50 protein-coding genes and 1 tRNA gene (2 of these 51 cut by a window edge) are annotated in these 57671 nt (G+C 54.0%); 32 read left to right on the top strand and 19 right to left on the bottom strand.

Annotation, left to right across the window (positions count from 1 at the left end):
• Together PLD04_03150 and pyrF are read left to right on the top strand one after the other, a co-directional pair.
• On the top strand, positions 1-810 hold the 3' portion of the coding sequence (locus PLD04_03150) for a dihydroorotate dehydrogenase (protein ID HXK67317.1). 123 nt of this gene lie to the left of the window's left edge; only the last 810 of its 933 coding nucleotides appear in the window; its start codon lies beyond the left edge, outside the window; it ends in the stop codon at positions 808-810.
• Complete coding sequence (gene pyrF, locus PLD04_03145; protein HXK67316.1) at positions 797-1489, top strand: orotidine-5'-phosphate decarboxylase; 693 nt, start codon at positions 797-799, stop codon at positions 1487-1489. Before PLD04_03150 ends, pyrF begins: the two co-directional genes overlap by 14 nt.
• On the opposite strand, the gene PLD04_03140 is transcribed toward pyrF, so the two are convergent.
• The gene (locus PLD04_03140) at positions 1486-2811 is read right to left on the bottom strand and encodes a pentapeptide repeat-containing protein (protein ID HXK67315.1); all 1326 of its coding nucleotides are present in this window, start codon (positions 2809-2811) and stop codon (positions 1486-1488) included. The genes pyrF and PLD04_03140 overlap by 4 nt on opposite strands.
• An 88-nt stretch (positions 2812-2899) precedes the next feature.
• On the opposite strand from PLD04_03140, the gene PLD04_03135 reads away from it, so the two are divergent.
• The 5 genes from PLD04_03135 to PLD04_03115 all read left to right on the top strand — a co-directional run bounded on the left by PLD04_03135 (position 2900) and on the right by PLD04_03115 (position 6713).
• On the top strand, positions 2900-4447 hold the full coding sequence (locus PLD04_03135; protein HXK67314.1) for an NAD(P)H-hydrate dehydratase: 1548 nt from the start codon (positions 2900-2902) through the stop codon (positions 4445-4447).
• Positions 4426-4860: a tRNA (adenosine(37)-N6)-threonylcarbamoyltransferase complex ATPase subunit type 1 TsaE gene (tsaE, locus tag PLD04_03130; protein ID HXK67313.1), complete on the top strand. Its 435-nt coding sequence runs from the start codon at positions 4426-4428 to the stop codon at positions 4858-4860. The genes PLD04_03135 and tsaE overlap by 22 nt, the downstream gene beginning before the upstream one ends.
• Positions 4857-5519 (top strand): ribonuclease III, encoded by a 663-nt coding sequence (gene rnc / locus PLD04_03125; protein HXK67312.1) that lies wholly within the window; start codon positions 4857-4859, stop codon positions 5517-5519. Before tsaE ends, rnc begins: the two co-directional genes overlap by 4 nt.
• Positions 5497-6039, top strand: a complete 543-nt coding sequence (locus PLD04_03120) for a hypothetical protein (GenBank protein ID HXK67311.1) — start codon at positions 5497-5499, stop codon at positions 6037-6039. Before rnc ends, PLD04_03120 begins: the two co-directional genes overlap by 23 nt.
• A 582-nt stretch (positions 6040-6621) precedes the next feature.
• Positions 6622-6713 (top strand) — tRNA-Ser (locus PLD04_03115).
• An 85-nt stretch (positions 6714-6798) separates the two neighbouring features.
• Here the strand turns inward: PLD04_03115 and PLD04_03110 are convergent.
• The 3 genes from PLD04_03110 to PLD04_03100 form a co-directional block, all read right to left on the bottom strand.
• Positions 6799-7425: a hypothetical protein gene (locus PLD04_03110; protein ID HXK67310.1), complete on the bottom strand. Its 627-nt coding sequence runs from the start codon at positions 7423-7425 to the stop codon at positions 6799-6801.
• Between the two features lie 18 nt (positions 7426-7443).
• Positions 7444-8394 carry a hypothetical protein gene (locus tag PLD04_03105; GenBank protein ID HXK67309.1) on the bottom strand — a complete coding sequence of 317 codons (951 nt, stop codon included), beginning with the start codon at positions 8392-8394 and terminating at the stop codon, positions 7444-7446.
• Between the two features lie 948 nt (positions 8395-9342).
• Entirely contained in the window at positions 9343-11124 is a 1782-nt protein-coding gene (locus PLD04_03100; protein HXK67308.1) for a sulfatase-like hydrolase/transferase, read from the bottom strand.
• Between the two features lie 277 nt (positions 11125-11401).
• On the opposite strand from PLD04_03100, the gene PLD04_03095 reads away from it, so the two are divergent.
• The 4 genes from PLD04_03095 to prxU all read left to right on the top strand — a co-directional run bounded on the left by PLD04_03095 (position 11402) and on the right by prxU (position 16134).
• Positions 11402-11914, top strand: coding sequence for a transcriptional repressor (locus tag PLD04_03095; GenBank protein ID HXK67307.1), 513 nt, complete (start codon positions 11402-11404; stop codon positions 11912-11914).
• Positions 11907-14102 (top strand): catalase/peroxidase HPI, encoded by a 2196-nt coding sequence (gene katG, locus PLD04_03090; protein ID HXK67306.1) that lies wholly within the window; start codon positions 11907-11909, stop codon positions 14100-14102. The genes PLD04_03095 and katG overlap by 8 nt, the downstream gene beginning before the upstream one ends.
• A gap of 146 nt (positions 14103-14248) precedes the next feature.
• A complete protein-coding gene (locus PLD04_03085) occupies positions 14249-15337 on the top strand; it encodes a right-handed parallel beta-helix repeat-containing protein (GenBank protein ID HXK67305.1) in 1089 nt (362 codons plus the stop codon).
• A gap of 89 nt (positions 15338-15426) precedes the next feature.
• A complete protein-coding gene (prxU, locus tag PLD04_03080; GenBank protein HXK67304.1) occupies positions 15427-16134 on the top strand; it encodes a thioredoxin-dependent peroxiredoxin in 708 nt (235 codons plus the stop codon).
• Between the two features lie 11 nt (positions 16135-16145).
• On the opposite strand, the gene PLD04_03075 is transcribed toward prxU, so the two are convergent.
• Positions 16146-17102 (bottom strand): hypothetical protein, encoded by a 957-nt coding sequence (locus PLD04_03075; GenBank protein ID HXK67303.1) that lies wholly within the window; start codon positions 17100-17102, stop codon positions 16146-16148.
• Positions 17103-17265: 163 nt separating this feature from the next.
• Here PLD04_03075 and PLD04_03070 point away from each other — a divergent pair, with 163 nt between their 5' ends.
• Positions 17266-17979, top strand: a complete 714-nt coding sequence (locus PLD04_03070; GenBank protein HXK67302.1) for a hypothetical protein — start codon at positions 17266-17268, stop codon at positions 17977-17979.
• A 72-nt stretch (positions 17980-18051) separates the two neighbouring features.
• Here the strand turns inward: PLD04_03070 and PLD04_03065 are convergent, their stop codons facing one another.
• Positions 18052-19821, bottom strand: coding sequence for an ATP-binding protein (locus PLD04_03065; GenBank protein ID HXK67301.1), 1770 nt, complete (start codon positions 19819-19821; stop codon positions 18052-18054).
• Positions 19818-20519, bottom strand: coding sequence for a response regulator transcription factor (locus PLD04_03060; GenBank protein HXK67300.1), 702 nt, complete (start codon positions 20517-20519; stop codon positions 19818-19820). The genes PLD04_03065 and PLD04_03060 overlap by 4 nt, the downstream gene beginning before the upstream one ends.
• Before the next feature lie 74 nt (positions 20520-20593).
• Here PLD04_03060 and PLD04_03055 point away from each other — a divergent pair, with 74 nt between their 5' ends.
• From PLD04_03055 to PLD04_03045, 3 genes are all read left to right on the top strand, one after another.
• Positions 20594-22138, top strand: a complete 1545-nt coding sequence (locus PLD04_03055; GenBank protein ID HXK67299.1) for a hypothetical protein — start codon at positions 20594-20596, stop codon at positions 22136-22138.
• Positions 22135-23472 carry a radical SAM protein gene (locus tag PLD04_03050; protein ID HXK67298.1) on the top strand — a complete coding sequence of 446 codons (1338 nt, stop codon included), beginning with the start codon at positions 22135-22137 and terminating at the stop codon, positions 23470-23472. The genes PLD04_03055 and PLD04_03050 overlap by 4 nt, the downstream gene beginning before the upstream one ends.
• Before the next feature lie 135 nt (positions 23473-23607).
• Entirely contained in the window at positions 23608-24120 is a 513-nt protein-coding gene (locus tag PLD04_03045; protein ID HXK67297.1) for a class I SAM-dependent methyltransferase, read from the top strand.
• Positions 24121-24132: 12 nt separating this feature from the next.
• Here PLD04_03045 and nth read toward each other — a convergent pair whose 3' ends face one another.
• Both nth and PLD04_03035 read right to left on the bottom strand, forming a co-directional pair.
• Positions 24133-24771, bottom strand: coding sequence for an endonuclease III (nth, locus tag PLD04_03040; GenBank protein ID HXK67296.1), 639 nt, complete (start codon positions 24769-24771; stop codon positions 24133-24135).
• Entirely contained in the window at positions 24764-26404 is a 1641-nt protein-coding gene (locus PLD04_03035) for a helix-hairpin-helix domain-containing protein (protein ID HXK67295.1), read from the bottom strand. Before PLD04_03035 ends, nth begins: the two co-directional genes overlap by 8 nt.
• 101 nt (positions 26405-26505) lie before the next feature.
• Between PLD04_03035 and PLD04_03030 the strand changes: the two genes are divergently transcribed.
• From PLD04_03030 to PLD04_03005, 6 genes are all read left to right on the top strand, one after another.
• Positions 26506-27408, top strand: a complete 903-nt coding sequence (locus PLD04_03030) for an alpha/beta hydrolase (GenBank protein ID HXK67294.1) — start codon at positions 26506-26508, stop codon at positions 27406-27408.
• A gap of 233 nt (positions 27409-27641) precedes the next feature.
• Positions 27642-29357: a succinate dehydrogenase/fumarate reductase flavoprotein subunit gene (locus PLD04_03025; GenBank protein HXK67293.1), complete on the top strand. Its 1716-nt coding sequence runs from the start codon at positions 27642-27644 to the stop codon at positions 29355-29357.
• Positions 29358-29371: 14 nt separating this feature from the next.
• Positions 29372-29806, top strand: coding sequence for a succinate dehydrogenase, cytochrome b556 subunit (gene sdhC / locus PLD04_03020; GenBank protein ID HXK67292.1), 435 nt, complete (start codon positions 29372-29374; stop codon positions 29804-29806).
• 10 nt (positions 29807-29816) lie between these two features.
• Positions 29817-30194 carry a hypothetical protein gene (locus PLD04_03015; protein HXK67291.1) on the top strand — a complete coding sequence of 126 codons (378 nt, stop codon included), beginning with the start codon at positions 29817-29819 and terminating at the stop codon, positions 30192-30194.
• 10 nt (positions 30195-30204) lie between these two features.
• On the top strand, positions 30205-31035 hold the full coding sequence (locus PLD04_03010; protein ID HXK67290.1) for a succinate dehydrogenase iron-sulfur subunit: 831 nt from the start codon (positions 30205-30207) through the stop codon (positions 31033-31035).
• Positions 31036-31190: 155 nt separating this feature from the next.
• The gene (locus tag PLD04_03005) at positions 31191-31793 is read left to right on the top strand and encodes a peroxiredoxin (GenBank protein ID HXK67289.1); all 603 of its coding nucleotides are present in this window, start codon (positions 31191-31193) and stop codon (positions 31791-31793) included.
• A 17-nt stretch (positions 31794-31810) separates the two neighbouring features.
• Here PLD04_03005 and PLD04_03000 read toward each other — a convergent pair whose 3' ends face one another.
• The 5 genes from PLD04_03000 to PLD04_02980 all read right to left on the bottom strand — a co-directional run bounded on the left by PLD04_03000 (position 31811) and on the right by PLD04_02980 (position 34963).
• Positions 31811-32491 carry a PilZ domain-containing protein gene (locus tag PLD04_03000; GenBank protein ID HXK67288.1) on the bottom strand — a complete coding sequence of 227 codons (681 nt, stop codon included), beginning with the start codon at positions 32489-32491 and terminating at the stop codon, positions 31811-31813.
• Between the two features lie 109 nt (positions 32492-32600).
• Positions 32601-33365: an energy transducer TonB gene (locus tag PLD04_02995; protein ID HXK67287.1), complete on the bottom strand. Its 765-nt coding sequence runs from the start codon at positions 33363-33365 to the stop codon at positions 32601-32603.
• Entirely contained in the window at positions 33362-33661 is a 300-nt protein-coding gene (locus PLD04_02990; protein HXK67286.1) for a hypothetical protein, read from the bottom strand. Before PLD04_02990 ends, PLD04_02995 begins: the two co-directional genes overlap by 4 nt.
• The gene (locus PLD04_02985; GenBank protein HXK67285.1) at positions 33658-34122 is read right to left on the bottom strand and encodes an RNA polymerase sigma factor; all 465 of its coding nucleotides are present in this window, start codon (positions 34120-34122) and stop codon (positions 33658-33660) included. The genes PLD04_02990 and PLD04_02985 overlap by 4 nt, the downstream gene beginning before the upstream one ends.
• A 106-nt stretch (positions 34123-34228) precedes the next feature.
• Entirely contained in the window at positions 34229-34963 is a 735-nt protein-coding gene (locus PLD04_02980; protein ID HXK67284.1) for a DUF4097 family beta strand repeat-containing protein, read from the bottom strand.
• A gap of 87 nt (positions 34964-35050) precedes the next feature.
• On the opposite strand from PLD04_02980, the gene PLD04_02975 reads away from it, so the two are divergent.
• On the top strand, positions 35051-36205 hold the full coding sequence (locus PLD04_02975; GenBank protein HXK67283.1) for a DnaJ domain-containing protein: 1155 nt from the start codon (positions 35051-35053) through the stop codon (positions 36203-36205).
• Positions 36206-36220: 15 nt separating this feature from the next.
• Positions 36221-36925: a lysophospholipid acyltransferase family protein gene (locus tag PLD04_02970; protein ID HXK67282.1), complete on the top strand. Its 705-nt coding sequence runs from the start codon at positions 36221-36223 to the stop codon at positions 36923-36925.
• 1057 nt (positions 36926-37982) lie between these two features.
• Here the strand turns inward: PLD04_02970 and PLD04_02965 are convergent.
• The 3 genes from PLD04_02965 to PLD04_02955 are packed head-to-tail and all read right to left on the bottom strand — an operon-like array spanning position 37983 to position 43397.
• On the bottom strand, positions 37983-41075 hold the full coding sequence (locus PLD04_02965; protein HXK67281.1) for an efflux RND transporter permease subunit: 3093 nt from the start codon (positions 41073-41075) through the stop codon (positions 37983-37985).
• Positions 41072-42112, bottom strand: coding sequence for an efflux RND transporter periplasmic adaptor subunit (locus PLD04_02960; GenBank protein ID HXK67280.1), 1041 nt, complete (start codon positions 42110-42112; stop codon positions 41072-41074). The genes PLD04_02965 and PLD04_02960 overlap by 4 nt, the downstream gene beginning before the upstream one ends.
• A gap of 1 nt (position 42113) precedes the next feature.
• On the bottom strand, positions 42114-43397 hold the full coding sequence (locus PLD04_02955; GenBank protein HXK67279.1) for a TolC family protein: 1284 nt from the start codon (positions 43395-43397) through the stop codon (positions 42114-42116).
• 163 nt (positions 43398-43560) lie between these two features.
• Here PLD04_02955 and PLD04_02950 point away from each other — a divergent pair, with 163 nt between their 5' ends.
• On the top strand, positions 43561-44196 hold the full coding sequence (locus tag PLD04_02950; GenBank protein ID HXK67278.1) for a uridine kinase: 636 nt from the start codon (positions 43561-43563) through the stop codon (positions 44194-44196).
• Between the two features lie 50 nt (positions 44197-44246).
• Positions 44247-44459, top strand: coding sequence for a PspC domain-containing protein (locus PLD04_02945; GenBank protein HXK67277.1), 213 nt, complete (start codon positions 44247-44249; stop codon positions 44457-44459).
• Between the two features lie 20 nt (positions 44460-44479).
• On the opposite strand, the gene PLD04_02940 is transcribed toward PLD04_02945, so the two are convergent.
• On the bottom strand, positions 44480-44869 hold the full coding sequence (locus tag PLD04_02940; GenBank protein HXK67276.1) for a DUF302 domain-containing protein: 390 nt from the start codon (positions 44867-44869) through the stop codon (positions 44480-44482).
• A 131-nt stretch (positions 44870-45000) separates the two neighbouring features.
• Here PLD04_02940 and PLD04_02935 point away from each other — a divergent pair, with 131 nt between their 5' ends.
• Complete coding sequence (locus tag PLD04_02935) at positions 45001-45507, top strand: hypothetical protein (protein ID HXK67275.1); 507 nt, start codon at positions 45001-45003, stop codon at positions 45505-45507.
• 158 nt (positions 45508-45665) lie between these two features.
• Here the strand turns inward: PLD04_02935 and PLD04_02930 are convergent, their stop codons facing one another.
• Positions 45666-46205 carry a TlpA disulfide reductase family protein gene (locus PLD04_02930; GenBank protein ID HXK67274.1) on the bottom strand — a complete coding sequence of 180 codons (540 nt, stop codon included), beginning with the start codon at positions 46203-46205 and terminating at the stop codon, positions 45666-45668.
• Between the two features lie 71 nt (positions 46206-46276).
• Between PLD04_02930 and PLD04_02925 the strand changes: the two genes are divergently transcribed.
• The 6 genes from PLD04_02925 to PLD04_02900 all read left to right on the top strand — a co-directional run.
• On the top strand, positions 46277-47356 hold the full coding sequence (locus tag PLD04_02925; GenBank protein ID HXK67273.1) for a hypothetical protein: 1080 nt from the start codon (positions 46277-46279) through the stop codon (positions 47354-47356).
• Between the two features lie 27 nt (positions 47357-47383).
• The gene (locus PLD04_02920) at positions 47384-47794 is read left to right on the top strand and encodes a zf-TFIIB domain-containing protein (protein HXK67272.1); all 411 of its coding nucleotides are present in this window, start codon (positions 47384-47386) and stop codon (positions 47792-47794) included.
• An 89-nt stretch (positions 47795-47883) separates the two neighbouring features.
• Positions 47884-48444 (top strand): LemA family protein, encoded by a 561-nt coding sequence (locus PLD04_02915; protein ID HXK67271.1) that lies wholly within the window; start codon positions 47884-47886, stop codon positions 48442-48444.
• Between the two features lies 1 nt (position 48445).
• Complete coding sequence (locus PLD04_02910) at positions 48446-49687, top strand: M48 family metalloprotease (GenBank protein ID HXK67270.1); 1242 nt, start codon at positions 48446-48448, stop codon at positions 49685-49687.
• A gap of 231 nt (positions 49688-49918) precedes the next feature.
• Positions 49919-51175, top strand: coding sequence for a DEAD/DEAH box helicase (locus PLD04_02905; protein ID HXK67269.1), 1257 nt, complete (start codon positions 49919-49921; stop codon positions 51173-51175).
• A 195-nt stretch (positions 51176-51370) separates the two neighbouring features.
• Positions 51371-57671: the 5' portion of a kelch repeat-containing protein gene (locus PLD04_02900; GenBank protein HXK67268.1), read on the top strand. The gene runs 9422 nt beyond the window's last position; only the first 6301 of its 15723 coding nucleotides appear in the window; it begins with the start codon at positions 51371-51373; the stop codon falls past the right edge of the window.

Raw genomic sequence — 57671 nt, 5'->3', positions numbered from 1 at the left:
TCCATCGGAGCCGTCGTGGTCAAAGGGCTTTCCCCCAAGCCCCGGAAGGGAAATCCGATCCCTCGAATCGCGGAGACCTCTTCAGGCATGCTGAACTCCATCGGGCTTCAGAATATCGGAGTCGATGCCTTCATCCGGGAAAAGCTGCCAGACCTCCTCTCCCTTGGAGCCACCGTGGCGGCAAATATTTTCGGGGAAACCATTGAAGACTATGTTATGCTGGCCCGCTTCTGCAATGAGGCGGGGATTCCCGCCCTGGAGCTGAACCTGTCCTGCCCCAATGTGCATAAGGGGGGTATGGAATTCGGAGTCGATCCCGATGTTCTGCACGAAATCACTTCCCGCTGCCGGGCCGTCTATGCCGGTTCCCTGTGGGTAAAGCTGACCCCGAACATTACATCGATCGTACCCCTGGCCGAGGCTGCGAAATCAGCCGGTGCCGATGCGGTTACCTGTATTAATACCCTCCGTGGAATGGCGATCGACATAAAAACCGGCAAGCCCAAACTCCACACGATCTTCGGGGGTCTATCGGGTCCCGCCATCAAACCCGTCGCCCTGCGCTTCACCTATGAAGTGGCCTCCAGGGTCGGAATTCCGGTTATCGGATGCGGGGGGATTGTCCGGGTGGAGGATATCGTGGAGTTTCTGCTGGCCGGGGCCACGGCGGTCCAGGTGGGTACGATCCTCTTCCGGGAACCCGATTGCCCCACGACCCTCGTTCACGGCCTCTCCTCCTTCATGGAAGCAAGGGGTCTCTCTTCAATTCACGATCTTATTGGAAAGATGGTTCGCCATGGTACACCCTGATCAGATTATCGTCGCCCTGGATCTTGAGGACCGCGAACAGGCCCGGGAAATCGTTACGATGCTGCTTCCCCATGGAGTCGCCTTCAAGGTTGGACTTCAGGCCTACCTGCAGTGGGGTTCTTCCTTTGTCGAGGATCTTGTGGGCCGGGGCGCCCGGGTTTTCCTGGATCTGAAGTTTCACGACATCCCGAATACGGTGGCCGGTGCGGTGGGGGCGGCCCGGACCCTGAATATCTGGATGGTCAATCTCCATACCAGTGCCGGTATGCGGGCCATGCGGGCGGCGAGGGAGCGACTCGACAGCGGATCGGGACCCCGTCCCATCCTTATCGGCGTAACGGTGCTGACCAGTATGTCGCCCGAAGACTTACAAGAGATCGATCTTCCCGACCATCCCGGCGAATGGGCCGTAACCCTCGCTGCTCGAGCCCGGGATGCAGGTCTGGATGGTGTTGTCTGTTCCGCGGAGGAAGTAGCGAGAATCAAGGCAGCAACGGCTTCAGATTTTCTTGCAGTTACCCCGGGGATTCGCCTGCCCTCCTCCACCGGAGATGACCAGAGGAGGGTAACGACACCTTCGGAGGCCGTTGCGGCGGGAAGTGACTATCTTGTCGTGGGCCGACCTATTATTCGGGCAGAAAATCCCGTGGAAGGATTAATGGCCATTCTGAAGGCTTAGAAAAACCGGGTCACAAGAAGCTTGATCTTCCAGAGAAATGGAGATGGAAATACGGCCTTCCTCAGAAAGGACCGAGTAAACCTGGTCTTTTTCAAGGTTGCAGTTTCGAAATTGCAGGAATTGAGAAAGGTCTGGCGAAACCGGGCTCCCGTAAGGTCGGCATGGGGAAATTTGGCACCCTGGAGCTTGCTTCGTTCCCACTGGGTCTGGGAGAGGTCGCAGGCATTGAAAAGCACACCATCCGCCTCACATTTCAGGAAGGATCCCTTCAGCAGGCTTGAACGGTCCCAGCGTGACCGGCTGAGACAGGCTTCAGTCCACTTTCCTCCCGCGGCATCCACCATGCGTGCGGTCATGCCGGCCATCGATACACCCTTCAACGTGCAGGAACGCAGGATTACATTCGCCAGCTTGGCCTGGCTGAAGGTGCTTCCGGACATCTCACAGCGTGCGAAGGTAACACTCTTGATATCTTTTCCGGAAAGCTTAAGTTCTTCCATTTCGCATTCCAGAAAAGAAGCGCCCTCCAGCGATGTGTCTTCAAATCCCGCACGGTTTAGCTGAGATTTTTCGATCCGGATCTCGTTGAGTTCCATTCCCACGAATCGGATTCCGTTGAGAATTGAATCAGAAATGGTGACTTTCCCCAGCTTTACACCCGACCAGATGGCGCCAGTCAGGTTGCATCCTGCCAGGCTGGCCGATATTATCCTGCAGTTCCGCAAGGTGTGTTCCGGAGCCTTGATGCCGGTGGTACGGCAGGCGTCCAGGCTGGAATTGATCATGGTGATTTCTGCCAGATCGGTGTCCGACAAATCAACCTGGTGAGCCTGAACTTCATTCCACTGGCTTCGCGCGAGACGTGCCTGCCTGAAATCGCAACTCTCCAGCTGTGTCCTGTTGAGCACGAAATCGCTTGAGGAAACGCTGCCGAAATTGACTTCCTTCAGGATGGCGTTCGTAAAGTCACATCCTTCGAGGGCAAGCCCTGCCAGGGAGACCCGGGTAAGGCGCGCACCGTGAAGAATGAGCCCGGAAATACGTTTCGCGGTGGACAGATCAAGAGTGTCCAGCAATGCATCGGTAAGGTCCACCTGAACCAGTGTCAGGCCCGTCGTCTGGCAGCCCTGCAGAACCGCACCCTTCATTTCACAGTTTTCGAGGGTTGTTCCCGCCAGGTTCGCATGGGTCAGATCGACATTCCCCAGTTTCACATCCTTCAGATGAATGGAACTGAGATCCGGCACGATGACGGGATTCTCCTTTCTCCAGGCGTTCCATCGACCCGAAGTCAGCAGTTCCACATGAGACGGATGAGCCATGGTCACGATTATACATGGCAGAATGCGGAATGTCTCCCCGTTTTGCAAAGTAGGATATACTTTTTTAGGGCCATCCCGAGGAGGAATCATGTTTATCGTAACCAGTTCACAGATGCGGGAGGCGGACAGACAGGCCATCGAGCAGTACGGCATCCCCTCCATCGTCCTTATGGAGAATGCAGCCACGGGTATAGTCGATGTTGTTCATGAAAGATTCAGTGATGCCCAGAGGGTTGTGATCCTTGCCGGAAAGGGAAATAACGGGGGTGACGGTCTGGCCGTCGCCCGGCACCTGCATAACCGGGGGAGGATGGTTGAAGTCTGGCTCTTCGCATCGCTGAAGGAAGTCCGGGGAGATGCAGCGAAAAACCTGAGGATTGCAAGGAGGATGGGGGTTCCCATCATGACGGTGAAGTCTCGCCGGGACATGATCCGACTTGCTGACGCCCTCTCCCGGGCCGACCTGGCCATTGACGCCCTTTTCGGAACGGGACTGACCAAACCCCTGAACGGGATGTACGCGGAGGCCGTTGCTCTCCTCTCAGGGTCAGGAGTACCGGTTCTGGCCGTGGATATCCCCAGCGGTCTCTCCGGATCGACCCAGGATCTAATCGGTCCCGCAGTACAGGCAGACATGACCGTGACCTTTGCCGCGCTGAAGGTTCCCCATGTCTTCACTCCGGCAGTTTCGTTCATGGGAGACGTTGTGGTCGTCGATATCGGAATCCCCTTTGAGGTTCTGGAAGGCCTGGCTACCCTGGAACTTCTCGGGAAAGATGCGCTGTCAACCCTGATTGAATCCCGTCCTCTTGAATCCCACAAAGGAAGTTTCGGCCACGTCGTGGTTATTGCGGGAAGCCGGGACAAACCCGGTGCGGCAGCTCTGGCGGCCAGGGCGGCTTACCGCATGGGGGCAGGCCTGGTCACGGTGGCGTCAGTTGAACCCTGTGTGAGTTCCACGATTCATGGAGGCTCCGAAATAATGGGCCGTGTCCTCATGTCCACCCACGAAGGAACGATTAATCCGGATTCTCTTCCGGGTTTAATTGAATTCTGCAGGGACAAAGATGCAGTGCTGATCGGACCGGGTATGGGAACCGGTGAAGAGACTCAGGATTTCATACGAACTCTGGTCATGGGACTGGCCCATCCGGTGGTTCTGGATGCGGACGCTCTGACCGCATTTCAGGGTAAACTGCCCCGGTTACGGGAACGATCGGAGATGACGATCCTGACTCCGCACCCCGGGGAAATGGCACGACTCCTTAATGTGGATGTGGACAGGGTTCAGGCCGAACGTGTGGCCACTGTCCAGGATGCGGTGCGACAGAGTAATGCCGTCACAATCCTGAAGGGTCATCAATCGCTGATCGGTGTTCCCGGAGACCGCGTATACGTCAATCCTACGGGCAACCCGGGTATGGCCACAGGGGGAATGGGGGATATTCTGGGTGGTATGATCACCAGCCTGGTGGGCCAGGGATACACGGCGGAAGCGGCAGCCTGCCTCGCCACCTTTCTTCATGGGATTGCGGGAGACCTTGCCCTTGAATCGACAGGTGAAATTTCATTGATGGCCGGGGATCTCCTCGACATGATCCCCCGGGCGCTGAAATGGTTGACGGAACCTTCCTGACCCGTAATCCGGAGGAAACAGAAACTCTGGGAGAGCGGATCGGCAGAGAATTTCCTGGTGCCGGTCTCCTGGTTCTTGATGGACCGCTGGGGTCGGGAAAGACAACATTTGTCAGGGGATTTGCGAAGGGCATCGGCGTGAACCCTGCCCGGGTGTCTTCTCCCTCCTTTACCCTGGTTCAGGATTACGGACTCTTTTACCATGTCGATCTATACCGGCTGAGGGAATCGGGGATAGGGGAACTGGTCGAAGCGGGAATTGTGGAAATTCTAGAGGACGACCGGCCTGTAGTAATGGAATGGATGCATGAAGACCTTCTGGCGAAGTACCCACCCCTGCTGACGATTCGATTTGCCTGGGGTGATGCTGAAGACACAAGGCAAATTACCCTCTACGGTATAATGGACAGGTGACGAAGAAGCCAGCCCTGCCGTTTATCCATCGCTCCTTTGCCAATGAGCAGGGTCTTGATGCCGATAACCAGCGGTTGGAGTACCTGGGTGATGCCATCCTGAGCTTTATCATTTCCGAGCATTTATACGAAGCTTTTCCCGATCGGGATGAAGGTTTTCTCAGCAAGGCTCGGGCCGCTCTGGTGTCCCGGGGACATCTGGCCAGCAAAGCCCGACTCCTGAAACTGGATCAAGAACTTCGTCTGGGTGTAGGGGAAGAGAAGGCGGGAGGAAGGACGAAGGACAGCCTGCTGGCCGACACGTTTGAAGCCTATATTGCCTATCTTTACCTCGAAAAGGGATTACGAAAGTGCCGAAAAAGAGTAATGAAACTCTTCACAGACGACATGAAGCCGGCGGCACTCCAGAAATCACTCTCAAGGGATTATAAGACTGCCCTTCAGGAATTTCTGCAGGGAAGGGGGCTGCCGTCTCCCACCTATCGGATTCTGGAATCACAGGGCCCTGCTCACAAGGTAACCTTTGTCACAGAGGTCCGGGCCGGGGAAGAGATTCTGAGCCGGGGAAAGGGAGGCTCCAAAAAAGAGGCAGAGCAGGATGCTGCACGACAGGCCCTCGCGGCCATGGAGGTTGATCATGGGAACGAAAAAGATCGGTGAACTGCTTCAGGAAGCCCAGGTTATCACCGAGGAGCAGCTGGAACGAGCTTTAACACGCCAGAGAGAAACCGGAGGGCTGATCGGCGAATCCCTGCTCCAGCTGAAACTCGTCGACGAGAATATCCTTTCCACGATGCTGGCGCTTCAAAAGGATGTCGAAGGTGTAAACCTGGATGAGGCACAACCGACCGGCGTCGCGTTAAGCCTGCTGAGCGCCTACCAGGCCATGGATCTCGGGTGCCTTCCCCTCGGCGCTGATGAGGAGAATGTCACCGTGGCCATGTCCGATCCCACGGATGCCGAAAAGCTCGCGAAAATTGCTTCCATTACCTGTCGAGGTGTGATTCCCAAGATCGCCCCGCAGACACAGATTTACCGCCACCTCCAGAGGTGGTACGGATCCCAGCTTTCTGACGAGGAGCAGCGCCGCCGGGAGATTCTCCGTCACCTCCTTCAGATCAAGTACCACATCACGCAGCTGGAACACTTCTTTGAAAAGGAAGAACAGGATCTGAGCTGAATCCCCGGAAGCCCTGCCAGGGATTGAGGGACATGACCTGAATGAAGACAACCCTTTAGGGACACGTAACAATACATGTCCCGCCGGGTTTCATTCAGGATCGTGTTCCGAGGAGTGCGGAAGCCGTGAGGGTTCTTTATCCCCAGCATCATCGCCGCCTTTTCGGGAATTCCTGACAGGGTTTTCTATCGTGAATAATCGGGGTATAATACGTCCCCGACCCTACCGGAGGGTGTTCGGCTGCAGATCCCGCCCGCCGAATGCTGCAAACCCCATCTTCCCCGCCGTCCCTTCGTCAGATTCAATCGCAAATCCTCACTGAAGTGTCAACTTCAGCTCCGGTTTGCTCAATCATCTTCCTTGCGCTGACGAGAAATCTGGCGTTTTCGCGAATCCGACGGGTGAGACCTGCAACCGGAAGGGGTCGAACAGGGATCGAGGGACATGTACTTGTTACGTGTCCCGAGGGGAGGGTGGGTTTGGTGGTTCCGTATAACAAAGCATCATTACCACCTTTTCGGGAATTCCTGAAAGGGTTTTCTATCGTGAGTAATCAGGGTATAATACGTCCCCGACCCTACCGGAGAGGTGCTGGAGTGGTCGAACAGGGCTGCCTGCTAAGCAGTTGTCCCTTTAACCGGGGACCGTGGGTTCGAATCCCACCCTCTCCGCCACCCACCACCCCGCACACCCACCCAAGATACTCACCTTCGGTTGCTCTTCACACCCACCTGCCCCCCTCTGAGCGGCCTCGGGGGATTACTGATCTAGGGTGAACTCGGCCCGAATCCCATCCGACTTCGCGCAAGGCTTCGTCGAGACAAGCCCTCTCCGCCAACTTTTTGTTCGCAGATACAAAAAAGTGCCACGCCGAAGCTGTTGTTTAGCGAAGGCGGGCTCCCACCCCCCCATCATCATTTCACATAGAGCCAAGCGAACGTGGGACACGTACTTGTTACGTGTCCCTGAAGTGAGCCATGGTTTCTTGCAAAAGAAATAGGTATTGTGTCCCCAGATTTGAGGATTAATATTGAATAATGCAGAATGTAAGTTCAAGAATTCCATAACTGAATTAACAACCTCAGACTCGGTTACTTCACCCTGAAATGGTAGCTCATTCCCTAAACCAGGGAAAAATGGAATGCCTTGACCGAAGATGTGTACTGGTGTTCCACTGCGCAAATCAATGATTATTCCCCACTGATTGCCGTATCTATTAAGGAACTCTTGTTTCCATTGTTGTTTGGCAGGATAATTATCGATTTCATTGTAAGGTACGGAGATTGGATTTACAGTGAGGAAGTCAGATTTAAATGCAAGGTCTTGAATACTGCAATAACTTATTAATGGGATTACGGTTAAAAAGATTGAGAATAAAAATTTCATTGTGCCCTCCGAAGATAATTATTTCTGAAAAGGTCTTTCATGTCTTCTTACTAGTGAATATATGATTAGAGCTCCTCCTTCACCCCAAGGAAACGTTAATAGTAAAAACTGATCAGTTGGTGGGAAATAGATCATTCTTCCGACCAGCGATATAGGAAGTTCGTCTTCAGAGCTCCCAATTAATAATTGCCAGCTGTGATTCCTGTATAGGTATGTATTACCGGGCAAGAAGCCCGCAACAACACCATGGAATTTCGGATTGTATGACATTGACATAATCCCAGTAGCAATAGAACCTAGACCTTCATACTCTTGAATTTCAACTCCATCATACTCTAATGTAATGTCTCTATTCCAATCATACATAATGACTAACTTGCTCATTTCGTCATAGACTACGATATCTGCACTATAGTACTTATCAAAATATACTTCGTGAATTTGATAACCATCCCATTCGAATATGCTGTTGAAAGAATTGTGAAAAAATAGCGCTTTACGGCGATTGATATCATATGTGGTTAAGCTTGTTGCTTCTGTCTCCAAAAAACAATTCCAGCAATCACTATTATCTTTCTTGCAAAGCAGATTGCAGAGATAAGGATGAGGAGGATTTGGATTGCAATAGTAGAGCCTTACATCCATCAACATCTTATTGCTCTCATCATAGAACATCTGGTTTGGTTCGAATTGATGGTTGTATTGGTTGCTACTTGCTAGATGGGTACAGTCATATGTCCAATTATAACCATCGAACAACCATGTGTCGCTCATGGAGGTCTCTTCGTTATAATACGTCAACACAAGTTTCTCCATCATAGGGTCATATGCTAAATGGAAGTCTAAGAAACTATCTCCAGAATTTTCATAGATCGGTGGCCCCTCCCCAGTATCCAACTTCTCCCACTTCCACCCTGCCAGGAGTGAAGTCGTTATGAGCAATAACATGATGGTCAATAGTTTTTTCATATTGCCTCCTCAGTAACCATCATTATAATCCCCATCCGATTTTGAAATACATGAGAAATCTACGTGCAATATCAATACCAGAAGATCTCATCGCGAAAAACCTATGTAAAATAAGGATTTTCTCAAGGCCTTGCTGAAGTACGCTTAATTACCCCTGTTACAATCTGTAACAGAAGGTAGAGATACAATTGGTCATTTTTTCTAATACAACTCCGTGCGAGCCCACTGGTCAACCGGCCGCAGAGTATATTAAGGTGTTTGTCGTCGAGAAATGCATGGAAAATGGGGTGGAAGCCATGTGATTTCAGACGCTTGTGGACAGGGTATAGATAGGAGAGAAGGCTTGATTCTGGGGTAATTCGTAGTCCTGGGATAGCAAAAAGTTGCGAAACTCATCCCATCCGCCCCGCCACCCACCACCCCGCACACCCACCCAAGATACTCACCTTCGGTTGCTCTTCACACCCACCTGCCCCCCTCTGAGTGGCCTCGGGGGATTACTGATCTAGGGTGAACTCGGCCCGAATCCCACCCTCTCCGCCAGCCTTCGCTCCATTAAAAAGTATGATGAATCCGTATAATCTGGGGACACAATACCAATTTCTCCTTAGTGTTCCTAGAAAATCCCTTTCCATGAATTAAGTGTATCGCCAGGGTGCAGGGGTGTCAAACTGTTTGTCAAAAAGTGGCAAAACTCATCCCACCCTCTCCGCCACGTTTCGTTTCCTCGAAACGAAACGTGCCACGCCGAAGCTGTTGTTTAGCGAAGGCGGGCCTCCTGACCCCCATCATCCTTTCACACAGAAGCAAACGATCGTGGGACATGTACTTGCTACGTGTCCCTGAGGTGAGAGTGTATTTTCGTTCCAAATAAATGGGTAAACTGTCCCCGGAATTATCCAAATAAATGGGTAAACTGTCCCCGGAATTATCAGGGGAAAGAATTGATTATCGCTGGACGCTATTGCGTTCGATGTAGGAAAGAATCTGTTTCCGTTCCGGCGCGTTTGGTACAAGATCAAGGTAACGCCTGAAATGTTCAACAGCACATGGGACATCACCCAGATAATCGCCGCATAATATTGCAAGATTATTGTGAGCCTGAGGATCATCAGGCGCAATTTCCAATGCCGCTGTCAGGAGTCCTCTGGCACGAGGATAATCCCCCATCTGGATGCATAGAGTCCCCAGATTCATCATGCTGGCACTATCCTCAGGATTAAGAGAAACCGCCTTCTCCAGGATGGGAACAGCCTCCTTGAAAAGACTCTGTGAGATAAGTAGCTTTCCAAAATTCTTATAGACAGTTTGAGCCTGGGGGTATTTATGAATCATATTTCGGCATTCCCGGATAAGCCCCGTCCAGTCTTTGGATCGAAATCCGGCTTCCTGGGCTGCTTCCATGGCATTAAAGTCCAGAAGAAATTGATGGATATCGACCCGCTGAAGAGAAGACAACTGAACAGACCCGCCCGACATGTAACCCAGACTTTGAAGGCTTTTGGTCGCTTCCTGGTCGTTAACCAAAGTCTGATGCTGCAGGATCGGTTGCAGTCTGTCTGTTGCATATGTCTGAAATGCAAGCCTTCGCATCTCGCTCAGGATTTCACGGTATTCTGGATTTTCAGCGAGATTCTTTGTTTCGTCAGGATCGAGATCAAGATTGTACAGTTCCTGTAAACCATGTCGAATGTACATATAGGGACCCTTGCGGATTCCAAGCACGGGATTGATTCGAAACATGAAAGCGGGCAGAAAAGAAAAGCTGAAAAATGGAGCATGTTCATTGTCATTTCGGAAAAGGCTGGATCCATCAATCTCTATCTTTGCTTCATAATCAAACCAATCCAGTACGGTAGGAAATACATCTTCAAGGGAACACAGCGTTGAGGAAGGAGCCTGCAATTCCGGATTCGGAAAGAGAATGAGAGGAACATGAAGTGTAGATCGGTACAGCCCGTAGCCATGCCCATATTCTCCATGGTCGCCCAATCCCTCTCCATGGTCACCCACGATCATGACTTTCCAGGATTGATCTTTATCTCGATTGACGATCTCCATCAACAGTTGAACCTGATCATCTAAAAAGGAGGCCTGTGCCGCGTAAGGCTGAGATGGATATCTTTGATCGTATTCCGGTCTTGCCCGATAGGGGACGTGCAAATCATAATAGTGAACCCAGAGAAAGCGGGGTCCCGCTTCCCTTTCCTCTGTCAGATACTTCAGGACTGCTTTTGTCGTGTCCTCTCCGCTCTTTGTGGCGGGCAGCCAGTCATTGGTATCTCTCTTCCCAATTCCGGAATCATCATAGACATCAAATCCCTGATCGAGCCCGAATCTGCGTTTTAAGGTCTCCGAGGAGACAAAGGCAGCCGTTCGATATCCTTTCCTTTTAAATTGTGTGGCCAGGGTTTCAAATTCTGGCTGCAGACGGTAGCTTGTGCAATCCAGCACTCCGTGCTGCAGAGGATTGAGCCCGGTGAAAATCGTGGCGTGCGCTGGCGTGGTCAGCGGACAGGGTGTCAGGACTTCCTTTATGTATAGTCCATGTTTTGCGAGATAATCCAGGTTGGGTGTACTGACCTTTCCGCTTCCCGAAATACCCAGATAATCCCACCGCCAGGTGTCAAGCGTAATAAGAAGAAATGAGGATTTCTCCTTCTTTTTGTTCGATTCACTTGATATGGGTGTGTTTTTCTTTCTGGAATTACATGAACTCGGTAGGAACAAAATAAGGCAGGTCAAAATTAGAAAAAGTAAGAATAAACCAGCCTTTTTTTTGATAAGTTCTTTCATGGACCTTTGTTTTCTGTTTTTTTCAAAGATACCTTCCCATGAACCAAGTCTATCTCCAGGGTCCTGTGGTGTCAAATTGGGAAGCAAAAAGCTGCGAAGTTCATCCAGCCTTCATTCCATTGAAGACGATGATTGATCTAACGGCTGCTGGATCTGTCACTAAATCGGAATAAATTCCTAATTGGAAATGTTGCGGAACGTGTGGTGATTCGTGACTGACTTTCCCGGCAAAGTTGAGAATAGGCTTTCCCTGCTGAAAGAGGCCCTGCACCGGGCCGGTGTGAGGGTTACCCCTCAGAGGCTGGAGATCTTCCGCGAGGTGACCGGATCCGTTGATCATCCCGATGCGGAAGCCGTTTTTCAGGGTGTTCGGGAACGGATGCCGGCTCTCTCCCTGGACACCGTATACCGCACGCTCTGGCTCTTTCGCGACCTCGGTCTGATCCGGACCCTCACACCATCCCACGATCGCGCACGGTTCGACGCCAATCTCGAACCTCACCATCACGTTGTCTGCACACGGTGCGGAAAGACAAGAGATTTTCTCAGTGAGGAATTCAGCGGCCTGTCCATCCCCGAAGATGTTCACTCCTTCGGGACGATCGAGTCCACCCACGTGGAAGTGCGGGGTCTGTGCCGTGTGTGCGCCCGGCATGAGAGCGCTTCGAAAACATCAAGACGGAATGAAGGAAACATAGGTAAAAAAGGAGGAAAGAATGTCTGAAGAAAACAAATGCCCGGTGACGGGCAAAACGGGCAGTACGACTGCCGGAAGAGGTACCTCAAATCGTGACTGGTGGCCCAACCAGCTGAACCTGGGGATCCTTCACCAGCACGCTCCGGCTGCCAATCCGATGGATCCCGGCTTCAACTACGTAGAAGAATTCAAGAAGCTTGATCTTGCGGCCCTGAAAAAGGACCTGAACGCGCTGATGACCGATTCGCAGGACTGGTGGCCTGCCGACTGGGGCCACTACGGCGGTCTCTTTATCCGCATGGCCTGGCACAGTGCGGGTACTTACCGCACGGCTGACGGTCGTGGCGGGGGCGGAACAGGGAACCAGCGCTTTGCGCCGATCAACAGCTGGCCCGACAATGGAAACCTGGACAAGGCACGCCGCCTGCTCTGGCCGATCAAGCAGAAATACGGCAACAAGATTTCCTGGGCCGACCTCATGATCCTGACCGGCAACTGCGCACTGGAGTCAATGGGGTTCAAGACCTTCGGTTTCGGCGGCGGCCGCACAGACATCTGGCAGCCCGAAGAGGATATCTACTGGGGCAGGGAAGAGACCTGGCTGGGCGACGAACGATACAGTGGAGACCGCGATCTTGAGAATCCCCTGGCCGCAGTGCAGATGGGTTTGATCTATGTGAACCCTGAGGGCCCGAATGGGAAGCCTGATCCCGTGGCCTCGGGACGTGATGTGCGTGAAACCTTTGCCCGCATGGCGATGAACGACGAAGAGACTGTAGCGCTTGTTGCGGGTGGACACACCTTTGGCAAGGCTCACGGCGCGGGAGATCCGGCACTGGTAGGTCCTGAACCGGAAGCCGCTCCCATCGAGGAGCAGGGTCTGGGCTGGATCAACAAGTTTGGATCCGGCAAGGGCGTGCACACTACGACGAGCGGCATCGAGGGAGCCTGGAAGCCCAATCCCACAGCGTGGGACATGGGCTACTTCGATATGCTTTTCGGCTACGAGTGGGAACTGGTCAAGAGCCCGGCCGGAGCCAATCAGTGGCTGGCCAAAGACGTCAAGGAAGAGCACATGATTCCGGACGCCCATGACCCCACAAAGAAGCACCGGCCCATGATGACCACGGCCGACCTGTCCCTTCGCTTCGACCCGATCTACGAACCCATCGCACGCCGATTCCACAAGGACCCGGATGCCTTCGCCGACGCCTTTGCCCGTGCCTGGTTTAAATTGACCCACCGGGACATGGGGCCCAAGATCCTCTATCTCGGTCCGGAAGTCCCCGAAGAGGATCTGATCTGGCAGGACCCGATCCCCGCTGTCGATCATCCCCTGATCGATGACAGCGATGTTGCCGGTCTGAAGGAAAAGGTTATGGCTACGGGCCTGTCAGTCGCGGAGCTAGTCTCTACCGCATGGGCTTCGGCCTCGACCTTCCGGGGGTCGGACAGGCGCGGAGGAGCCAACGGCGCGCGCATTCGCCTCGCGCCACAAAAGGACTGGGCCGTGAACCAGCCGGAACAGCTGACCAGGGTCCTGAGTGTACTGGAAGGGATTCAGAAAGAATTCAACGGCTCCCGGACGGATGGCAAGAAGGTCTCTCTGGCGGACCTCATTGTCCTGGCCGGATGTGCCGCTGTTGAATCGGCGGCCAGAACTGCGGGGTACGCGGTGAAGGTACCCTTTACCCCGGGCCGCATGGACGCCCTTCAGGAACAGACCGACGTGGAATCTTTTGTACCGCTGGAGCCCCAGGCCGACGGTTTTCGCAATTACCAGAAACAGGTCTTTACTGTATCGGCTGAGGAGATGCTCGTGGACCGGGCGCAGCTGTTGACCCTGAGCGCACCTGAGATGACGGTGCTGGTGGGTGGTCTGCGTGTCCTGGGCGCCAACACAGGTCAGTCAAAACACGGTGTTTTTACAACCAGGGTCGGGCAGTTGACAAATGACTTTTTCGTCAACCTGCTGGACATGGGTACAGTGTGGAAGCCAACCTCCGATGCCGGGGAAACGTTTGAAGGGCGGGACCGAAAGAATGGAGATCTCAAGTGGACTGCCACCCGCGTGGACCTGATTTTCGGCTCCAACTCGCAGCTGCGCGCCCTGGCCGAGGTCTATGCTCAAAACGATGCAAAGGATAAGTTCGTGCGGGATTTCATTGCGGCGTGGAACAAGGTTATGATGCTGGACCGGTTCGACCTCGCCTGATTACCGTCTCTTTTGTAAGTTCATCCATAGCCCCGGTTCGGGTTGCCGAACCGGGGTTTTCATTTTAATCAAATTTCAACGATCGTTCCTTTCTTCCAGCCTGGAAATACCTGCTATAATTTTCTCATCTCTCCATGAGGTGGGTTATGGCAAAATCAAGTTTCCTGGTTATCCTTTTCTGCATAGCAACAGTATGCCTTTTGGCTGGGGAAGGGAAAGTCCCCATCTACCAGCAGACCACGATCACGCAGCCGGGCCACTACATCGTAACCCGGGATATTTCCATTGCATCGGGCAGTGTTCTTACGATCCAGGCCGATGAAGTCCAGGTCGATCTTGGAGGATTTACGCTCAGCACCAGCTCATCCAGCGCGGCGGTGATGGAAATCTCATCGGGAAAAACGGATCTTTTCTTTTATAACGGACGTCTGAAGGGTGGAATGTTCGGTATTCACCATATGGGATCCTCCAGTTCAATTCGGGTCTCGGTCAAAGATGTGGAAATCATCGATCCGGTCACTTCCGGAATCTCCATGACCAGGGTCAATAAAGCAGATATTGACCACTGCAGGATAGTGAGATCATCGCCTGATATTATGGCACTGTACGGGATTTTGCTTCAGGGAGATCCCGGATCGCTGGAGTGCAGAGTCACCGATAACGTCGTGGAGGGAACTGGATTCTACGGCATCTATCTCGATGATGTGACGGCCAGCGAGATCCGCGGCAATGAAGTGACCCGCTATGCCCAGACGGATTCCAGCTATTCTGGAATCTTTATTATTGGTCCGAGCATCTGGCAGTCTGGCGGTTCTCGGATAGTTGGAAACCGGGTCCGCAATGACGGGATCAATGGAGTGGGTATCTCTGTCACCGCAAACGCGACGATTTCCGGGAATCTTTCCATCTATAACGGGAAGATGGGGATCCGTTGTTCCCAGGGATGTCTGATCGAAAATAATACAGTGTCGTTTAACGGCACATATGGAATAGAGATCAATGGTCCTTACAATGTCATTCGAGGCAATAACATCACCGGGAATGGGACAACCACCAGCCACCATGGTATTTCATGTGTATCCGGGGAAAACCTGGTCGAAGATAATTCGGTGCAGGGAAATGCCGGATATGGGTTGTATCTGAGTCCAATCGTCTTTTATCGTGACAATATTCTTCGTGGCAATGGAGCTGGCGCGGTTTTCAGCGGGTACGATGCCGGGGGCAACATTATCTGATATTTCGACACCGAAGTAGGTGCCGTCCAGGAAATCCCGGTTGCTAACATGATCTCCCGGAGCTATCATAAAGGAGAAAGGAGGTGGCGATGCCAGACGGAGATGTCGGGTGTGCCAGGCCCACCGGTACGGCCGTAGGGCCCGCAGAGGAAACGAAACCGGAAGAATCGTCAACGTTGAAAAAGGAGGAACAAATGGTGACAGCGCGTGTGGGAGCCAAGGCTCCGGATTTTGAAGCGCCGGCCTTTCACAATGGGGGCTTTACGACCGTAAAATTGTCGGATTACCTGGGAAAATGGGTGCTGATCTGCTTCTACCCGGGTGATTTCACCTTTGTGTGACCGACGGAACTGTCAGCGGTCGCTGACAAATTTGATGTCCTTCAGAAACTGGGTGTCCAGGTCTTTTCCATAAGTGTCGATTCAGTATTCGTCCATAAGATGTGGGTGGATCATGAGTTGACGAAGATGGTGGAGGGGATTCCCTTTCCCATGGTCTCAGACCAGGCGGGGAATCTGGGTAAACTCTATGGCGTGTATGACGAAAATGCAGGGGTAGATATCCGCGGACGGTTTTTAATTGATCCCGATGGTGTGATTCAGGCCATGGAGGTTCTTACGCCTCCTGTGGGTCGTAGAATTGATGAAACCATCCGGCAGGTCCAGGCCTTCCAGCTGGTAAGGAAGACCAAGGGGAAAGAAGTCTGTCCGGCGGACTGGTCACCGGGCAAAGTCACACTGAAACCGGGCCCGGATCTCGTGGGTGCCGTCTGGAAAGTCTGGAAACCGGGGTCCTGATCGATCGAGATTCAGGTTGCCGTACCTTTTTCGCTCTCCTTAAACGCGAAAAATAATTCTTGCCTGTAGAGGACGTTATATCCGTGTTCCTCCAGGTGAAGGCATCGATCGATGTTGATCAGCTCCCTGCAGAGAGGATTGTCCACGGCATCCTGAGCGATTCGAAGAAATTCATCTGAATTACTTGTCATCCGGGCGAATTGACTTCGAGGATAGGCGTTTACGTTGTAAAAGGGTGAAAAATAGTAATCTTTGCCGGTCTTTTTGTATCGTGAAAATTCCCAGTTTTTCATGCGGAATAAGATGTTGATGAGGGTCCAATGCTTCACCATTTTTGTATTCCCTGCAATGTTTTCAAGGCAGCATGTGCGGGCTGCCAGTATTGGAGATTCCACGGTGACCGCATAATCGATAGAGGCATCCGTCAGGGACCCACAGGCGCCGAAGAACACGACGGCTTCGGGTCTTCGCGTGACGTCGGGATCATAGATGCTTTCCCTGACGAAGCGATAATTGGGTGTGGCTCGAAAAAGTCTGGCACTTGTATGTCGAAAGATTGTGTTCCATGTGGATGTGATATCTGTGGAAATCACCTCGCAGGCTGGGAGGGCCCGGGCCAGATCCCTGGAATGCCTGCCGAAAACAGAAATGGGGTTCACAATTACATTTCTGCCCGATTCGGAATCACGGAGGATCTGGTATAGCTGGTTTTTCAGATACGTATCCTTCAAACCCCGCATTCCTTCTCTCCAGATCGAAGTGCGGCCGAAGGGAATGCGTGGCAGGGGAGGAAGGCATGAAGACCAGCCTTCGATTACGGGAGATAGAATGGGGTCCACTTCCCTGACCGTCGGAATCCGATTCCTCGAATTTGCGGTGTTTGTCCGATACAGATCCATCAATTCCCCGAATACACTGGAATACGCAATGACTCTGGCGGCCGCTTGAATCTGTTGGGTCGTCACCATACCTTGAGTGTAGTACCGGTTCCGCAGGGAATCAAATTTGAAGGCATCATGAAATCCTTTCCGAGCTCTCTTCACCGGGATTATACTGATTCCAGTGATTGAATCCTGCATGTCCGACGGGAAGACTCGAATGGAATCCACTTCTCAATACGGAGGGTAGCGGGTGAACTTTCCAACAACATTTCCGGTTCTGACAGATTCTCAGGGAGAAGAGAGGGGGATTCTTCAATCATCGCCCTGCAGTTGCGGGGAAAGGTTCACGTATGATCGTGTCCGCCACCGGAATCTTCAGAGCGGAAGATATTACGATTGGAGAAAGGGACGTTGTCCTTCCTGTGGATCGACCCGGGAGTATCTTTTTGATATTTCAAACTGGTACAGCCCGGGTATTCTGAAATTCTCTTTTGTGATTCTGATTCTCTTTGGAGGGTTTGGCCTTGCCGTTGCCACAATATTGCCCGGAATGAGCAGCGGGAACCGTAGTGCAGGCATGATGGTCGGTCCAATCTTTATTGCACTTGCCGGAATCTGTTTCTGGCTTCTTCGGGGGGTTGTTAAGCTCGATTACCCCGTGCCGGGCCCGTTAGAGCTCGCAGCGGAACATGGAAATTCCGATACCATGGCTGGGATTTTATCATCCCTTGGAATATCCATGGATTCTCAATCTTCCGACCCGCTGACAGCCCTCGTGGGTGGAGCCGCCAAGGCTGGCCTGTGGCAGGGAATCCGGCAGATGGAACAGGGAAACCTGCTGGATGCATCGCGTACATTTGAAACGGTTCTTGCAGGGCTGGAAAACGAAAAGGATCCCCGGTGGGAGTCCATTCGTTCCGCGGCTCAACAGCTGTTAGACGAGGTGCGATCCGCCCAGCGTTAAGTCTTTGAAGATCTTCTGTGCGTCCATTCGTACAGAGAAATCGGTCGAGGCTGGAATCATGTGCCGTACCCGCTAGATCCGTGGAAGGATGATTGAGAATCGGGAGCCTTTGCCCGGTGTACTGCTCACCTCCACCCGTCCCCCAAAGAGATGAGCCGTATGTTTCACGATGGCAAGTCCCAGTCCGGACCCCTGCATACCGCTTCGTTTCGCTCCGGGTACACGATAAAACCGCTCAAAGATGCGCTCCAGGTGCTCCGGAGGGATTCCGCAGCCCTCGTCCGTGACGTCGATGGCGACCCCCTCCGATTCAGTCCGGGTGGAAAGGGTGATTGTTGTTCCTTGCGGACTTGCATGGATCGCGTTATCCACCAGGTTAGTGAGGGCCTGCTCCATAAGCGTTGGATTGACATCAATAACAGGGAATTCCAGGCCTGCGATTTCAACGGAAATACCCTGATTTCCGGCCCGTTCAGCCATTGTGTTCTGAACGCGTTCCAGGATTTCCCTGGAAGAGGTTTTCGTTCTCTCGGGGGGAATCCCGGACTCCATCCGCTCCAGCGCAGCAAGTCCCAGAAGATCTTCAATCAGTTCCCGGAGCCGGTCCGCCTGGCGGGACAGCATGTCAAGAAAGCGGGAGGACTCCCCGGGTAATTCTTCCATGGACTGGAGTGTCTCGATGGCTCCTGTCATGGTGGTCAATGGAGTTTTCAGCTCGTGGGAGACATTGGCGACGAACTCGGAACGCATCTTTTCAAAACGGCGAAACTCGGTCACGTCCAGGAGAACGATTAAACCACCCTTACATACGTGGTCTCCGCTTCGAAGGAGGGTCCCGCGTGCATGAATGTGGCGTTCCTCGGAGCCCGGCGTAATGATGTCCTGAACCCTGTTCTCTTTTTTATCCAGCAGGGTGTGAATCAGCAAAAGGAGGTCCGGGTGGCGGACTACTTCCTCGATCCATCGTCCCCTGACGTCCAGGATGGGAGGAGAGAGAATCCGAAACGCCGCTTCATTCATGTCGAGAACTTTACCCTCGGCGTCAAAGGCCAGAACGCCTTCCTGCATGCTGGAGAGGATGATCTTCCGCTCTTCGGACTGGGCCTGGACAGTCTGCAGGGTCTGGTGCAGACGGGAAGCCACGTCGTTGAATACTTCGGTCAGGGCTCGAATTTCCCGCGTCCCTTCCGGATGGATGGGCCGGGGTGTGAGCCCGCGGGTATAGGCGAGCGCCCCATCCCGAAGACGGACCAGGGGACGATTGATCCTCCAGGCAATGTACGCGCTCGCCAGGATGGAGAGGATGAGCATGACAGCTAACGCCCCCAGGAGCCTGCTGTAGAGCGCGGAGAGAAGCTGGCGAACCGCGGGCATGGGGCGGGCAGCACGGATTACAAAGGGGACATGCTCTTCCAGTTTCACGGCACGGGCCACATAGAGCATGGGAGTATTCAGGGTGTAGCTGTACCGTTCCGCACGGCCCGACCCGGTCTTGAAGGCATCAACGATCTCCGGTCTGAGAGCGTGGTTATCCATGGCTCCGGGTGTGGAGTCGCTGTCACCGATAACGGTTCCTTCGGCCAGAATGACGGTGAACCGGACGGGAAGGCCGTGAACCACACCCTTGCACATGGCATCGATCTTTTGATAATCGCCCTGAATGTAAGCTTGAAGGATGGACGGTTCAAGGAGGATCGTCTGAGCCCGGAGCTCCTCGGCTTCCCGCTGCAGATAGAGATCTCCCATCGTGTCCAGAACCAGGACCGTGACAGCGAGGAGCGGTAAAAGGGCGAAGAGGAAGAGAGTGATAAAGAGCCTGGAAAAGAGTGTATTTCGAATCATGAGGTTTCCTGGAATCGGTACCCTACGCCCCGGACGGTCTGAATCCATTCACCCATGGATCCAAGCTTTTTGCGCAGGCTTGCGATATGGACATCCACGGTACGATCTCCAATGAAGGCGTCGTCACCCCGGACAGCGTCCACAATCTGGTACCGGGTGAAGACCTTGCCGGGCCGGCCGGCAAGGAGGGACAGGATGGAAAATTCTGAAAAGGTGAGGGATATGGGGATTCCTTCAACACGAACTTCGTGGCGTTCGGGGTCCAGTAGCAGACCTTCAAATTCCAGCACTTTGGCCTCTGGAACTTCAATGTTCCGTCGTCGAAGCACAGCCTTGATCCGGGAGAGGAGGATGGAAAAGTTATAGGGTTTGGTGATGTAATCGTCCGCCCCGATGTCCAGGCCGGTCACGATATCTCGATCTCCGCTCCGTGCCGTCAGCATGATGATGGGCAGTTTCGCGGTCGCCGTCTGTCGTCGAAGGAGTCGACAGACATCCAGTCCTCCAATCCCGGGAAGCATCAGGTCCAGGAGTACCAGGTGGGGGAGGGGGTCATCCGCGACCCTTTTCAAGGCTTCTTCACCCGTCGAGGCGGTTTCGACCTGAAATCCCTCCCGGTGGAGGTTGTAGGCCAGGAGCTCCCGGATGTCATCTTCATCCTCGACAACCAGGATCGAGATGTCTTTCACGTCAACCATTCTACAATAGTGCCCTGAAAACATTAAGGAAATGTTAAGGCCTGTATGCGGATAGCCCATGATATACTCCTCCCATGAAACGCCTTATTCTCCTCCTTCTGGCAGGGGCGGGGATTCTCCACGCGGATTACTTCTTCGAAGTCCCGACCTCCATTTCCCATGTGTATGTGCAGGATGACGGATCCATTGACATTGAATACTGGATCACCTTCCAGAATATCGGGCAGCCCATCGATGTTGTGGATATCGGCTTACCCAAAGCCGGGTATCGGATCGAAACGGCGGCAGCTGATCTGGACGGGCAGCCTCTGTTCGATATTCGCCCATCAGAATATGTGTCCATCGGGATTGAAGTCCACCTCCTGGAAAAGTCGATTGCTCCGGGAAATCAGGGTACGATTCACGTCAGGATCAACAACCCGAGGATGATCTACCGGGATGATGACGACCCGGAGTACGCTTCCCTGCGGTTTGCGCCCACCTGGTTCGGCTCCCAGTATACCCGGGGAACGACGCGGTATGAGGTTTACTTCCACCTTCCACCCACGGTGAGTCCGGATCAGCCGAGATGGCACAAACAGGAACCTCAGGTCAAGGAACTCACCGAGAACGGCGTTGTCTTCGGGTATATCGTAGATAATGGATCACCCTCTGGCCGTTATGAATTCGGCGTTTCTTTCCCCGCCTCGGCGGTTCAATCCGTAGTCGAGCCCCCCTCCAAGTTTTCCCGGTTCATGGGAAAGCTCTTATCCTTCATTGGAATGGTCATTGGAGCCCTGGTGCCCTTTCTCTGTTTTGGGGGAATTATCGCTCTCGCCGCACTGGGTATTATTTCCAGCAACAGGCGAAAGATGAAATATCTCCCTGCCACGGTAGGAGTGGAAGGGGTGGAGGTTCGTCGGGGGTTGACCGTTCCGGAAGTCGCCGTTCTGAAGGAATTGAAGGTGAACAAGGTGTTGGCTCTCGTTCTCTTCGGACTGGTTCGAAAGGGCAGGGCCTCGGTAGAGCGAAAGACGCCGCTTCAGGTCGAGCCAATCGAAGGGGAAGGTTCACTTCTTACGTACGAAGAGGAGTTTATCGCCTCCATTCAGGATGACAGGAAGATCGATCCCAAGGAAGCCGAGAAAATTCTGATCAAGCTGATAAAAAACGTGGAAAACAAGATGAAGGGATTCAACCGGAAGAAGACCCTCAGCTACTATGAAACGATTATGAGAAAGGCGTGGAGAGAGGTGGGAACCGACAACTACGAACAGTCCTTTGAGTGGCTTCTTCTGGATGAAGACGCGGAGAAGAAAATACCCGAAGTCCTTTCCAATCAGACCATACCCAGGCCCATTTGGTGGCACCATTACATGGGAGGAAGCCATCCCTCCACGGCCGGTGTGCCGGCTCCGGGAAGGATCAGCGGGCTGGACTTTGCCCACAATATCGTGTCCGGGGTGGAAAGTTACGCAAACTCCATTGTCGGAAACGTATCTTCCCTGGCCCAGAATGTCACATCCAAAACCAACCCGGTTCCCGTCAGTTCGGGAGGCAGGTCAGGGGGGGGCGGCGGATGTGCGTGTGCCTGCGCCTGTGCGGGGTGTGCCTGTGCCTGTGCCGGAGGTGGACGATGATCTTCAGGAAAAAGCAACCGCTTTCTAAGGGTCTCTACCATCAGAGAATCGAAGAGCCCGAGATGACTGCTCGTCTTCACCTCCGCGTGGAGGAAGGGGGCAGAGGTGTCCTCTCCATTAATGCCGCCAAGATTCTCCATCTGAATCCAACAGCTACGGAGATCGTCAAACTCTCCATGGACGGGCTGGACCGGTCCGAAATTCTGAGGACCATGAAGTCACGTTACCGGGCGAGTAAACGGGTCCTTGAAACAGATATCGCGCGGGTTCTGGACACGGTGTCCGTTCTGGTTCGTACCGACGGGATCTGCCCTATAACCTACCTCGACACGGAACCCGTGGCGGCCTTTTCCTATGAGGGCAGCGCTCCTCTTCGGATGGACCTGGCTCTGACCTACCGCTGTTCCAACGACTGCCACCACTGTTACAACCTGAAGGGAAGAGCGGAAAAAGAATTGGAGAAAGAGGAGTGGTACAACGTGCTTCAGCGCCTCTGGAACGCAGGGATTCCCCACGTGGCTTTTACCGGGGGGGAGCCTACGCTGAGGGATGATCTTCCCGATTTGATTGCACGTGCGGAGGAAATCGGACTCGTAACCGGGCTGTTGACCCATGGACGCCGATTGGCCGATCGAGATTATCTGCAGGCTCTGGGCGATGCCGGCCTGGACTACGTGCAGATCACCCTGGAATCGGCCGACCCGGAGATCCATGACCGGATGGTGGGGGCGCATGGCGCCCACGCCCAGACTCTGCAGGGCATTCGTAACTGTATCGATGCCGGCCTCTACGTCCTGACCAACACGACCCTTACGAGGACCAACGCAGGGAATGCCGTTCAGACGGTTCGACTCATCGCGGACCTGGGACTGCCCTCCTTTGCCGTCAACGGAATGATCCACACGGGTAAGGAAGAGCAGAAGGAACTTGCACTCTCTATGGAAGAACTCACACGCGTTCTTACAGACATTCGTGAGGAAGCGGAGCGTCTGGGCCTTCGCTTTATCTGGTACACGCCGACCCGTTATTGTGAATTAAATCCCGTCGATCTCCAGCTCGGTCTGAAACAGTGTTCCGCTGCCCGGATCTCCATGGCCATCGAACCGGACGGCACCGTACTGCCCTGCCAGTCGACCTATACGTCCGTCGGCAATATTCTGAACGATTCCTGGACATCGATCTGGAACCATCCTGTCTGTATCTCTCTGCGCGAGAGAAGGTACATGATGGAAGCCTGCACGGACTGTGAGTGGGTCGATCTGTGCGGAGGCGGATGTCCCCTGGAAACGGACCATGGGGATTACACCTGCATGGCGTCACCGACGGGGAGCTGATCCATCCAGGCCTTTCCGGGATTTACCTCTGAAGAGATCCAGCAATACCTGACTCTTCAGGCGAAGGAGACGCGTCCGGCCCGCCTCCATCTCTATCGGTACCTTCATCTTCCCAGAAAGCAACATGTTCTGGAAATCGGTTCCGGTACCGGCGCGATCCTGAAGGAAATCCGGGAACGCGTCCCGGGTGCCATCGGTCTTGACCGGGAACCATGTCTGCTGCTGACGGGAGATCCATTACGTTCTCTGGTAGGGGATGCATGCAGCCTGCCGCTGAAAGACCGGAGCCTCGATCTTGCTTTTTTCCATTTCGTTCTGATCTGGATACGGGAACTGGAATCAGCGATCCGGGAAGTGTACCGGGTTCTGAAGTCAGGGGGATCCATTGCGTTGATCGAGCCGGATTACAGTCCTTCCTCAACCCCTTATCCACCCGGTGGTGCCCGGATGAACCTGGCGGAATCGATTCCAAATTTATTGGAGTCCGCCGGCTTCCGGACCCGCTATGTTCAAGTGACGCATTTGTCTGTCGATTCGAATCCCGAGCTTCTTGCCCTGGAGTCAAAATTGAGGGGAAAAGATACGACCCCGGGTCCGAACGCCTTTCCTCTGCTCATGCTGATTGCAGAGAAAGATCCTGCACGGTAAGCCGTCCGTCTCTCAGGAAATCGAATGGGCGGAGGGGCAGAGGGCGGAAAGGAAACATTCCGCACATCGGGGTTTTCTTGCTTTGCAGACGGCCCTGCCGTGTTCGATAAGGAGGTAGGTTACCTCCATCCAGCGATTCCGGGGGAATAGGCTCATGAGATCCTTCTCAATTTTAATGGGGTCGCTGTGGGAGGAAAAGCCCAGGCGGGAAGCCAGCCTTCCGACGTGAGTGTCCACGGCGATCCCCTCCACTTTGCCGAACGCGTTGGACAGGATAATGTTGGCCGTTTTCCGGCCAATACCCGGAAGCTGAACCAGTTCCTCCATCGTGTCAGGAACAGCTCCGCCGTGGTTGTCCAGGATTTTTCTGCAGAGCCCGCGGATCGATCGGGTCTTGTTCCGGAAAAACCCGGTCGAATGGATGTCGGCTTCCAGTTCTTCCGCGGGGACCCGCAGATAGTCTTCGGGTGACCTGTATTTTGTAAAGAGGGAACGGGTGACGAGATTCACCCGTTCATCGGTGCACTGGGCGGAGAGGATGGTGGCCAGGGCCAGTTCCAGGGGATTGGAGTAAAGAAGCACGGTCCCTGGCGTCCCATACGCGGATTTCAAAGCATCAAAGATGGAAGCCGCCCGCTTTCGATCAGCCACGGTCACCTCCCAGCCAGGATCGTAATCGCTCGGGAGACCATGTGTTGGCACAGGCCTCCCGGGTGAGAAATCCCTTTCTCCCCACCATGACACCGTAAAGAACGTCCGTCAGCCCATCCGTCATGTGGGCGTCGGGATTAATCATCAGCGGAATGTCCAGGTCAAGGGCGGTCTTGACCCGGGTCCAGTCCAGGTCAAGTCGGTGCGGGTTTGCATTGATTTCGATCATGATCCGATGCCGGGCGGCGGCTTCCAGGATCCGATCCATGTCGGCATCGTAGGGCTCCCGGGCCAGGAGAAGCCTTCCCGTCGGGTGGCCGAGAATGTCGACATGGGGATTGGCGATGGCTCGAAGGATCCTTTCCGTCTGCTCCTCTCTTGTCAAGGAAAACCGGGTGTGAACGCTTGCGACGACGAAATCGAGACTCTCCAATACTTCATCGGGATAGTCCAGGGACCCATCCGGGAGGATGTCGCACTCCACGCCGGTGAAGAGAGAGAGGTCCGGAATCGACTGACGGAGTGCATGGATTTCACGGGTCTGTTCAAGGAGACGGCGGGTCTCCAGGCCCCTCGCATAGTAGGCACTTTGAGAGTGGTCGGCAAATCCCAGGAAAGACCAGCCAAGGTCACGTGCGGCACTGGCCATCTCTTCCAGTGTGTGAATGCCGTCACTCCAGACCGTGTGATTGTGAAGGCATCCCCGGATATCTTCCGGTTTCAAAAGAGTGGAAAGATCGAATGAAGCGGTGAAGGTGAGATCGTTTCCTGATTCCCTGAGTTCCGGCGGAATCCAGGGGAGTTCAGCCAGAGAATAGATCGCTTCCTCACTTTCCGGATGTGAGGGAAGATCTGCTCCGGATTCAACAATCCGGCGCTTGACCGCTTCGACATGGGATGGGGATCCGGTGGTCTCCCATAAACGGAGAATTTCCGTTTTCTCTTCCGCCAGGTGGATCTCCACCGGAGTGTGGTGGTGCCAGCTATGGAGGGTACGACCCTTCTGTTCCCAGGATCCATCCGGGAGAATGTCTCCGATGTTCCCTTTTTCCCGGTCGGAAAGGACAAAGGTCAGAAGACCTATCGTACGATCGAAGCGCCGCAGGAGGCCGCTGGGGATCAGGGAGGGGAGGGATGTCTGCCATGTGCGGGCCAGATCGAGAGCCCGGTCAAGATGAATTTCATGACGGCGTGCCTCTTTCGATTCCAGTTGAAGGCCGAGGGCTCGCTGGGTCTTTTCTCCGAAGCCGGGCAGGTCGAGCAGGCGGTTCTGGTAAATGACATAGAGGAGTTCCCCGGGATTGTCGATCCCGAGGTGTTCCACGAGGGTCCGGACTTTTTTCGGTCCGAGGCCGGGTATCTGTAACAATTCCCTCACTCCAGGGGATACCTTCTCGTACAGGTCTTCAAGGAGCGGGTGGCTGTCCGATTGAAGCAGGGACAGAATGATCTCAGAAAGACCTTTGCCGATCCCCTTAACCCCGGCCAGCCGATCTGCGGTAATATCTCCTTCCAGGGTAGGGACGATCCGTCCTGCGTTGCGAAAGGCTCGAATTCGAAAGGGGTTGGAACCCGTGACTTCCATGAGATCGGCCATCTCTTCCAGGATGGCGGCAGCTTTCTTCTTATTCATGGCTTGTATTATCCCAGATTTTGCTGTCAACCGGCCGTTGCGTCCACCCCCTTGTTCAATGGATTATAATGGACAAAGTATTTTTTAAAGGAGGCTTTTCTATGGTTTGTCAGCGACCCTCTATTTCCCGGTTATGCGTCCCAATACAAATTCTACTGCTGACAGGCCTCGTTTTCGTTTCGGTGGCCTGCACCCGTCAGACCCAACCCTCCCCTGAGCCGGAAACCATGATCACCCTCATGCAGATCCACGGGCCTTCTGGATATCTGACCGTGGAAGATGGTGGAACCGGAGGCGTTCCCATCCTCTTTGTTCACGGTCTCGCCGGGGAGATGACGGTATGGGAGGATCAGCTTGCCCATGTGAGAAAGTCCAGGCGGGCGCTGGCCATGGACCTGAGAGACCACGGCCAGAGTACGCCTCCCATGGATGGCAAATACACGGTGGATGCCTTCGCTTCCGATATTCATGCTGTCCTGGACCACCTGGGAATCCGGCGTGTCGTCCTGGCCGGTCACAGCCTGGGAGGTGCTGTCGTGATCCGGTATGCTGCTTTGCACCCGGGACGCGTTGCCGGTCTGGTCTTTGTGGACTCCGTCGGGGATCTGAGCCAGTTGCCTCCCGAGCAGATCAACGCCTTCATGGATAAGATGAATCAGGGAGATGTCATGGAGAACGTGAAGAAGTTTTACGATGGGCTTCTTTCCAACGCCTCACCGCGCGTGAGGGAGGAAGTTTCGGCCACGATCGAAAGCCTCGAACCCGAAGCCTATCTGGAGATCTGGCAGAGCCTCCTTGCCTATGATCTTTCCAGTGATCTCAATCAATATTCCGGGCCCATGCTGGCCTTTGTCACGCCTGAGAACCAGGAGACCTACAGCCTGCAGAATCTTCGAGAGGGAATCGAAGTCTATCCAATGGAGGGTGTGAGCCACTGGGTCATGATGGAAAAACCGGAGGAGTTTAATTCGCGGCTGGATCAATTCCTGACCGCGATTCATTGATGGATTTCATCACGGGTTGACGTTTCAGGGGCTCCGATCTGCAGGGGCCTGTTCAGAGAAAAATCTATTCATTCATTGTAGAGAAGTTCATTTCTATACATAGTCTCAATTGCAAATAAATGCCGGCCCCGCGTGGGTTTCCCATGTACGTCGTGACCTTGTTCACATGGAGCCCGGGGTGTATACTAGTGCGCAATGCTACGCCACAATGTACGGGAAAGGAGAACGCTCCGGTGAAAGAGCTCACCTACGATGTCATTATCTTTGGCACGGGTCTCGCAGGGTTGCGGGCCGGTGTGGAGATTGCCCGCAGTCTGGGTAAGGATGCCTCGATTGCGATGGTATCCAAAGTTCAGCTCATGCGGGCCCATTCATGCTGTGCCGAGGGGGGGACGGCTGCCGTCCTGCGTCCTGAAGAAGGGGATTCGTTAGATCTCCATGCCTGGGATACCAATAAAGGTTCGGACTTCCTGGCAGATCAGGATGTTGTGGATGTTTTTTGTTCCCGATGCCCATATGAGATCCGTCTTCTGGACCACTGGGGTCTGCCCTGGTCACGAGCTGAAGATGGAAGGATTGTTCAACGCCCCTTCGGGGGACACAGCTATCCCCGGGCTACGATGGCAGCAGACAAGACAGGGTTCTTTGAAATGCAGACCCTCTATGATGAACTGCTCCGCTATAAGACCTATGACCGCTTCGATGAAGTTTTTGTGACATCGATCCTGATCGAAGAGGGAGAGTTCAGAGGGATCACGGCCTATAACCTGATTACCGGAGAGTTCTACCTGATGCGGGGGAAGGCCCTTCTCATCGCTTCCGGCGGTGTGGGGAATCTGTATGGATTTACGACCTATTCCCAGACGGTGACAGGCGACGGACAGGCCTTTGCCTATCGGGCCGGTCTCAATATTGAGGATCCGGAGTTCATCCAGTTCCATCCCACCGGTCTGGTTCCTTCCGGGATTCTCATGACCGAGGGATGCAGGGGAGAGGGCGGTCATCTTCGAAACAGCGAGGGAAATCGGTTCATGGAAAAGTATGCGGCAAAGTTCATGGAACTGGCTCCCCGCGACATCATTTCAAGATCGATGATTACAGAGATCCTGGAAGGACGGGGATTCAAGGGACCCAACAGTCTCGATTTCGTTCATCTGGATCTGACACATCTTGGTGCGGACCGCATCAACCGGCGCCTTCCTCTTATCCGGGAAGTCTGCATGAAATTTCTCAACCTTGATCCGATCAAGGAGTCCATCCCGGTTCGACCGGTCGCCCACTACTCCATGGGTGGAATCGAGGTCGATATTACGGGAGCGGCAAAGGCGAAGGGCATCTGGGCAGCGGGAGAGGTTGCCTGCGTTTCACTCCACGGTGCCAACCGGCTGGGTACAAACTCCACGGCGGAATGTCTGGTGTGGGGCGGGATCTGCGGGGAGGAAATCGTAAAGTTCCTGTCTACCGCGCCGGCTCTTCCCCCGGCACCGACCGACCGCGCAGAGGCAGAAGAAAAGAGGCTCTTTACCGATATCGTCAATCTTAATGGTTCGGAAAATCCCTATCGCATTCGTGCGGAACTTCGAACCCTGATGGATCTTCACATGGGAGTTTACCGGGACGGTGAGGAGATGTCCGCCGGTCTCGACAAGTTGAGGGAACTCCAGAAGCGATTCAAGAATGTGGGAATCCAGGATAAGGGGAGAGTGTACAACTCCAACCTCATGAATTATCTGGAAACCGAAAACCTGCTCGACCAGGCCGAGATTATGTTCGTGGCAGCCCTGGCGCGGGAAGAGTCCCGTGGGGGCCATGCCCGTAGAGATTTTACAAAGAGGAATGACGATAAATTTCTGAAACACACTCTCGTCCGGAAAGGCCCCGACGGTCCGGTCGTTGACTACAAACCGGTTACCCTCACCAAGTGGAAACCGGTTGAGCGGAAATACTGAGAGAGGAGATCACCATGGCTCAACGCGTCTATGACAATCGCCTCGGAATCAAGGGCTGGGCTGTGGGTGCCCGGTGGGGGATTGAGCGATATCTCTATACCTTACACCGGATCACCGGAATCGGCATCGTGCTCTATTTCCTGGCCCACATCATCGTCACGACCATGAGGGTATATGGAAAGGCGTCATGGGAGGGAGCAATGGCGTCGGTTTCCAACCCCGTGTTTCATATCGGTGAGTGGCTCGTCTTTCTTGCTTTCTGCTTCCACGCCATGAACGGGATTCGACTTGTTTTAATCGAACTCGGATTCATGGTTGGGAAACCCATTGAACCGATCTACCCCTATCCGACCTGTATCGGAAAACAGAGACCGGTGACGATCATCCTCATGATCCTGGCCATCGTGTGGATCGTCGCGGGTTCCTACGACTTTTTCCTGGTGAAGTGAGGAGGCTGTCATGAGAGAAACCAAGCTCTGGACATGGCATATCCTGGCAGGCATCGTGATTCTGGTTTTCCTTGGACTTCACATGATCATCATGCATATGGATGCCGTGCTTCGAATTTTCAATCCTTCCGAAGGCGCCGCCATTGATTGGGGGAATGTGGTGTACCGGGCCAGGATGGTCTTTTTTATGATCACCTATATCGTTCTGCTTGGTGCGGCGCTTTTCCATGGTCTCTACGGTGTCCGCACCATCATCCATGAACTCACCATCGGAGAAGGGCTGAAGAAGTTTGCTTCCCGGGTGCTCCTGCTCCTGGGATTCGCACTCTTCGTGATCGGAACCTATGCCGCCATCGCCGCCCGCTCCATGGCGGCCGGGGCAATGTGAGGAGGATGGTATGACGGAACGAAATATTACCTTCCGGGTGCGCAGGTACAATCCTGAAAAGGATGAGCGTCCCTATTACCAGGAATTCACCGTTCCCATTCACAAGGGGATGACGGTACTGGACGGGCTTCACTATATCAAGCGGGAAATCGACAATTCTCTTGCCTGGCGTTACTCCTGCCGGATGGGTGTGTGCGGGTCGTGCGCGATGCTGGTGAACGGGAAGGCGATGCTGGCCTGCAACACGCAGATTACCGATATCTCTGAAACGATGATTGTCGTGGCTCCTCTGCCCAACTTTTCCATCATCCGCGATCTGGTTCCTGACCTTGCAGGGATGTTTTCCAAGCATCAGTCCGTACAGCCGTTCATCCAGCGCACCGATGAAGGGGAAATGGTGAAGCCGACGGGAGAGTACGAACAGTCACCGGAAGAGCTGGAATCCTATCTGCAGTTCTCCTACTGCATCCGCTGCGGTGCCTGCATGTCGGCCTGCCCCACGCTTGCCACCGATCAGGATTACCTCGGACCGATGCCTCTTACGCAGGCTTTCCGGTACAACAGTGACTCACGGGACGACGGGAAAAAACCTCGAAACGGCGCTGTGGATACGCCTCATGGTGCCTATCGATGCCACTTTGGAAGTGAATGTTCCCGCGTGTGCCCCAAAGGAGTCGATCCCGCCAAGGCCATCCAGTTGATGAAGCGACAGCTGGTCTTTGACTTCCTGGGGCTTCTCAAAAAACCTGCCGCCTGCACAAAGGTGATTACGGAACCCAGGACCACCGGACGCCGAGAGGGGATACCCGAAGCTCCTCCCTTCACAATTGAGCAATCCTGATCCAACACAGAATTTACCTCTGCCCCCTTCGCCGGAAGGGGGCATTTTTTTACCTGATCACTGCATTCCTGGAATAGGCCGGTTTACCATTTTGTTGTGATTCATCCAAATTGATAGGAACCATCATAAGCTCAGGAGGAAAATCCATGAACGAGATGAATACATCGGTACGAGTTGGCCAAAGAGTTCCTGAATTTTCTATGAACACCTATGTTCCGACGGAAGGCGATTTTGGGAAGTTCAGTCTATCCTCCCAGCTGGAGAAAGGCAGATGGACGATCCTGATGTTCTATCCCGCCGATTTTACCTTTGTCTGCGCAACGGAATTTGCCGCTCTCGCCGCCAAACATGAGGAATTTGACCGTCTGGGGGCTGATGTCCTGTCGGTATCGACCGATACCGAATTCACTCACCTCGCATGGCGTACACATGAAAGAATGCTGCAGGATGTTCATTATGCAATGGCTGCAGATCCGACAGGCAATGTCAGCCGTCTCTTTGGTGTTTACGACGAATCGTCGGGTCTGGCCCTCCGGGGGACCTTTATAATTTCTCCTGACGGAATCCTGATTAATGCGGAAATTAATTTCTATAACCTTGGGAGAAATATGGATGAATTGATGAGAAAGTTCAAGGCCAGCCTCCATCTGTCCAGGCATCCGGAGCAGGCCTGCCCGGCACAGTGGAGGGAGGAAGGAGACAAAACCTTGACGCCTTCCCCAAAGCTGGTTGGGAAGGTTTACGAATCCCTTGCCTGATCAGAAAGTACTTATGGTTATTGTTTCTGTCCCAGGAAGGCCTGGAGACGCTCTTCTGCGTCGTTTTCGAATTCGATGAACCTGAATCCCATTCCCCGGGGACGCCCCACGCCATCCACGGCATGACGAGCAACTTCGCATACTCCCCGGATTGGTTCCTTATCCCATGGGAGCATGAACTGGAACTCCACCCGGGTTCCAAGGGGAAGCAGGCTTTCCGAAGAGACGTAAAGACCCGTGGATGATATGTTTTCACTCTTGCAGAAGAAGGGCATGACTCTCTGATTCTGAGTGATGAGGAGGCGGACCATAATCCGGCTTGCCACACGGTTGGCGATCCGGGTAAATGATTCCAGGGCTTCGTGGAGAACCACCGGATCTCCGTCCATCGGAACAATCGCCTTGATCCCGAGCTTTTTCAATTCTTCGGCCTCTTCCAGCTTGCCGGGAAAGGCCACAATGACCACGGCGGCATTCCTTGCCCTGGAGCCGCTGGCACGGATGGCTTCCAGAAAGGTCTCCACCGGCATGGTGTAGAGTGGATAGCTCACAACTACGGCGCGAAATGCCTGGCTGGCGCACCAGTTGAGCGCTTCCTCTGCCCGAAGGGTCCGCTGGACCGCGTAGGATTCGAGGCTGGGTCGAATGCGTTCATAGGCCTGAAGGGGGACACCCACCACCAGAACATCCATATCCATCCCATATATTGTATCAGTTTTCAGCATTTCCAGCCAGATAAAAAAACCGCGGAGATCAGTTGCGTCTCCGCGAAGTGGACATGGACCGAGTCAGCGTATCGGGATCGATTTACTGGAGCTTGAAAGCCAGGGTAACGGTAAAGTCCTTGTCGATCGCTTTCCCGTTTTCGGTTGCGGGTTCCCACTCCCATTGTCGAACCGCATCCCTGGCCGCCTGCGCTGAGGCTTCGTGCTCTGCTTTCAGAACCTCCACCGATCCGGTTTTCCCCTCCCGGGTCACCAGAACCCGCAGGACGACCAGATCGGTCAGCCCCTCTTTTCTCATGGACTCCGGATAGGCAGGGGCCACCTTTTTTAAAATTCTCGGAAGGTTTTCAGAGTCCTGCTTGCTGTTGAGGTCAATCGTTGCTGTGATAAAGATAACGTGACCATCCAATCTTGAAGCCAGAGAAATCGGTTTTCCCAGTCGGGTCACGAACTCGGCTCCTTTGGATTCGCCATGATCAACCGCATAATTCAGGCTCACCGTGGCCATGTCCCCTTCCAGCGTTTTAACCAGAAAAGACATTTTCCAGGTCTGCACCACACCTTCGGAATAGGTGGATCGAATCGTTCCCGTTTCACCAACTTTGGTGACAATACGCGGAGCGGAAAGCAATTCAATCTCCTGTAGATTGAAGGTGCGCTGGATCTCCTCGGCAACCCGGGGGCCATGGGATACCATGGTCGGTGTTTCTCCAAACATGGCGACCACACGGGCTCCTTCCCGGGCATCATAGCTGCCGACGTAGATCTGAAAATCACCGACAACATCCGTCGCGGTCAGTAAGGCACACAGGCTCAGGCTGAGCAAAAAAGTTGAAATGAATTTCATGAGTTCTCCTCCAACGTGGAATGGATGAAAATAACCATGGCTCCGTCATTCTGCGGGATGAGCGTAAAGGCGGCATCTTTCTTTCCGGACCAGACCTTCCGCACTTCAAATTCAACGGGTTCTGCGGGGATGCGGGAATTCAGCAGCATGAAGAGGCATCCGATAAAAACGAGGAGGCCCAGGATACCCGCCGCTGTACGGGTGGTCCGGCGGCGGGTTCTGGAACGGTGCACTGCAGCTTCAAAGACATCTGCTGCGTGCCGCCGTGGTGTGAATTCTTCAAAGGGAAGAGTCATGTTTTTGCCTCCCACTCTCTGATTTTGGATCGAACCCGGTGAAGCATGACGCGAATCGTCGTCGGTGCAATGCCCAGAATTTTTGATGTTTCTTCCGCCGAAAAATGCATCATCGTCTCAAAGATGGAGACCGATCGTTCGCCTGGAGACAACATGGACCAGACTTCCTCTACACCCCCGGTCGGATGCTCCTTTTCTTCCGTTTTCAGACGGATCAACCGATTGAGACGGGCTGTAAACCGCCGGCGCCGAAGACGGTTATAGCAGACCGTAGTCAGTGTCTTAAAGAAGTAGGCTTTGAGCGGGCGGGGATCTTCCAGAATTGCGGGACGGTTGTAAATCCGTACGAGGGCATCCTGTACGACATCTTCGGCGTCGTCGGGTCCGACCAGGCCTGCAGCGTACCTGCATGCCGGAAGGTAGTGGTCCAGAAAAAACTGTCGGAGCCGGGTATCGTTCATCACCCTGTATCACACATGAAGCGGCGGATTGTTTACAAAGGATACGCGGGGGCTGCTGAGGCCCCCGCCGGTGTGGTCCTTATCAATGATGAAGGAAATAGCTGAATCAGAAATCCACGGTAACGCTTCCGTTGATAACCTCCACCGAAATCGATCCATCCCCGCTGCCAAGGGTTCCCGTCAACTCTTTTGGACCCGACCCTTTGACCTTGATATCCTTTTTCGCAAAGTCGATCCGTCCGTTTATCGTTTCCAGGCTGTATTCACAGCTGGCGTCTTCCGGAATCCGTAACATGACTGAACCGTTTACGGTTTCAATCTTGCATTCGGGTCGGGGAGATGTCAGGAAGAGATCCATAGATCCATTGACCGAATCGGCAGTAACCGGGCCTCCCAAATCCCTGCCCGTCACCCCTCCGTTGACCGTATCCATGGAGAGTTCTCCCTGCAGACCGGTCACTTCAATGTTTCCGTTAACCGAGTCTATGACTGCATTGATCCTGGCCGGGGCCTTGATGTCGTAATCGACCTTGCCCCCGGTTCTCCAGGGAATGAATCCCAGCAGGTAACGTTTGGAATGGTCGGTTTCGATCCTGAGTGTGTCTCCCTTCGTTTCCACCTTGATCTCGATTGCTTTTCTATCGGATTCTGTACCGGAGATTACGGCATTCACACGGATCAGGTCGCGGTCCCAAACACCGATCACAATGTCTCCATTGACATTGTCCACCTGGATTGTGTTTAACCCTCTTGCTTCGATTTCGCGGTTAAAGGTTTCTGACTGGGCCTGCATTAGAGCCGCTGTGAGAAGGAAGGAAAGGATAATGGTCATTCGCTTCATGTTCACCTCCATGCTTCATAACGGAGTCTGGGGACAAAAGGTTCCACGCCAGGCAGGATACCACAGGAGCCATGATATAGTAGTAGCATGGCCCAAGGACCCTATTTCGGAAAGCTTGGAGAGGTGGGGGTTGCGGAAATTCTTTCGGTACTCTTCCGAAACAAGGCTACTGGCACCCTGGATCTTCAACATGAAAAAGACCAGCGGCGCCTTGTACTTGCGGGGGGGGAAATTCGTTCCGCACGTTCCAACCACATGGAGCAAAGAATTGGATATCTGCTGGTCAAGGATGGATGTATTACACAGGAACAGTTGCAACAGGGGCTGGAATCCAAACCCTCCTCTGTGCCTCTGGGGCAATTCTTCCGGCAGCATGAAGCGATCACCGAAGAAGCCTTAAACGCGGCCCTGTGGCATCTGGTTCAGGCGATTATCGACAACTGTTTTAACTGGATGGAAGGAATTTTCCGTTACAACCCGGGTCAGGCCGCACTCACGAAGGCAACGGAGATTCTTCTTTCAACCACCGATCTGCTTTATTGTACCTTCCGAAAAAATGTATCCGACACGCTGATCCGGAAGCTTCTGGGGGATGGTTCCTCCCAGGCGGCCCCGGCACCCGACTTTCAGGTTCGGATTCGGGTCCTCCACATTCCCCAGCAGGAGGCAGCAGTCCTGTCCGCCCTTGCGAAACCAGGCCCCATCGGTGCCGTCATCACGAGCCTGCCGGGAGACATGGGAGTCAATTACCGGATCGCGGCTGCGGCCGTTGCCTCGGGCCTGATCCATCTTGCGGATCATCCCGTTCCTGACGAAGACGAATTCTTTTCACGGCTTTCCCAGAGTCAGCCCGCTCAGCCCGCGGGAGGGAAGAAAAAACGCACCATCAAATGGATTCGTCCCAAAAAGAGGGAAATCGAATATACCGAGCGGGATATCACAATTATGAGAGATAAAATAATTCAGAAGGCCAAAATTATCGGGACCATGAATTATTATGAAATCATAGAGTGTCCGGTAAGGGCGACTCAGAAAGAGATCCATTTTTCCTACATGAATCTGGGAAGTTTTTATCACCCGGATCTTGCTCAGGATGCGCGGTTTGCAGATCTGATGCCACAGCTTCAATTAATCTTCCAGCATATCGAAAAGGCTTACCTGGTTCTCGTTCATCATGAGAGCCGAATGAAATATGACCGAAATATCCCGGGTGCCTTCCGCTCCGCGACCGAATATATCTGATCCGGAGAATCCCGGATGAAATTATTTCGGTGGAGCTTTGTAGCTCTCTTCACGATTCTTATGGGAAGCCTGAGTTTTATTACGGCATGGTTCCCGCCCAGGGGACGGAGTATGAACCGGTTGGGCAGGATATGGGCTCGGGGCTTTCTCCGGGCCTGGGGTGTAACGATTCAATCCTCCCCCATCCCTCCTTCACCTGACCCGAGAATCATCATGGCCAACCACGCTTCACTCCTTGACATTCCCGTTCTCTTTGCGGTTCTTCCGGACCGGTTTGTTTTTCTCGCGAAGCATAGCCTGTTCCGTGTTCCTTTTCTGGGGTGGGCCATGTCTGCCGCCGGGTTTATCCCGGTAAACCGGGTGGATCGCTCCCGGGCAAAGGAGACTTTCCGGAAGGCAAAGGAGAGACTGGAACAGGGGCTTTCCATTCTGGTCTTTCCGGAGGAAACCCGTGGGCCTGGAACGGAGCTTCTCCCCTTTAAAAAGGGTGCATTCCTCCTTTCCCGACTCACGGGGGCAAGGGTTCTGCCCGTCGCTATTCAGGGAGCGGCCTCCATCATCACGAAGGACAATCATTTCATGGGACCCGGAACTGTGCGCGTCCGTTTTGGATGTGAAGAGACTCTTGAACGGGGAGAGGACATCGAGACGCAGATGGAGCGGTTGCGAAAAATCATGGCTGAACTCCTGTCACCCCGGGCAGACGCAAAGGAAAGCTAAAAAAGTCTGCCCGCCTTGCGGCGGGCATTATGGGATGGAGGGCTAGATTGTACATGTGAAAACACAGACAGTGAGAATTTTATTCCCGGACTCATTCTCGTTCAGGATGTGAAATCAACAGGCAGGAATATATCCTTCTAATGTAAAAAAATGTGCGCGATAGATTTGATTCACGGGCCCATGTGCCGGACAAGAAAAACTTCACCCGCCTTGCGGCGGGCATATGGGATGGAGGGCTAGATTGTACCTGTGAAAACACAGATGGTGAAATATTTATTCCCGGACTCATTCTCGAATGAAAATCTTTGGTGTAAGTGTAATATAATCAGTTCGTTAATGCTTATCATTAGTGTCCCAGCGTTAATCGAATAGACTCAGCTGTTTAGTAAGTACACCCATCTGTTTCTGTAATTCTGGAGGAGAAAACAGATGTTTTCTGGTCATTTTCTCAAAAAGTGGAATACTGAAAATCTGTAGAATTGTGTAGAGACCGGCATCAAGATCGAACCTCTTTTTCACGACAGCAACCAGCACATAGATGGTGATGGGGATCCGGATCCGGGTTTTCACAGCCTTCTCAGATAGACCTGAGAAGGTCTTGATCCAATTGATAAAGATTTCCACCTTCCAGCAAAATCGATATAAATCCGCCAGGGTCTGAGCAGATACAGAGTTGTTGTTACAGAGAAGGCAATCTTCTGATCATTCAGGTCATCGTGGAATCGGATTTTTTTTGAGCTTATACGGGGTAACCTTTGCTGAACGGACACCCGTCAAGGCACAGATCGATGAAGGTTGCATCCAGTGCATTTGCTGTGTGATTCAGCTCAACGCCAAAATCGTCATCGACATAAGGGTCTTTTGCCTGTTGAATGATCAGTCGGGAGAATCCCGTCTTCCTGGATCACATGGCTATCCTTCCTCACTGAATCTGGATCTCCATGATTCCAAAATTTTGGAAGTTGTATCGAAAAATTTTCTGACGAGGAAATTAGCAAGCTATATATGAGAATATTTTGTTATGTGACCACAACGTTGGGACAGCACTGAATGCTTATTAAAGATCCTCTGATTCTTTCCGTGTTTCGATGGCTCTCTTCTTGATGATGAAGTAAAGGCTGGGAACCATGATTAAGGTCAGGGCTGTGGCAAAGAGTAAACCAAAGATAACGGCCATGCCCATCGGTCCCCACCACTGGCTGCCCTCTCCACCGATGTCGGGAGTGAAGGTGTGAAAATCAAAGGACAATCCGGTGGACAGAGGGATCAATCCCAGGATTGTCGTAATTGCGGTCAAAAGGACCGGTCTGAGACGCCTTGTGGAAGCCGTGAGAACGGCTTCGCGGAGAGATAACCCTCGCAAAAGGAGCTGTTCCGCGTAGTCCAATAAAACGATGGCGTTATTCACAACAACCCCTGCGAGGGAGATGATCCCGATTCCCGTCATGAGGATGCCAAAGGGGTGCCCGGTGAGAATCAGCCCCCAGAGAACCCCTGCCATAGACATGATGACGGACGTCAAAATGATGAGAGGAAGGGCTGCGGAGTTGAACTCGGTGATGAGGATCAGGGAGATGAGGATCAGCGCGTACAGTAACGCCTTGGAAATGAAGACCTGAGTCTTTTCCTGCTCTTCATTTTCGCCTGTGTAGGAGATGACATATCCTGCCGGGAGAGAGAGCCCGGATGCAATGGCCGTCTGTGCATCCTTCAATCCGGCGTAATGAGATCGTCCGGCCACATCCGCAGAGATTGTCACAACGCGTTTTGTATTCTTATGACGGATTCCAACGAGGCCTGTGGTCCGTTCCAGGACCGCGACATTGGAAAGCGGAATTTCCTTGCCCTCATGGTGAATGATCAATCCGTCCAGATATTGAACGCCCTTTCGGAACGATTCATCCCACATCACCGTAATGTCGTACTCATCGGTACCGACTCTGAATTCTCCTGCGTCCGTACCATGGATGGCGGTTCGGATTGTTGAGGCGATATCGCGTGTTTTCAGATCCAGCATGGCAGCTTTATCTCGCAGGACTCGGACCCGGATTTCAGGACGCCCGGAATCGTAGTCATCCCGGATGTCCTCCACACCCTTGACTGTGGACAGAATATCCCGGATTTCCTGTGCGAAGGAACCGAGAAGTTCGTAATCTTCGCCGCTTATCTCTACATTGATGGGAGGGCCTGTAGGAGGCCCGTGCTGCTCGGACTCGACTTTGAATTCCGCTCCCGGGATCTCCTTCAGCCTCTCGCGCATCAGCTCCAGTGTTCGGAATGAATTCTGTTTCCGGTCCTTTCGATCCAGGAGATCCACGGTGACTCTTCCCTGATCCGTGGCCTGGCTTGACGTGGTGAAAAAGTCGCTCTGGGCTCCGGCACCGGATGCCGCCGTCAGGGATTCAAGGTCCGGGAGTTCCCGGGCAGCCGATTCAACCTGGCGAACGACGGAATCTGTGGCTTCCAGGCTGGTTCCAGGAGGGGAATTGACATCAACCAGGAAAAAATTCGGCTCCACGTCCGGGAAAAATTCGGTTCCATGGCTCAGAAAGGGATAGAGGACCAGGGTCAGAAGGAGAAAGGCCACAAAACCCATCACGGTGACGCGGGGATGGTCCAGTACCCACGAAAGATTTTGCGTATAAAAATCTGTGAAAGCTGAAGATTGTTCTTTTCGCTGTGCCGTGATCTTCATGGTTGTTGAGCAGATTGTCGGGTTGATCACCAGGGCCACGAAGAGGGAACTGCTCAGCGTGATGATAACGGTAAAGGGCAGGTACTTCATGAATTCGCCCATAATTCCGGGCCAGAAAACCATAGGGAAAAATGCGGCCAGAGTCGTCAGGGTCGATACAAAGACAGCAATCCCCACTTCGTGAGTTCCCTTCCGTGCGGCCTCGATGAGGGAGAGCCCCTCCTCCCTGTGTCGGTATATGTTCTCGACGATGACGATAGCATTGTCGACAAGCATGCCGAGGGCTAAAATCAGCGAAAAGAGCACGACGAAATTCAGGGTCATGCCGAAAAATTCGATAATCATAAAAGAAAGCAACATGGACATGGGAATGGCAAGCCCCACAAGAAGCGCGTTCCTGAATCCCATGACGACAAAGAGAACCAGCACGACCAGGATCAATCCGGAGATGATGTTGTTCTCAAGGTCTCGGACCATATTGTGAACCATCTCCGATTCATCGGAGGTGATCGTGATGTCCAGACCTTCAGGAAGGGCTGACTGTTGATCCGAGAGGAGGGTTTTCACCCGATCGGCTATCTCGATGATGTTTTCACCTGTCCGCTTCCTCACCATGAGGGAGATACTCTCCTCTCCATTAAATCGGCTGTAGGAAGATCGTTTCTCGAAACTGTATTCCACCCGTGCCACATCTCCGATTCGAACCACACGGGATCCGTGAGCCTTAATTACCAGGTCACGGAATCGATCAGAAAGCTTCAGTTCTCCCGGAACCCGGATAAGAAAGTTCGTATCCCCGACATCCAGGTCCCCGCCCGGGATATTGAGGTGTTCGTCTGAGATCGTATCGACAATATCCTGCAGAGAGATGCGGTAATTGGACAGACGGGCCGGATCAACAAAGATGTTGATTTGACGCGTCAACCCTCCTGCCAGGTCGACACGGAGCACGCCGGGAACCGTTTCAATGAGATCGGACAGGTCTTCCCCGATATCTTTTAACTGATCAATGGAAATGGGGGCCGTCATGTTGACGACCATGATAGGAAAGGTGGAGAAGTTGATTTCAAGGACAATGGGATCATCCACGTCCTGGGGAAGTTCCGGCTTTGCCCTGTTTACGCCATCTCTGACTTTCTGCAGAGCGGTGTCGAGATCGATGTTGGGCTCAAATTCCACGCTGATGGACGAAAACCCTTCCTGGGAAGCGGATCGGATCTCCTTCACTTTATCGATTCCCTGCAATTCCGTCTCGATCTTATTCGTGATCAGAGATTCGATATCCTCCGGTGAGACACCGGAATAGAACGTCTGCACCAGGACAAAGGGAATCTGGATATCAGGAGAAGCTTCACGGGGAAGGGAAACATAGGAGATCCACCCCAGAAGCATAATGGAGAGGGTCAGGACAAAGGTTGTTGTGCGATTCTTGATCGCCAGATCGGTGATCTTCATGGAGCCGGCGAGACCTGAACGCTTTCTCCCTCTTCGAGAAGCCGTTGTCCCACAACGACGATGGGATCGGAACCGCTTATACCTTCCAGGACCGGAATGGAGTTGTCCCGGGGTGTACCCACGCGTACCTGTCGAAATACCGCCCGGCCATTTTCTACAAGCCAGATGCCCTCCACTCCCTTTCGGGTCACGACGGCATCGGCAGGAACGACGGGGACCTGCTCGAGGTGGCGCCTGACAAAGGTGACGTCGGCTACCATTCCTGCGGCAAAACGATTTCCCGGATTTGTGCAGAGAATCTCCACGGGAAGGGTTCGGGTATCCGGATCCAATACTTCAGAGACGAAATGGACGGTTCCTTCTACGGGGTGATCTGGAAACGTGAAAATCTTGATCCGGGCTTTGTCCCCTCTTGATATGAAGGGAACATCGGTCTCGGACAAATTGGCATAGACTTTAAGACGATCGATATTTACGATGCGAAGGAGCGGCTGGCCCGGGACGACCAGCTCTCCCCGTTCCGCATGTTTCTCTACGACCATTCCGGAAATGGGGGAGAGAATTCGGGTTCGTTCCAGTTGGGTCTTCACCTGTTCAAGCCTGGCCTCCGCCATGTCGTAATTGGTCTTTGCGGCTATGTATTGCTGCTGAGGGGCAGCCTTTTTTTCATAAAGCTGCTCAGTCTTTGTCAGGTTGGCAAGCTTCTGGATCCGGTTGGCTTCCCCTTCGTCAACCTGCTGCTGGAGGAGTTTGTCGTCGAGTCGGATAAGAAGGTCCCCTTCTTTTACCCGGGTGCCAAGGTCTACCTCGAGGCGGGTGACGACCTCGGATAGTTGAGCTGAAACCGTCACATCGAGGTAAGGCCGGATATCCCCCGCTACAGTAAAGGTTTCATCATAGTCCTGTATGACAGGCATGGCTGTCACGACACGGGTGATCCGCGATTCGGGAACCGCAGCTTCGGAAACCTGTTCCTTGCATGCCGAAAGACTCAGCAGAAAGAGAAGAGAGATGAAAAAGAAGATTCTCTGGATCATATTATTCCTCGTAAAGGGGTACACCCGCTTCGAAGAGGAGCGTAACGCGGGTCATAAACACATTGAATCGAGATTGAAGCACGGAGAGCTGGGCCTGTCGTTCCTGGCGCTGGGCGTCCAGGACTTCCAGCTGGGTTACCGCTCCCAGGCTGAAATTTTCCTCTGCTGTTCGAAGAGCTTCCTGTGCCTGCTGGTGGAAGGTCTGGTTGGCATCAAGCTGTTCTTCCAATGCTTTCAACCGTTTGATGAGGGAGGTCAGTGTTGTGTCAATCCGGATCTTAGAGGCTTCGAGGCGATAGGCCAGCTGATCTCTTCGTGAAGCCTGCTGGAGTTTTCGATATTTTCGATCGAAGCCATCAAAGAGGGAGAGGCTTATCCTCACCTCGAAATTCCATGCTTTGTACAGGGGGTCTCCAAGGTTGGAGAGATCGGACACGCTGTAACCGTACCCGCCCCGCACCGACGCCTGGGGTTTTGCTTCGGATGCGGCCAGGTATTCGCGCAGTTCGGTCTCCTCGATTGCCTGCTTCAGCTCCAGGACATCGGGATGGTGTTCCAGGGCATAAGGAATCAGGTCCTCGATCGCAGGCCGAATCTCCAGATGGGGAAGTTCTTCCAGGACGGGGTTGAATTCGGGGTCTTCCCCGAGAAGTTCCCGGAGCTTCCCCTCATGCAGGGCAATCTGTTCGTCGTCATGATAGAGTTCGGGATAAACGGAAGAGAGGGCAACCCGGGCCTGGAGAAGCTCCAGCTGGGTGGCGTCTCCCACGTCGTACCTCAGCCGAACCTGATCCAGGAAAACCTTCTGCTGTTCCAGGTTTGTCTCATGAACGCGCCGGGACTCCCGGGCCAGGAAAAGATTTGTGTAAGCCTCGGCTATATCCCTGTACACTTCGTTGCTGGCACGCCTTGCACGTGTCAAAGCCACCTCCCGGGCCAGCTGCGCGGCCTGCAAGCCGGTCCGGATGGACCCGCCCGTGTACAGATCCTGGCTCAGGGTTAGGGAGAGATCATAGAGGTAGTTTGCCTCCGGCTGGTATTCAAAAGGAAATTCCTCCAGAATCTTCTCAAAGTCCTTGCTGTTGAGAAAACCCGGGTTCAAGTTTCCGGAGTGAACCGCCTGCGTATCGATTTTTGGAAAAATCTGCGCGCGGGCTTCTTCAATGGCATAATCCATTTCCCGCATATATTCCCGGGTTTCCAGGATCGTGGGGTTCGTATGGGCAGCTTGCTCCCAGGCCTGGTTCAGTGTCAGTGTCGAGGCAAAGAGTAGGGCGAGCAACATGGTCTCTATGATACGTCCTCATCTGGGGATTGTTCCGGTGGAACAGGTTGCTGAAATGCCATCCCTGGACCGGAAAGGCCATCATATCATAGAAACCCTCCGCTCAGTGAAAAAAATAGACGGAAAAATCTGGGATAATAGATTTTATGAGAGAAAGGCAACCATGAACCGCCCCCTCCTTATCGGGATTGCCGGTCCTTCATGTTCAGGAAAGACATCCCTGGCCAGAAATCTATGTTCCGCACTCCTTCCCCGCGGGAGGACGCTCCTCTTTTCCCTGGACGCCTATTACCATGATTTACGACATCTACCATCCGGAGCGATTCAGAGGCACAACTTTGATTCACCGGATTCTCTGGATCATCCGCTTCTGGTTGATCATCTGGCAAAGCTCAAAGAGGGAAAGGCGGTTCGGAGGCCGATCTATCGATATGGAGAACATAAACGGGTGGGACAGGAGACGGTCCACCCGGGAGATTTTGTTGTGGTCGAAGGTCTCTATGCCCTTTACTGGGAAGAGGTCCGTGCGTTGTATTCTCTGAAAATCTATCTTGATCTTTCTGAAGAATCGGCCTTAAAAAGGCGGTTGAACCGGGATCACCGTGAGCGCGGGGCCACGGAAGAATTCACGCGTTTTCAATTCCACCACCATGTGATGCCATGGTACTGGAGCCACATACATCCAACACGAGACTTTGCGGATCTGATCCTTTCGGGGGAAGAACCCATCGGAACATTGATTCCCAGGGTTCTTTCGGCTCTCCCTGCCGTAATCCCCGGGGAAACGCCCGGCGAATAAATTCCGACCGGGGTGCGTAGGCTTGATAGAACATCAAGAAGGAGCATAGCGTGAAAAGGATTCACCGTTCTATAAGCGACCGATTTTTTGCGGGGGTGTGTGGGGGACTGGGAGAGACCTTCGACCTGGATCCTACCCTGATTCGACTTCTCTTTGTCTTTCTGGCGTTTGTCTCCGGTTTCTGCCCCCTTCTTATTACCTACCTGGTGGCCTGGATTATTATCCCAAGAGCTTCAACCCCGGAAAGAGAAGCGGCGGAGTAATTGTGTAATTTCGGGAAGGTTCAAGACAGCCGGTTCAGGGCTGCTTCAATCTTCGAGCGAACCGCCTGAGCAATTTCACTCATTTCCGGGCGTCCTACCACAGCCATTGCGCCTACGGGATCCATGGCCAGGACTTCGATGCCCTGATCGGGCAATTCCCGGACCACGACATTACAGGGCAGCAGAACACCGATGGGAGGTTCTACCATCAAGGCTTTATGCGCAAAGGGAGGATTGCAGGCTCCCAGGATTATATAGTTGGGATAGTCGACATCCAGCTTTTTTTTCAGTGTGGATCGGACATCGATTTCGGTGAGTACCCCGAAGCCTTCCGCTTTCAATTCGAGGCGGATTCGATCGACGATCTCCGAAAAAGTACCGCTGACCCTGCGGCTCATGTAATAGTCCATGATTCCTCCTCCTTCAGACATGATGAAGTCAACCTATTACACCATGAGAAACAAGATTCCGAAAGTCAATACCCGGATACTCGCCATCTCTATGCTTGCATCGATCCTTGCTTGTAGTGTAAACTGATCTCATGATGGCGTCGATCCTATCCTTTTTCTTACTGGCCTCGCTGACTCCAAGACAGGATGTATATCTTCTCAAGCAGATTTTACCGGAGGCAACTACGGTTCTTCTCTTCGCGGAAAAACCGGATACCAATCCCGATGTGGCCCAGTATGTGATTGCGGCGCCCCCTTACAATATCAGCCTTGTTCCGGTTCAGATTCCATCGATCCGCAAGGCCTCGGAGATCATTACAAACAGCCTTGTGCGGTATGATCCCCAGGCCATTATTCTCACTGACGAGAAGATCTTTGCCGATCCCATGCTTCTCCGCCTGGTGATCAGCCAGACGATGCCCAAATCCATTCCGGTTCTGGTGAAGACGGAAAAGCAGGTGGAAATGGGCGCCACCTTTACCTTTTCCTCCCAGGAAGATGGAAAGATCGTTGTGAGCTACAATCCGGTATCCGTGGAAAAGCTCAAAATAACTCTACCGAAAACCGATTCCTTTATCCTGAAACAGGTTGGAGAGTAACGCGGAAACACTCCACTGAAAATTTTTTAAGCACCAACTGGACCTGCGGTCTGAAGGTTGCCGTCTATTATTTATATGGAATGACTGTCTGCCAGGAGGACCGATAGGCCGCTTGACCCGTTAAACTCACGGAACCCAATTACCCCTAAAGTCTGAAATCACGCCTCGCTTTTTCGGCCGTTCACCCAGGAGGATACGATCGATTCAATGGAGGGATCAAACCCGGTGATCCGCTTATAGATGGAACCGTCAGGATTGATCAAAAGAGTCGTGGGAATGGAACTGACCGAAAACCTGTTGCTGACCTGTCCCTCTTCGTCGAGGAGCACAGTGTAGGGGATGTCCTGATCCTTTACGAATCTCTCGACTTTTGAGGAAGGCTCCCGAATATCCACGGCAAGAATATCAACAAGCTCGTCTCCATGCATCTTTTTTAAATGAGGAATTTCCATGCGGCAGGGAGGGCACCAGGTTGCGAAGAAAACGACCAGGACCGGTTTGCCGTCGTAATCGGAAAGCCGGACAGTCTTTCCTTCCAGACTTTCAAGCGCAAAGTCGTTGGGTGATGTTGAAGGCGATGAACCGGACCCGGGCTGAACGGTCCCGGAAGTCGTCGATTCTCCAGTCGAGCGGTTCAGAAAATAGAACGATGCAATCGCAAAGGTGATAATTACGAGTAAAAGTAATAGCTTCTTCATTGGCGTATCCTACCACAAGTCAACCCGAATCTGGTGGCCAATATTCCCACGGAATCGGGTACAATAGACGCGTGAGATCGTTTCTTCTTCTGAGTGCCCTGCTCGGTCTCATGACGGCCTGTGGCGTGCCGGAAGAGACCGCTCTCGTTCAACCCCAGCCCCGCCCGTCTGTGAAGGGTCCGAATCGTTCCATCCCGAAGGATCAGGAAGATCCCCTCCTGGCCTATGTGCGCCTCAAGGCGGCCTGGCAGAAAAATCCCACAGAAGAGCTCTCAAAGGATCTTGAAGAGATTCTTCGAACCCTCGCTCATCGAGCTGAAAAGGAAAAGCAATTCTTTCATGCAAAGAATTACTGGACTGAACTGTTGGATGTGGATCCGTTCGACGATGAAGCCCGGGATCGCCTCACGGCCCTTGCTGAGGAGGAGGATTCAGATGAGAATTCGGAGGAAGCCCCGGCATCGAGCGGGGTTACCCTTTCGCAGGAGGGATCGGTCGGAGGATCATCCCACTTTTTCATCCACCTGAAGGGAAACGCTCCTTTTCAAAATGTCCAGACCGTTTCCTATATGTTTGAGCAGGCGCATATTGATGTGGGATCCCGGCTTGGACTTTATCCGGATGAACCTCTCGGTGTATATCTATACACGGATAAGGAGTTCGAGAATGTGACCGGTATGCCGCCGTGGGTGAAAGGGATCTACGACGGCAGTATTCACCTCCCCGTGGCCAACATGCGGGAGAATGATCCCCTGATTAAACAGGTTATCTACCACGAATATACCCACGCACTGATCTACCAGCTTACAGAGAACCATTGCCCGCTCTGGCTCAACGAGGGACTGGCGCAGCTGATGGAGCCGGAAGAGAGACCGGTAGATCTGAAGGCCCTTTCAGAACTGGGAAAACGGGGTCAGCTGCCGGATCTGGCTTCCAGGAACTTTCTCTCCCAGGGGCCACAGACGGCGGCGCGACTTTATGAATTTGCTTTTGCCGTTACACGATACCTCGTTCAGAACGAGGGGTACTGGCCTCTGGATAACTATTTCAAGAGTCTTAAACAGGGAAAGGATCCTGATACAGCCTTCCGGGATGCCTATCTCTTTCCCCTGGATGATTTGCAGAAACGATTCCTGGATAATATCCAGTGACACCGGGATAATAAAGGGGTATCTTTCATGAAATGTCCGACCTGTAATGTGGAACTCATTGTTGTGGAGCGCCTGTCCATCGAACTGGATTACTGCATGGGATGCAGGGGATTCTGGTTCGACAGGGAGGAACTCAGCCTGCTTACCCGGGCCCTTGATCTCCCGCTTGACATTCCCGACATCGAAACCCTTCCCGGAGCAGATGTCCGTGAACGGGACCGCCGATGTCCCCGATGCTCCCGGAAGATGGACAAGGTACAGATGGAGGGACCCACTCCTGTTATTCTGGATCGTTGCCCGGAGATGCATGGACTCTGGTTCGAGGAAGGGGAGTTGGGCAGGATTCTGGATGCTCCCGGGGCCAATTCTGGATCGGAAGATAAAGTCGTGTTGAATTTTCTTGGAGAGGTCTTTCATCCAGAGGGTGGAAGTGAATAAAATAGAGAGAAATAGCGTAGGATTGTTGATTGGGATCCATTGTGATTCTCTGTTCTCGCACAGCTAAGGAAACCTGAAGGAGGAAACCTATGTTCGCTGCTTTTATTGTCATCCTGATTCTTGCCGTAGGCATTGTCTTCTGGCTGATCGGAATTTTTAACGCCCTCGTGCGTCTGCGAAACCAGGTAAAAAATTCCTGGTCCCAGATCGACGTTCAGCTCAAGCGACGCCATGACCTCATTCCCAATCTGGTGGAAACGGTCAAAGGGTACATGCACCATGAACGGGAAACCCTGGAGGCTGTGACCAAAGCCCGCCAGCAGGCCATTTCGGTGACCGACAGCGTGGCGGACCGGGCCAGGATGGAAAACGCTCTGTCTCAGACGCTCCGGAGCCTCTTTGCCGTAGCGGAAAACTATCCTGACCTGAAGGCCAATCAGAACTTCCTGGCCCTGCAGGAGGAGCTGACATCCACGGAAAACAAGATCAGCTTTGCCCGCCAGTTTTACAATGATTCCGTCCTTCAGTACAACAACAAGACGGAAATGTTCCCGAGCAATATCGTTGCAGGAATGTTCAATTTCACCCGGTCGGAATTCTTCGAGGTGGAAGACGCCGCCGAGCGGGAGGCTCCCAAGGTCGCTTTCTGATATGTGGGAAATTATTCGAGCCAACCAGCGCCGATCGGTCATTCTCGTTGTCGTCATGGCGGCTTTTCTCTTCCTTACGGGGTACGCCGTGGGAGAAGTCCTTCACCCGGGAATGGGTGTGGGAGGGCTGGTTGCGGCCTTTTTCATCTGGATGATCCTCGCCCTGGTAAGCTATACGGCCGGGGATACCATCTTTCTGGGGCTGTCGGGCGCTCGGAAAATCACGAAGGCGGATCACCCTGTTCTCTATAATGTAACAGAGGAGATGGCCCTGGCGGCCGGTTTGCCCAGAGTTCCCGACATTTACATCGTGGACGACCCGGCACCCAATGCCTTTGCCACGGGGCGAAAGCCTGAAACGGCATCGATCGCCGTAACCGCCGGCCTCCTTGAATTGCTGAGCCGGGACGAACTTCAGGGTGTGATCGCCCACGAGATCGGCCATATCCGCAACCGGGATGTCCTGTACATGATGTTTGTGGGAATCATGATGGGAACGATTGTCATGCTGGCGGACTTCTCCGTCCGGATGCTGATCTGGGGAGGCGGGGGAAGACGTACGTCCTCCCGGGGGAACAGCGGACAGCTGCAGGCCATCATCCTCGTTGTGGCCCTGGTCCTTGTGGTTCTCTCTCCCATTATTGCTCAGCTGATCTATTTTTCCTTAAGCCGCCGCAGGGAATACCTTGCAGACGCTTCCTCCGTTCAGTTCACGCGATACCCGTCCGGTCTGGCGGGAGCTCTGGAAAAGATATCGAAAACATCGAAGAAGCTGCGGTCCGCCACCCGGGCCACGGCACCGATGTACATTGTCAATCCTCTCAAGGTATCTGCCCGGGGCCTTTCCGACCTTACCAGCACCCATCCTCCCATTTCCAAACGCATTCAGATCCTGAAATCCCTTGCAAGCAACCCGGTCCTCGCCGATTACGACGAAGCCTTTCGAAAGGTTACGGGAAGGGCTGTTGGCCTTGTGCCCTTTTCGGCAATTCAGGAAGATAAGGAACCGAAGAAAGTCGCTCCCACGGAATCGAAGGTTCAGGGACCGGTGGAAAAGCACCGGGAGGTGACCGATCTCCTCTGGCGCTTGAACGGCTTCATCTTCATTGCCTGTGCCTGCGGAACGAATCTTAAGGTGCCACCCGTCTACAGCGGAAAAACGATTACCTGCCCCCATTGTGGTGCCACACATCGGGTGGATGAGGCAGACGGGGAAAAGATTCCAGCCGCATCGCCGGCGTGACCTCGATGAATGCGTGCATCCGGAAGATGATGCAATCCTGGCTGATGACCGGATTATCGTCACCTTGATCTCGATACTGCCAAAAATATCAGATTTGACAGGGATCCATAAGGTCGTGTATAATAAGACGTTGTATTCATTTCAAAATCAGCAGTCGTTGGTTCAGTCATCCAGATATGTTCTTCCATACTCTCCTGACGCACTTTTGACTCCTGAAGACAAGGATTTATGTTGAGTTTCAACCAATTTCAACTGGATGCCCGTCTTTCGACCGGCATCGATCGTGCTGGATTCTCCACACCCACACCCATTCAAACCGAAACCATTCCCCTCGCCATGACCGGTCAGGACCTGATCGGAACGGCCCAGACCGGAACGGGAAAGACCGCCGCATTTGTCCTTCCCATTCTGCACAGGCTCCTGACGACACCGGGGAAAGGACACAGAGTCCTGGTCCTTACTCCTACCCGGGAACTGGCTCAACAGATTGATGAGCACATTGTCCTTCTCAGTGCGGAGACGGGGATTCACAGTGCGACGATCTATGGAGGTGTGCCGATCAAGCCCCAGATCCAGGCACTCAAACGAGGCGTAGACATCATCGTCGCATGCCCGGGGCGCCTTCTGGACCATATCCGGCAAAAGACGATCCGTCTGGACAGCCTGGACGTCTTAGTCCTGGACGAAGCCGACCGCATGTTCGATATGGGTTTCCTTCCCGATCTGAAAAGAATCTTTCAGCATCTTCCGGAAAACCGGCAAACCATGCTCTTTTCGGCAACCTTTCCTCCGGAAGTGGAACGTCTGGCTTCCCAGACCCTGCGTTCACCCCGGCGGATCAAAGTTGGTCATGACCGCCCGGTGCAAACCGTCACCCATGCCCTCTACCCCGTTTCCCGTTATATGAAGACCCGTTTTCTTCTGGCCCTGCTTCATCAGGCCAGGGGGGAATCGGTCCTGATTTTTACGCGGACCAAGCACCGGGCCCGGAGGCTTGCCCTTCAAATTGGACGAGAAGGATATCGCGTCACCTGTCTCCATTCCGATCGGACACAGAGTCAGCGGCAGTCTGCCCTGGAAGGATTCAAAAAGGGTACCTTTCCCATCATGGTTGCCACGGATATCGCATCTCGCGGACTGGATATCGAGGCCATTTCCCACGTCATCAACTACGACATTCCCGACACCACTGAGGCCTATATCCACAGGATCGGACGCACGGGGAGGGCGGAACGGACCGGCGATGCCTACACACTCGTCACGGTGGACGATCTGCCCATGATCCACGAGCTGGAGCGGATCCTGGGATCGGCCATTGAGAGAAAGCGTCTCGAAGGCTTCGATTACGACAGTACCCATGGAACAACCCCTGAGCTGGCTCAGGAAGGAGCCAAGGAAGTGTCGGCGCTCATGGGGGGAGGCCAGAAAAAGGCAACGGGGCGGTCGATCCGAAGTCCCCGCCGCCGATCCAGGTTCAAGATCCGTTAATAGATAGACTCTAGAACGTATTCTCACCTTTTCCCAACTCTTCATCGACCTCCGGGGTGACTTTACCTGGGAGGGAGTCGGGTTTAAAGGTTTTGTGAGGAGACGGTTCTTCCATACCACTCCATCGACCCATTTGACAGAAGACAGGCTCTCTTCTACACTGAAGAGGAAGAGATTATGGGGATGGAGTACCGTATGAAAACTCAAACTAATTGGTGCCGTTTTCGGTCCGTCCTATTTACGTTCGTGATAGCCATTGTGGCCCTGCCCTTACATGTCCGGGGAATACCCGTTCTCTTTCCGCCGGGATTGGATATCCACTCGGGACCGTCGCATCAGACCGAATCGAGATTGTCTGAACAGGGAGTTCATGGCCCATCCGGAATGATGGAACATCTGATCCAGACCTTTCCAAGCCTGCAAGGGGAATGGAACTCCAGAGCCCGTTTTGCCGGAGAAACATACCGGGTACATGATCGGATCATTCAGGGTGTTCTCTCCAATGCCTATCGAGCCGGCACCTTTCGTGCCTGGCTTCCCGATACCTATCATCAGCCCTTCCTCGTGGAGGGGGATGGTGTACGTCTGGGTCTCCGTGCGATCGATGCAGGATCCGCCACCCTGGATCCGCAGGGAGGAACGGCACTCTATTCCCGGGTATACCCGGATACCGATGTCGTGTATACCGCGAAAACAGGACATCTGAAGGAATGGATGTTCCTGGAATCTCCACAATGCCCGCGCAGCTTTGCGTACGAATTGTCCGAAACCTCCGGTGTAGATCGCATCTTTCTCCATGATGGAGAAGTCCGCTTCGTGGACCGGCAAGGAAGGGGCCTGCGTTTTCTTGCTCCCTGGATAATGGACGCGGCCGGGACCGTATCCCGTTCCGCGGCCCGCTGGAACCTGGTTCGTAACGGAGAGGGTGAGGTGAAGACCCTCACACTCACGATCGATCCGGCTGGCCTGGTGTGGCCTCTCCTGGTCGATCCCTCCATTACGACGGTGGGGTCAATGGTCGAGGGACGACGATCCCACAATGCGATCCTGCTCACAGACGGCAAGGTCCTCCTGATGGGAGGAGACAACGAGGGAGTACCGACGGACGGTGCGGAGCTCTACGACACGGTCACGGGAACCTGGACCTCCACCGGGTCCATGTCCACACCCCGAACCTACCTCGCTGCCGTCCTGCTCCGGGACGGAAGAGTCCTGGTGACCGGCGGCGTCAACGCAGGTGTCTGCCTCACCTCATGTGAAATCTATAATCCCAACTCTGGAACCTGGAGCGGGACCGGTTCGCTGACCCATGGCCGCTACGGCCACACGGCTACGCGTCTCCCCGACGGCCGGGTGATCGTCGCGGGAGGTCAGGGAAGTGCCGCCGTCCTGGACAGTATCGAAATCTACGATCCGGCCACGGGAACCTGGAGTGAAGGCCCGGTCATGAATGTCGCCCGAAATAACCACACGGCGACGCTTCTCCAGGATGGGACGATCCTTGTCGCGGGAGGAGAAGACAGCGGGACCGTGCACAGTGACACGGAAGTTTTCGATCCCATTGCCGGTACCTGGACGGATAAGGGTCCCCTGGGAACCGCCCGGTACTCCCATACCGCCACGTTGCTCTATGACGGAACCGTCCTGGCTGCAGGAGGTTTTGATGGGGCAGTTTCGCTAAACTCCTGTGAAATCTACGATCCAGTCTCCGGGACGTGGTCTTCCACCGGATCGCTGAATACCGCACGGCAGATCCATACGGCGACCCTTCTTCCCAACGGAACGGTTCTTGTCGGCGGCGGAAATGCCACGGGGATGTGTGAAGTTTACGATCCCTCCGCCGGCACCTGGAGCCCGGGAGAGTCCCTTTCCCTTCCCAGGATGGAACATGCAGCCACGCTTCTTCCCGGAGGGTTCGTTCTCTTCACCGGGGGAGAAGGGGCGGAGACCTCGTCGGAGCTCTACGATCCAGAGGGGGGAAGCTGGTCCTCCACCGGTTCTCTTGCGATCGGGCGTTACGACCACACCGCCACAATCCTTCCCGACGGGAGGACCGTGGTAACGGGCGGATATGGAAGCGCGGCCGCCAGTGTCGAAATTTTCGACCTGGACGCCGGAACGTGGAGCGCCGCGGCCCCCATGCAGAATGGGCGAGGGAATCACGTTGCCGTACTTCTGGACGATGGGAAAATTCTCGTTGCCGGTGGGTGGGCCGGAGGAGAGCTGGCCACGGCTGAACTCTACGATCCGGACCTGGACAGCTGGAGTTTTACGGGATCCATGAACCAGAGCCGTCGCGCACCCCGTGCAGTTCCTTTAAAGGATGGGAGAGTACTGCTTGCGGGCGGTGTCCGGGATGGAGGAAGCACAGTACTGAACACCTGCGAAATTTACGATCCCAAGACGGGTGCCTGGACCTGGACAGGTTCCATGAGTCACGCCCGGTATAACTCCGCAATGGTTCTTCTCCCGGATGGAAGGGTCCTGTCCGCTGGAGGCCAGAACATCGGGGAAGGATACCTGTCCTCTGCGGAAATCTATAATCCGATCTCCGGAACCTGGTCCGACCTTCCTGACATGGGAGAAGCCCGGACGGGAGCGAGTGCTGTGCTTCTTCCTTCAGGAAAGGCCCTGATCTCCGGAGGTTATCACAATCAGGGCACCCCCACCTATCTTTCCTCCTGCCTACTCTTCGATCCGGATACGGATTCATGGTCATTCACCGGTTCACTGAGCCAGGCGAGGCAGAGACACATCACGCTCCTCCTGCCCTCCGGTGAGGTCCTTGCCGCAGGCGGAGTGACGGGGACAACGGCAAGTGCGGAAATCTACCGTCCCTGGAACGGAACGTGGATTTCTGTGGGATCCCTGTTCTCCACGCTATACGATCATACCGTCACGCTTCTGCTGAGCGGACAGGTTCTCCTTGCAGGCGGGTACCAGAGCGGAGCAACAGCACTGTGTGAACTTTTTGACCCGGACCTGGGTTACGATGAAGCCTGGAGGCCGATCCTGGACCCGATCTCCGGCCCCCTCTTTGAGGGAGATGCCCTGGAGTTGACCGGGTCGGGATTCGAAGGTCTCTCCGGCGCTTCCGGGGGGACGGAAATGGATTCCGCGACCAACCATCCCCTCGTCCAGGTCCTCCATCTCACCACCGGAGAATTATCCTGCCTTCCTGTCGATCAGGGAAACGGGTGGTCGGATATCTCCTGGATCTCCCCGGCTCTTTCCGGCCTGACGCCGGGATGGCTCGAGATTACCGTCTATTCAAATGCGATCCCTTCGGAATCCCGGATGGTCCGATGGGCCGGACCCGGTGCGGACCTCGGATTTACGGCGCTGACCGACGTGCCCGATCCCGTGATCACAGGGGCCGATCTGACCATTACGGCGGACGTCTCCAATGCCGGGCCGGAGGACGCCACGTCCGTGGTCCTTACGGAAACCTACGGTTTGACGGGAACGACGCTGACGTACCAGGCCGGCGAAAGCGACCCTCGCTGTTCCTGGGACGGGCCTTCCCAAACCTTGACCTGTACTCTTCCCCTGCTGTCCGGCGGATCGTCGGATTCCTTTTCCGCTGTCTTTGAGACGGGGGCGGAAGGAAGCGTCGATATTTCGGCAGCCCTGATCGCCTATGAACCGGACCCCGATTCAGGAAACAACACGGCCTTTGCCTCGACCTCGGTGACCTGCCTGACTCCCGGGGTTCCTCTGCCCGTCTATCCCGAAAGCGGCACCACGGGCATACCTTTCGACGTAGACCTTTCCTGGACGGAGGCCTCCGATACGGTTTCCTACAATCTCTATTTCGGTTCGTCCTCTCCGCCGCCCCTCTACCAGTCGGGGATCACGGATCTCCATCTGCCCCTTTCCGGACTGGATCCGGGTACCGATTACTTCTGGATTGTGGAAGCTGTCAACGGATGTGATACGACATCCTCTGCCGAGTCCACCTTCACAACGACCTGCATGGATGAGCTTTCCCGCCATCCGGGGGGCCTGTACGGACAAACCCGCTCCTCCCGGTTTGTCGGAGACTATCTCTATGCCGGAAGCGGCACGACCCTGCAGATCCTGGATGTATCGGATCTGGCTAATCCGCTCCTGGTGAACGAAATCATCCTGCCTTCGTGGATCGACGAGGGAGAGATGGTCCTGGACGGAACCACGCTATACGTGCCGGCACAGAGTGCCGGCATCCTGATCTACGACGTTTCCGATCCGGAAAATCCTTCCCTGCTGTCCGTCTTCGATACACCGGGATACCTGCGGGGAGGGATGGAAAAGGACGGGACCCTCCTTTATGCCGCTGACTCAACAGGCGGAGTTGCCATCCTGGACGTGAGCGATCCTTCAAGTCCGACCGGTGTCGGTACCTTTGCGCCTCCTCCCATCATGGGAATCACTCCCGATATCCGGGACGTGGCCGTGTCCGGTTCCTACCTCTATGCAGCCGACATTTACATGGTCCTGTGGATCGTCGATATTACCGATCCCTCCAATCCCGTGGAGATCTCCCACCTTGAAGTGGAGATGTACCCGGAGTGCGTGACCCTCGACGGAAGCGATCTCTACCTCATCGGCGGTGTCGATGATTATGCCACTCAGCCGGGCCTTCGGGTCTACGATCTATCCACTCCTGCGGCACCTGCGCAGATCGGGACCTTCTTTGTTACCAGCTATCCCGAATGGATAGATCTGCAGGGAAGCGTTTTGTATATGGTGGACGGCAGTGACGGTCTGAGGATCCTGGATGTCTCCAATCCGGCCGCTCCCACGCAGATCGGGCAATACGACAACGATGTCCATACGATGCATGTCGCCCTTTCGGGTGCAAGAGCTTCCCTTTCCCAGGAGTACGGTGGAGTCACCCTTCTGGATGTAACCACCCCGGCCTCTCCCGTTTTCCAGAGCACGTATGACCTGTCCCACAGCCCCTATCTGGGCGTGTCGGTAACCGGGTCGACCGCCTACATTTCTGCCTCAACCGAAGGGATGGTTGTTCTCGATCTTTCCGATCCCTCCAACCCGGTCGAATCGGGCACGATTCAGCACTTCACGAATCCGCTGAACACCGTTATTTCAGGGAATTACCTCTACCAGTCCGACTGGGGCGGCGGGTTTTACATCTACGACATCACCACACCGCTGTCACCCGGCGAGGTGGGATGGGCACCCTATTCCGCAATGGGCGCAGTAATTCAGGGAGACTATGCCTGCCTGGCGTCCGGGCGATGGCTGAGAATCCTGGATGTCTCCGATCCTGCCAATCCCTATCAGGTTGGGCGGGTCCTCACGCCCGAAACCATTCGGAATGTTTCCGTGTCCGGAAGATATACTTTCGCCGCAGTCGGGTCCAGCGGGCTCTTTATTGCCGACATCTCCAATCCGGAAGATCCCGTGGAAGTCGCCATTTTCGACACGTCGGGATACTGCCGGGACGTGGTCGTTTCCGGGGGACTGGCCTTCCTTGCCGACGGAGGAGAGGGGCTCAGGGTCCTGGACGTCTCCGATCCTTATCACCCTTCTGAAATCGCATTCTTTGACACCCCCGGGTATGCACGCCGCGTAACTCCGGCCGGAGGATACCTTCTCCTTTCGGATAATGACGGTCTCTACCTCCTTGACCTTTCCAACCCGGCCAGTCCATCCTTGGCCGGCCACTTCGATACCCCCGGTACATCCATGGATACCGACATGATGGGAGCCCTTGCCGTGGTGGCGGATTACGAGAATGTGGAAGTCTTCGACCTGAACGGATGCCTCTCCGGAATCCCCGAGCCGTTCAACCTTCTGACTCCGTCCGACGGTGCGGTACATATTCCCTGCCAGGTCTTACTGGACTGGGAAGAGAGTGCCCAGGCCCTGCGCTACAACGTCTATCTGGATACGGTCAATCCTCCCATTTCCCTTGTCGCTCAGGACCATCCTCTTTCTGAGGTATACGTTTCCCTCCAGCCCGATATGACGTACTGGTGGAAGGTTGTGGCCATCTCCCCGGATGGAACCGCGGAATCGTTGGCCTGGTCCTTTACGACGGGAGGACCGGGGGCCTTTGAGCTTCTTTCCCCTCCCAACGGGGCGATGAACCAGCCGGCCACCCTTCTTCTGGAGTGGCAAGCTTCGGAAGGAGCCGAATATTACCGGGTGTACGGAGGCGCGGAGGATCCCCCGCCGCTCTTCGACGCCACTGTCTTTGAAACGAGCATTCTTACCGGGGTCCTGTCACCCTCCACGACCTATTACTGGCAGGTGGAGGCGGTAAACGGGTGTGGAACGACGTGGAGTAAGAAGTTTCAATTTACGACGGGATCACCTTCCCTTTTCTGCCTACTTCCTGGAATCGAAGATCATTGTGGTCCCGGGTACCCAGGCGACCAAAACGGGTCAGTTGATCCGGGAGAAACGGTATACCTGTCTGTCCATCTTATGAACGAGGGTCCGGTAGATGCCACAGGAGTTTCTGCCTCCATTCCTGCAAGTTCACCCG

Source organism: Thermoanaerobaculia bacterium, assembly GCA_035593605.1.
Classification (GTDB): Bacteria; Acidobacteriota; Thermoanaerobaculia; order UBA2201; family DAOSWS01; genus DAOSWS01.
Note: the sequence above shows the minus strand (reverse complement) of the source record. Positions and strands in the feature narration are given on the sequence as shown.

Bases quoted from the DNA above. Each gene is read 5' to 3' on its own strand.
- pyrF (HXK67316.1), top strand. From the start codon at position 797: ATGGTACACCCTGATCAGATTATCGTCGCCCTGGATCTTGAGGACCGC.
- PLD04_03140 (HXK67315.1), bottom strand. From the start codon at position 2,811: ATGGCTCATCCGTCTCATGTGGAACTGCTGACTTCGGGTCGATGGAAC.
- PLD04_03135 (HXK67314.1), top strand. From the start codon at position 2,900: ATGTTTATCGTAACCAGTTCACAGATGCGGGAGGCGGACAGACAGGCC.
- tsaE (HXK67313.1), top strand. From the start codon at position 4,426: ATGGTTGACGGAACCTTCCTGACCCGTAATCCGGAGGAAACAGAAACT.
- PLD04_03120 (HXK67311.1), top strand. From the start codon at position 5,497: ATGGGAACGAAAAAGATCGGTGAACTGCTTCAGGAAGCCCAGGTTATC.
- PLD04_03110 (HXK67310.1), bottom strand. From the start codon at position 7,425: ATGAAATTTTTATTCTCAATCTTTTTAACCGTAATCCCATTAATAAGT.
- PLD04_03105 (HXK67309.1), bottom strand. From the start codon at position 8,394: ATGAAAAAACTATTGACCATCATGTTATTGCTCATAACGACTTCACTC.
- katG (HXK67306.1), top strand. From the start codon at position 11,907: ATGTCTGAAGAAAACAAATGCCCGGTGACGGGCAAAACGGGCAGTACG.
- PLD04_03085 (HXK67305.1), top strand. From the start codon at position 14,249: ATGGCAAAATCAAGTTTCCTGGTTATCCTTTTCTGCATAGCAACAGTA.
- PLD04_03075 (HXK67303.1), bottom strand. From the start codon at position 17,102: ATGGTGACGACCCAACAGATTCAAGCGGCCGCCAGAGTCATTGCGTAT.
- PLD04_03065 (HXK67301.1), bottom strand. From the start codon at position 19,821: ATGATTCGAAATACACTCTTTTCCAGGCTCTTTATCACTCTCTTCCTC.
- PLD04_03060 (HXK67300.1), bottom strand. From the start codon at position 20,519: ATGGTTGACGTGAAAGACATCTCGATCCTGGTTGTCGAGGATGAAGAT.
- PLD04_03055 (HXK67299.1), top strand. From the start codon at position 20,594: ATGAAACGCCTTATTCTCCTCCTTCTGGCAGGGGCGGGGATTCTCCAC.
- PLD04_03050 (HXK67298.1), top strand. From the start codon at position 22,135: ATGATCTTCAGGAAAAAGCAACCGCTTTCTAAGGGTCTCTACCATCAG.
- PLD04_03035 (HXK67295.1), bottom strand. From the start codon at position 26,404: ATGAATAAGAAGAAAGCTGCCGCCATCCTGGAAGAGATGGCCGATCTC.
- PLD04_03030 (HXK67294.1), top strand. From the start codon at position 26,506: ATGGTTTGTCAGCGACCCTCTATTTCCCGGTTATGCGTCCCAATACAA.
- sdhC (HXK67292.1), top strand. From the start codon at position 29,372: ATGGCTCAACGCGTCTATGACAATCGCCTCGGAATCAAGGGCTGGGCT.
- PLD04_03015 (HXK67291.1), top strand. From the start codon at position 29,817: ATGAGAGAAACCAAGCTCTGGACATGGCATATCCTGGCAGGCATCGTG.
- PLD04_03010 (HXK67290.1), top strand. From the start codon at position 30,205: ATGACGGAACGAAATATTACCTTCCGGGTGCGCAGGTACAATCCTGAA.
- PLD04_03005 (HXK67289.1), top strand. From the start codon at position 31,191: ATGAATACATCGGTACGAGTTGGCCAAAGAGTTCCTGAATTTTCTATG.
- PLD04_03000 (HXK67288.1), bottom strand. From the start codon at position 32,491: ATGGATATGGATGTTCTGGTGGTGGGTGTCCCCCTTCAGGCCTATGAA.
- PLD04_02995 (HXK67287.1), bottom strand. From the start codon at position 33,365: ATGAAATTCATTTCAACTTTTTTGCTCAGCCTGAGCCTGTGTGCCTTA.
- PLD04_02990 (HXK67286.1), bottom strand. From the start codon at position 33,661: ATGACTCTTCCCTTTGAAGAATTCACACCACGGCGGCACGCAGCAGAT.
- PLD04_02985 (HXK67285.1), bottom strand. From the start codon at position 34,122: ATGAACGATACCCGGCTCCGACAGTTTTTTCTGGACCACTACCTTCCG.
- PLD04_02980 (HXK67284.1), bottom strand. From the start codon at position 34,963: ATGAAGCGAATGACCATTATCCTTTCCTTCCTTCTCACAGCGGCTCTA.
- PLD04_02975 (HXK67283.1), top strand. From the start codon at position 35,051: ATGGCCCAAGGACCCTATTTCGGAAAGCTTGGAGAGGTGGGGGTTGCG.
- PLD04_02970 (HXK67282.1), top strand. From the start codon at position 36,221: ATGAAATTATTTCGGTGGAGCTTTGTAGCTCTCTTCACGATTCTTATG.
- PLD04_02965 (HXK67281.1), bottom strand. From the start codon at position 41,075: ATGAAGATCACCGATCTGGCGATCAAGAATCGCACAACAACCTTTGTC.
- PLD04_02960 (HXK67280.1), bottom strand. From the start codon at position 42,112: ATGATCCAGAGAATCTTCTTTTTCATCTCTCTTCTCTTTCTGCTGAGT.
- PLD04_02955 (HXK67279.1), bottom strand. From the start codon at position 43,397: ATGTTGCTCGCCCTACTCTTTGCCTCGACACTGACACTGAACCAGGCC.
- PLD04_02950 (HXK67278.1), top strand. From the start codon at position 43,561: ATGAACCGCCCCCTCCTTATCGGGATTGCCGGTCCTTCATGTTCAGGA.
- PLD04_02940 (HXK67276.1), bottom strand. From the start codon at position 44,869: ATGGACTATTACATGAGCCGCAGGGTCAGCGGTACTTTTTCGGAGATC.
- PLD04_02935 (HXK67275.1), top strand. From the start codon at position 45,001: ATGATGGCGTCGATCCTATCCTTTTTCTTACTGGCCTCGCTGACTCCA.
- PLD04_02930 (HXK67274.1), bottom strand. From the start codon at position 46,205: ATGAAGAAGCTATTACTTTTACTCGTAATTATCACCTTTGCGATTGCA.
- PLD04_02920 (HXK67272.1), top strand. From the start codon at position 47,384: ATGAAATGTCCGACCTGTAATGTGGAACTCATTGTTGTGGAGCGCCTG.
- PLD04_02915 (HXK67271.1), top strand. From the start codon at position 47,884: ATGTTCGCTGCTTTTATTGTCATCCTGATTCTTGCCGTAGGCATTGTC.
- PLD04_02910 (HXK67270.1), top strand. From the start codon at position 48,446: ATGTGGGAAATTATTCGAGCCAACCAGCGCCGATCGGTCATTCTCGTT.